The following is a 57,671-nucleotide window of genomic DNA, read 5'->3' on the forward strand; positions in this document are numbered from 1 at the left end:
GGGGGCGGCTGAGCGACGGGCGTGCGCGCCACGGGGGCGGACACGACCGGATCCACCGGGGGCTGCTGGGAGCCGCGCAGCACGACAACGCCCGCCACGCCCAACCCCACGAACAGGGACGCGCCGAAGAGGGCGATGCCCAGGCCCTTCCTGGACTTCTTCTCCGTCAGGCCACCGGCCTCGTCCACGGAGATGTCCAGCGCCATGGTGTTGGGCGCGGGCGTGGGGCCGGAGCCCAGCGCCTGGTGGGGGCCGGTGTGGATGCCGCTGTGCGGACCGCTGTGGGGGCCGGATCCCACAGCGTTGAGTCCGGTGCGCGTGGCGAAGACGCCGCTGACGCCGGACGCGGACGCGGCGGAGCGCATGCCCTGGAGCACGGCGTCCATGGACGCGTAGCGGTCCACGGGGCGCTTGGCCAGGCACTTCATCACCAGCGACTCCACCTCCGCGGGCACGTTGTGGTCCGGCCACACGGTGTAGAAGGGAGGCGGCGGGTCGTTGATGTGCTTGACGATGACGTCGATGCTCTGCGCCGCCTGGAAGGGCGGCCGGCCCATCAGCACCTGGTAGAGCACCACGCCCAGGCTGTACACGTCGCTGCGCGGATCCGCGATGTTGCGCGCCTGCTCCGGCGCCATGTACTGCGGCGAGCCCAGGATGACGCCCGCCTGCGTGAGGGTGGTGTCCTCCTTCATGGAGGCGTCCCCCGAGAAGGACTTCACCAGGCCGAAGTCCAGGACCTTCACCACGTCGTGGTCGGCCTCCTGGTTGAGGACCATCACGTTGGCGGGCTTGAGGTCGCGGTGGATGAGACCGACCTTGTGCGCCTCGCGCAGCGAGCGGGCCACCTGCTGCCCGATGGCGAGCGCGCGCTCCCACGGCAGCGGCCCTTCCTGGGTGAGCAGTTGCGACAGCGTCAGCCCCTCCAGGTACTCCATGGCGATGTAGTAGATGCCGTCTTCCGTCTTGCCGTAGTCGATGACGGTGACGGTGTTCGGATGGCGCAGCTTCGCGGTGACGCTGGCCTCCAGGAAGAAGCGCTTCTGGAAGCCGGGGTCCTTGCCCTCGCCGCTGTACTGCGGGTTGAGGACCTTGAGCGCCACCAGGCGGTCCAACGGGGCCTGCATGGCCTTGTAGACGCGGCCCATGCCTCCGGCGCCAAGCGTCTCCAGGATGCGGAAGCGCTCGTTGAGGATCCGCCCGAGCAGGGGATCCGGCACGTCGGCGGGCGCGCCCTGGCGGCGGGCGTCGCTTTCGATCATGTGTTCCCCCAAGGTGAAGAGAAGGACCGCATACGTCGTTTCAGACCCGGCGGATGCTAGCACCGCCTTTGAAAACCGCCCAAGAGACGTGCCGCTATCATCGCCGCGCCCCGGCGCCGAGTTTCCGGCCCGCGCGGCGCGCTCGCACTCCCGCACCTCCCGTGCGCATCGCGTCCCCCGGTGCGGGTTGGAAAACGAGGAAATCAGCGTCCGTTGCCGCACAGTTCGTGGCGGCTGGTGCGTCGCGTCATCCCCGGTGACAGGGACTCGGGCGGGTTAGGGTTTCCCGCATGAATGCCAGGCTGTCCTCGCTGTTGTCGTCGGCGCCGCGGTATCCGCGGCGGGTGGTGTGCATGACGGAGGAGACGACGGAGGTGCTCTACCGCATTGGCGCGGGGGACCTGGTCGTCGGCGTGTCGGGGTTCACGGTGCGGCCTCCGGAGGCGCGCAAGAAGCCGAAGGTCAGCTCGTTCCTGGACGCGAACTTCGAGCGGATATTGGAGCTGAAGCCGGACCTGGTGCTGGGGTTCAGCGACCTGCAGGCGGACATCGGCCGGGAGCTGTGCAAGCGCGGGGTGCCCGTCTACCTGTTCAACCAGCGCTCGCTCGCGGAGATATTGCAGGCGGTGCGGCTCACCGGTGCGCTGGTGGGACGGGCGGAACCCGCGGAGGCGCTGGCGGTGGAGCTGGAGAAGAACCTGGAGCGTCACTCGGACGCGGCGCAGTCGCTGCCGAAGCGGCCGCGCATCTTCTTCGAGGAGTGGCACGAGCCGCTCATCTCCGGCATCCGCTGGTGTTCGGAGCTGGTGGAGGTGGTGGGTGGGGTGGACGTCTGCCAGGAGTCGCGCGCGTCGCAGGGGGCGAAGGGCCGCATCTTCGACCCGGAGGAGGTGGCGAAGCGCGACCCGGAGGGCGTCATCGCCAGCTGGTGCGGACGCAAGGCGAAGCGGGAGAAGATTGCCTCCCGGCCGGGTTGGGCCAGCGTGCGGGCGGTGGTGGACGACCAGCTCTACGAAGTGAGGAGCTCGTACATCCTCCAGCCGGGGCCTGCGGCGCTGTCGGACGGGGTGGATCAGCTGGCCCGCATCGTGGCGGCCATCGCGAAGGGGGAGAAGCTGCCCATGGCCCGGCCGGGAGACCTGCGCACCGCGCTGGGGTGAGTGGAGGCTGGCGGCAGGCGCGGCGCATGACAGGATGCGCGCGTGCCGCTCTCACTGCCCGTCCTGCTGGTCACCGTGCTCGTCGCGACGGGCACGTCGTCGGGGCAGACTCCTCCGAAGGAGGTTTCCGGCAAGCCCCAGGACGTCGTGCCGCCAGATGCGCCGGTGCGCTCGCCGGACGTCGATCCGTCGGGCGTGTCGAACACGGACGTCGCGCCGCCTCCCCGCTCGGAAGAGGTGCCGGTGGGGCCGGCGGGCCCGCAGCCGCCCGTGGTCACCACGGACGCGGAGCGCACGAAGAACTACGAGGAGGCGCTCATCGCCTGGGGCCTGGGCGAGGTCGAGCGCCAGGTGGAGCCCGCGCCCCAGGGCAAGGTGCTGGAGGAGGTGCTCGTCACGGCGGAAGAGGTGGTCGCGCCGATGGATCCGTATCCATCGCTGCTCAACATCTTCCACGTCCGCACCCGCGATGAAGTCGTCCGCCAGGAGGTGCTGATTACGCCAGGGCAGCCGTACTCGGAGGCGCTCGTCGCGGAGTCGGTGCGCAACCTGCGCAAGCTGGGCCTGTTCTCCGTGGTGCGCGCGGTGCCGGTGAAGGGGAGTGCTCCGGACAAGGTCGCGCTGCTGCTGGTGACCAAGGACCTGTGGTCGCTGCGGCTCAACAACGAGTTCTCCGCAGTGGGCTCGCTGCTGCTCTACCTGCGCTTGCAGGGCACGGAGCAGAACTTCCTGGGGCGCGGCAAGAAGGTGGCGCTGGACTTCATCATGCGCCTGGACACGTTCAGCTTCGGCCAGAGCTACACGGACCGGCGTGTGCTCGGCAGCCGCTGGTCGCTGACGGAGTCCGCCGCGGTGCTCATCAACCGCGACACGGGGCGCGCGGAGGGTTCGCGCGGGAGCCTGGTCGTCAGCCGGCCGCTGTATTCGCTGGCCACGCCGTGGAGCCTGAGCACGTCCGTGGCGTGGAACATGGAGACCGCGCGGCAGTTCCGGGGCGCGGACATCTGGCAGCTCCCGTTCCCGGACGGCGAACCCGTGCCGTACATCTACAACGCGCGCGAGGTGGCCGCGGGCGCCACGTACACGCGCTCCTACGGCCAGCGCTACAAGTGGAACGTGGGCATGGGCGCGGGGGCCTACCACTACGCCTACGCCGCGCCGGTGGCGTCGCAGCTCACCGACGCGCAGACGGACTGGTTCCGCCGCAACTACCTGCCGCGCGCGGAGGACGCGGGGTACGCGAACTTCTCCCTCAGCGCCTTCGAGGCCCGCTACGACGTGCTTCGCAACGTGGACTCGTACGCGTTGTCGGAGGACTTCCAGCTGGGGCACTCGGTGCTGGCCACGCTGCGCTACGCGCCGCCGGTGTTCCCGTCCGCCGCGCACTTCGCGGAAGGGGGCCTGTCCCTGCGCTACCGCGTGCACTGGGGTGACGCGCTCACCACCGCGTCCGCGGCCGCGTCCATCCGGCAGCAATTCAGCGCCAATCAGCCGGGCGTGAAGGAGGGCTGGACGAACCGCCGCTGGGCCGCGGAGCTGGTGCAGGTGTCGCCGCGCGTGCTCGGGGGGCGCTTCGTGGCGCGAGGCCTGCTGGACGTGAACATCGACGACCTGTCCGACCGCGTGAGCCTGCTGGGCGGCAGCAACGGCCTGCGCGGCGCGGCGGTGGATGCGTACTCCGGCAGGCGGCTTTTGCTGGTGAACCTGGAGTACCGCACCGCGCCGCTCGTCGTGCGCACGGTGCACGTGGGCGGCGTGTTCTTCCTCGACTCGGGCAGTGCGTTCAACGAGCGGCCGGAGATGGTGACCACCGTGGGCGTGGGCCTGCGGGTGCTGTTCCCCCAGTTCAACGTGTTCCCGTTCCGCATCGACTTCGGCTACGTGCTCACCGGAGACCGTCCCCCCGTGGGCAGCCGCCTGTCGCTCAGCAGCGGGCAGGTGACGGACTACCGGCCCAACTTCCTCGACTCGCCCTGAGCCGGCTCCGGACGCTTCAGGGAGGCTCGACGCGCAGCAGCTCGCGGAAGAGGACCTCCGCCGCGTCGCGGAACAGCTCTCCGGACGCGAGCAGCCCGCCGCAGTGGTGGGGCTCGCGCGCGAGCGTCAGCGCCACCGCCTTGCCCAGCACCGCGTCCCAGAAGGGCTCCGAGTCGAGCGGCAGGAGGAACTCACGGATGATGGCCTTCGGCCACGGCAGCACGGTGGTGGGGTCCGCGTCGCTCAGGCTGGTGAAGCAATCCAGGTCCACGTCCAGCAGCACGGCGGACGCGGCCTCCAGCACGTCGCGCACCGCGTCCGTGGGGCCGGGGCGCAGGTACGCCTCCGCCGCGCGGTCCACGGTCGTCACCGTCACGATGCGGTGCGAGCGGCCCCGCGTGTCCACGTAGGTGTCCCCGGCGAAGGAGCCCCGGGGCCGGGTGCGCGCGATGATCAACGCGTCGCCCACGAGGTTCGCCTCCATCGCCGCGAGGATGTGGTCGTAGTTGCGCACGTCCAGCTTCCACCGCGCGTGCTCGTCCAGCGCGCGCAGGCCGGCGGAGCGGTCCGGCATGTCCGCGGGGCGCTCTGGCACCACGATGTCCAGGTGCCGGTCCAGCGTGACGAGCAGGGCAGGGGGGCCCTCATCGCCCAGGGCACACGCCCACGCGGGCAGCGCGAGCCGATGCGGGTCGAACACATAGGCGTCCGTCGGACCGCGGCCTCCGCCCAGGCCCAGCCGCACCACCCCCGCGAGGCGCAGGTGGCGCAGGGCGTCGTCATCATTCGGGTTCATGGGGGTGGGAATCCTCTCCAGGGCCGGACGTTGGGGGGGCCGCGCGGCGGCCGGAGTGTAGGCTTGCCCGCACCTTCCCGCGAAAGGAGCCCCGCCTCGCGGGGATTCAACTACGCATGCGTCAGGTCCTTACCGCCGCCGCGCTGCTCCTCATGAGCAGCGCACCCTCCATCGCCCAGGAGCGCAAACCCTCCGCCATGGCCCCTTCGCAAAAGCAGCCGGACACCTTCCTGCGCCAGTACGCCGAAACGCGCCGCTTCCAGAGCGGCCGCCCGGTGGGCACGCGCATCACCCCGGACGAGAAGTCCGTCCTCTTCCTGCGCACGTCCCCCACGTCCAACGTGCAGATGCTCTACGCGTTCGACGTGGCCGGCGGCCAGGCGCGTGAGCTGCTCACGCCGGAGGCCCTGCTCAAGGGCTCCGAGGAGACGCTGTCCCCCGAGGAGAAGGCCCGCCGCGAGCGCATGCGCGTCAGCGCCCGGGGCTTCACCTCCTACAGCCTCTCCGAGGACGGCACCCAGCTGCTGGTGCCCCTCTCCGGCCGGCTCTACGTGGTGGACCGCGCGACGGGGAAGTCCACGGAGCTGAAGACGGGCCCCGGCGTCATCGACCCGCGCCTTTCTCCGGACGGCAAGCAGGTGGCGTACGTGCGCGAGCACGACGTGTACCGGGTGGACATCGCGGCCAATCAGGAGAAGCGCGTCACGCAGGGCGGCACCTCTCAGAAGACGCACGGCCTGGCGGAGTTCGTGGCGCAGGAGGAGATGAGCCGCTTCTCCGGCTACTGGTGGAGCCCGGACGCGAAGTCGATTGCCTACACGGAGTCCGACACGGCCGACGTGGAGAAGCTCACCATCGTGGACGTGATGCACCCGGAGAAGGGCGGGGAGATCTTCCCCTACCCGCGTCCCGGCAAGGCCAACGCGAAGGTGCGCCTGGGCGTCACCCCTGTCTCCGGCGGCAAGACGGTGTGGGCGCAGTGGGATGCGCAGAAGTACCCGTACCTGGCCACGGTGAAGTGGGACAAGGGCGGGCCGCTCACGCTGGTCGTGCAGAACCGCCTCCAGACGGAGGAGCAGGTGCTGGCGGTGGACCCCGCCACGGGCAAGACGCGCGTCCTCTTCACGGAGAAGGACAACGCGTGGGTGGAGCTGGCCCAGGACTTCCCGCTGTGGCTGGAGGATGGCTCCGGCTTCCTCTGGTACACCGAGCGCAACGGCGGCCCGGAGGTGGAGCTGCGCAAGGCGAGCGGTGAGCTGGACCGCTCCGTGGTGAAGCCGGACGCGGGCTTCCGCAACCTGTCCCGCTTCGTCCAGGCGGACAAGACGCTCTTCTTCACCGGCGGCCCCAACCCCACCGAAAGCCACCTGTGGCGCGTGAAGTCCGGCGGCGCCCCGGAGCAGGTGGCCACCGGCACCACCGGCCCGGCCGTGGAGAACGGGCTCGTCTCCAAGAACGGCGGCCTGGTCGTCCTCAACACTCAAGGGCCCAAGGCCATGCCGCGCACCGTGGTGCTCAAGGGCGACGGCACGAAGCTGGGCGAGCTGCCGGAGGTGGCGCAGGAGCCGTCCTTCACGCCGAACTTCGAAATCCGCCAGGTGGGCCCGAAGAAGTTCTGGACCTCGCTGGTGAAGCCGCGCGACTTCAAGCCCGGCCAGAAGCTGCCCGTCATCGTGGAGGTCTACGCGGGGCCCACCGTCACCGTGGTGCACCAGTCCATGGCCGCGCACCTGCTCAGCCAGTGGTTCGCGGACCACGGCTTCCTGGTGGTGAAGGTGGACGGCCGCGGCACGCCGCTGCGCACCTCCGAGTGGAACCGCGCGGTGAAGAACGACTTCGCCACCATCACCCTGGATGATCAGATTGAGGCGGTGCAGGCGCTGGCGAAGGAAGTGCCGGAGATGGACCTGAGCCGCGTGGGCATCACCGGCTGGAGCTTCGGTGGCTACATGGCCGCGCTGGCCGCGCTGAAGCGCCCGGACTTCTTCAAGGCCGCGGTGTCCGGCGCCCCGGTGGTGGACTGGCGCGACTACGACACGCACTACACCGAGCGCTACCTGGGCCTGCCGGAACAGACGCCCCAGGCCTATGAGGTCAGCAGCCTGCTGACGTACGCGAAGAAGGACAGCCCCATTGGCGCGCTGCTGCTCATCCACGGCACCGCGGATGACAACGTGTACTTCTTCCACACGCTGAAGCTGTCGGACGCGCTCTTCCGCGCGGGCAAGCCGCACCAACTGCTGCCCCTGTCCGGCCTCACGCACATGGTCCCGGATCCGCTCATCACCGAGCGCCAGTACGAGCGCGTCATCTCCCACTTCGAGCAGAACCTGAAGAAGTAGGCCGCGCGGCTCAAGGCCTGAAAAGGCAGAGGCCCGGTTCCCTCAAGGGACCGGGCCTCTGTTGCTTCAACCAGTCCGTGAGGAATGGCTGAGACGCGTCACTTCACGCCGCGCGGACGTTCTGCGCCTGCAGGCCCTTCGGGCCCTTGGTGACTTCGAACTCCACCTTCTGGCCCTCGGCCAGGGTGCGGAACCCATCCATGTTGATGGCGGTGTGGTGGCAGAACACGTCCTCGCCCCCGCCGTCCTGGGTGATGAAGCCGAAGCCCTTCGCGTCGTTGAACCACTTCACGGTACCAGTTGCCATTGCGCTTCCTTGCTTTTGCAGGGCAGCCGTGGGGAAGGCCGCCCGTTCTGCCCGACGACCGGGAGACAGAGCTATTTGTAGTGAAAGGGCCGACTGGAAGTCCAGCCGGCCCTCCGGGATTGCCCGACTTGAGCCCCCGCGGCGTCATGTGCGGGGGAGTAAGTCAGATGTCGAGCAGCAGGCGCTCGGGGTCCTCGATGCACTCCTTCACGCGCACCAGGAACTGCACCGCTTCCCGGCCGTCCACCAGGCGGTGGTCGTACGTGAGGGCGATGTACATGATGGGCCGGATGACCACCTGGCCGTCGCGGGCCACGGGGCGCTCCACGATGTTGTGCATGCCCAGGATGCCCGTCTGCGGCGGGTTCAGGATGGGCGTGGACAGCATGGAGCCGAAGATGCCGCCGTTGGTGATGGTGAAGGTGCCGCCCGTGAGGTCGGCCATCGTGAGCTTGTCGTTGCGCGCACGGCCACCGTAGTCACCGACCGTCTTCTCCAGGTCCGCGAGCGACAGCTTGTCCGCGTCACGCACCACCGGCACCACCAGGCCACGGCTGCCGCTCACGGCCACGCCGATGTCGTAGTAGTGCTTGAAGATGACGTCCTCGCCGTCGATCTCCGCGTTGATTTGCGGGAACGCCTTGAGGGCCTCCACGGACGCGCGGATGAAGAAGCTCATGAACCCGAGCTTCACCCCGTGCTTCGCCTGGAACTTGTCGTTGTACTTCTTGCGGAGCGCCATCACCTCGCCCATGTCCACCTCGTTGAAGGTGGTGAGCAGGGCGGCGTTGGACTGCGCCTGGAGCAGGCGCTCAGCGACGCGCTTGCGCAGCGGCGTCATGCGCACGCGCTCCTCGCGCGCGGCGTTGGGGCGGGGACCGGACGGCGCGGCGGGCGCCGGGGGCGCGGACGGGCGGTTCAGCTGACCCTGCACGTCCTCCTTCATGATGCGGCCACCGGTGCCGGAGCCCTTCAGCTGGCCCACGTCCACCCGGTTCTCCTCCGCCATCTTCTTGGCGGTGGGGGTGATGCGCGTGTCGCTGCCGGCTGGCGCAGCGGCCACCGGCGCCGCGGCCTGGGCGGGCGCGGGCGTGGCGGGAGAAGCGGCGGCGCCGGCACCGGCCTCGATGGTGCCCAGCACGTCGCCCACGCGGACCTTGTCGCCCTCCTTGAAGGCGATGGACGCGACGCTGCCCGCGGCGGGCGCCGGCACGTCGATGGTGACCTTGTCGGTCTCCAGCACGACGAGCGGCTCGTCCGCGGTGACGGACTCACCCTGCTTCTTGTTCCACTTGCCGACGACGGCCTCGGTGATGGATTCGCCGAGCGGAGGGACTTTCAGTTCAACGGCCATTCTGGGGTCCTCGGAGGATGGCTTCTTCGATGATGAGCTGCTGCTCGTAGTCGTGCGTCTTCGTGAAACCGGTGGCGGGGCTGGCTGCCTCGGCGCGCCCGATGTAGCCCAGCTTCACCGTCTGCTGCTGCGAACGGCCGGAGAGGAGGTCGTGCAGGCGCGGGAACATGAAGTGCCAGCCACCCGCGTTGCGCGGCTCCTCCTGCACCCAGTACAGCTCCTGGAGCGCCGGCAGCTTCGCCACCAGGTTCGAAAGCTCGTCCTGCGGGAACGGGTAGAGCTGCTCCACGCGCACGATGGCGATGGAGTCGTCCTTGCGCTCGTCCCGGGCCTTGGCCAGGTCGTAGTAGACCTTGCCGCTGCACAGCAGCAGCCGCTTCACCTTCGCGGCGTCCGCCTTCGCGTCCAGAATCACTTCCTGGAACGCGCCCGTGGCCAGGTCGTCCATGCGGCTGGTGGCCTCCGGACGGCGCAGCAGGCTCTTGGGCGACATGATGACCAGCGGCTTGCGCACCGGGCGCAGCACCTGGCGGCGCAGCAGGTGGAAGATCTGCGCGGGCGTGGTGGGGTAGCAGACCTGGAGGTTGTCCTCCGCGCACAGGTCCAGGAATCGCTCCAGACGCGCGCTGGAGTGCTCCGGGCCCTGGCCTTCGTAGCCGTGCGGCAAGAGCAGCGTGATGCCGGAGAGCCGGCGCCACTTGCTCTCCGCCGCGGCGATGAACTGGTCGATGATGATCTGCGCGCCGTTGGCGAAGTCACCGAACTGGGCCTCCCACAGGGTGAGGCCGTCCGGCACGTCCAGGCTGTAGCCGTAGTCGAAGCCCAGCACGCCCATCTCCGACAGCGGGCTGTTCCAGACGTTGAAGGTCGCCTTGCCGGTGGCGAACTGGCGCAGGGGCGTGAACTCCTCGCCCGTCTGCGTGTCGTGCAGCACCGCGTGGCGGTGGCTGAAGGTGCCGCGCTCGCTGTCCTGGCCGGACAGGCGGATGCTGTAGCCCTCCGCCAGGATGGTCGCGTACGCCAGCGACTCGCCCTCGCTCCACTGGAGCTCCTCGCTCTCCAGCATGCCCTGGCGCTTCTTGAGCACCGTGCGCTCCACGTCGCGGTGCACGTTGAAGCCCTCCGGCGCGCTGGCCAGCTTCTGGAGCGCGTCACGCAGGGTGGGCCTGGCCACCGCCGTGGACACCTGGGGCGCGTTCTTCAAGAGGCCGCCCTTGTAGGTCTTCCACAGGCCCTCCAGCGCGTTGGGCTCCTTGAACTGGCTCTCCTGGCGGGCGCGGGTGAGCGCCGCGTCGAAGTCCTGGAAGCAGCGCTGCTTGAGCGCGTCCGACTCCTCCGTGGTGATGCGGCCCGCTTCCGCCAGCGTCTTCGCGTACAGCGCGCGCACCGGCGGGTGCTTGCGGATGAGGTCGTACATCGCCGGCTGGGTGAAGGACGGGTCGTCGCCCTCGTTGTGGCCGTAGCGGCGGTAGCAGATGAGGTCGATGACCACGTCGCTCTTGAACGTCTGGCGGTACTCCGCCACGAGCCGCGCCGCGTGGACGCACGCCTCCGGGTCATCCCCGTTCACGTGGAACACCGGGATGTCCAGCATCTGCGCGATGGCGGTGGAGTAGATGCTGGTGCGCGAGTCCGACGGGTCGGTGGTGAAGCCCACCTGGTTGTTGATGACGACGTGGACCGTGCCGCCCGTGGTGTAGCCCTTGAGGCCGGAGAAGTTGAGCGTCTCCTGCGTGATGCCCTGGCCGATGAAGGCCGCGTCGCCGTGGATGAGCAGCGGCATCACGCCGGTGCGCTCGGTGTCCCCACCGCGGTCCTGCTTGGCGCGCACGCGGCCCTCCACCACGGGGCCCACGCACTCCAGGTGGCTGGGGTTGAAGGCCAGCGACAGGTGCACGTTCTTGCCGGCGCGCGTGGCGTGGTCCGACGAGAAACCCATGTGGTACTTCACGTCGCCGCGGCCCAGGTACGCCTTGGGGTCCTTGGGGCCGTCGAACTCGCTGAAGATCTGATCCGGCTTCTTGCCCAGGATGTTGGTCAGCACGTTGAGGCGGCCGCGGTGGGCCATGCCGATGACCAGCTCCTTCAGGCCCATGCCGCTGCCCACTTCCAGCAGCGCGTCCAGCATGGGGATGAGGGCCTCGCCGCCGTCCAGGCTGAAGCGCTTGGCGCCCACGTACTTCGTGTGCAGGAAGTGCTCGAAGCCCTCCGCGTACGACAGCTTGGTGAGGATGTGCCGCTGGTCCTCCACGGAGAACTGCGTGCGGTTCTCGCTGTGCTCCATGCGCTGCATGAGCCAGCGGCGACGCTCGCTGTCGAGCATCTGCATGAACTCCACGCCGATGGAGCCGGAGTACGTGCGGCGCAGGCGCGTGACGAGCTCCGCCAGGCGCACGCGCTGCTGCGGGAAGACGTTGTTGCACTCCACCGCCTGCTCCAGCTCCTTGGGGGCGAAGTGGTTCTCATCCATCAGCGCCACGTCCGCCACGTGGCCCAGCTGCGGGCGCGGGCGCTCCAGCGGATCCAGGTGCGCGCGCAGGTGGCCGCGCAGGCGGAAGGCGGTGATGGCCTGATCCACCTTCGACTGCAGCCCGATGTCCTGCGCCGGAGCGGCCGGGGCCTGCGGCGCGGCGGCGGCCTGCACGGCGGCGCCGTTCGCCTTGCCCTTGGCCTTGCCCTCCTTGCCCTCCGGTGCGGCGGGTGTCGGAGCCTCCAGCAGCTTCGCGTTGAAGATGGGGCGGCCCGTGCCGTTGTTGCGCTCGAACACCTCGCGCCAGCTTGCGTCCACGCTGCCGGGGTCATCGAGGAAGCGGGCATAGAGCCCCTCGATGAAGTCGATGTTGGCACCAGAGAGGAAGCTGTCCTGGAAATTCGCCATGGCGTGGGGTCTTTTACTGGATGGGCGTCGCGTTGGGGGGTTTTCGCCCAGGTTTGTTGAACCGCGTCATGCCCGGCTGATTGTCTTCACTCAAGGGAGCAGAAGGAATCATGCCCCGCGTGAGCGCAGCTTCACCGAGCACCGGATTCCCCTGGCTGGGAGGAGCTCAAAGGAGACGCCAGGGCCCCTGGCATGCTGAACAGACGTACATCCGAGGCAAACGGGACACGGGGTCCGGGGGCCCCTACGGCGGTTCAGGAGTGGTAAGCACTCGCCCCCTCTTCCACTCACTTTTCCGAGAACGTACCGACATGCTCCTTCAGGGCAAGAAGCTGCTCATCACCGGCGTGCTCACCCCGCAGTCGCTGGCCTTTGGCGTCGCGGAGCATGCGATCGCGCAGGGCGCGGAGGTCATCCTCACCGGCTTTGGCCGGGCCAGGTCCCTCACCGAGCGCAGCGCGAAGCGGCTCAAGCCCGGCACGGAGGTGCTGGAGCTGGACGTGACGAACCCGGCGCACTTTCCGGCGCTGACAGAGGCGCTGCGACAGAAATGGGGCCGCGTGGACGGCGTGCTGCACGCCATCGCGTACGCGCCCGAGGACGCGCTGGGCGGCAACTTCCTCAACACGCCTTGGGAGAGCGCGCAGACCGCGTTCCACATCTCCACCTTCTCCGTGAAGGAGCTGGCGGTGGCGTGCGTGCCGCTGATGACGCAGGGCGGCTCCATCGTGGCGCTGGACTTCGACAACCGGCAGGCGTGGCCCATCTATGACTGGATGGGTGTGTGCAAGGCGGCCATGGAGGCCACGGTGCGCTACCTGGCGCGCGACCTGGGGCCCAAGGGCATCCGCGTGAACGCGCTCGCCGCGGGGCCGCTCGCCACCATCGCGGCCAAGGGCATCCCGGGCTTCAAGGCGCTGGCGCAGTACTGGGGCAAGCAGGCGCCGCTGGGCTGGAGCGACAAGGACAGCCACGACCACGTGGCCAAGACGGCCTGTGCACTTTTGTCCGATTGGCTCTCCTCCACCACCGGCGAGATGATTCACGTCGACGGCGGCTACCACGCGGTGGGCGCACCCCCAGTGGATACGGTGGAGGCTCCTGCCGCAGGGGTCCCCGCGACCCCCACGCCGAAGGAAGGCTGAAGCCAACCCACCTTGCTGGAAAATCCAGACAAACGCCTGCCAGGCTTCCCGGCGGACGGGAGCCCCCCGCTTCCGCCCGTCGGAGCGCTCACGGTAGGATCACCCATGCAGCGCAGGCGCATCCCGCACTCCGCGGAGCCTGCGCGAGGAGCCGTGGCACAGTGAGCACCAACGTCTTGCTGGTGGACGACAGTCCGACCGTCCGCAACATCCTCAAGATCTACCTGATGAACCTCAAGGTCAGCATCGTGGAGGCGGAGGACGCGCAGCGCGCGTTGCAGCTCTTGCGGTTGGTGCCGGTGAGTGTGGTGATCGCCGACATCAACATGCCGAACATGGATGGCATCACCTTCGTGAAGGAGGTTCGCGCCAGCGCGCAGCCGCAGGTGCAGAAGGTGCCGGTCATCCTCTTGACGGCGGAGAAGGGAGAGGACCTGCGCCAGCGCGGTTCGGCGGCGGGGGCCAACGCCTTCATCCAGAAACCGGTGTCGCATGATGAGCTGACCAAGACGGTGCGTCAGTTCCTGAGCGGGGGCTGAACCCGTGAGTCTGCCGACCCTGCTGCTGGTGGATGACAGCGACGCCATCCTGGCGTTGGAGCGGGCCATCCTCTCCGGGCACTACACCATCCACACGGCCAGCAACGGCCGTGAGGCGCTGGACAAGGTGGGGCGGCTGCACCCGGCGGCGGTGCTCTTGGACCTGTCCATGCCGGAGATGGACGGGGACGAGGTGCTCCAGCGGATGAAGGCGGACTCGGGCACGGCGGACATCCCGGTCATCATCATCTCTTCGGAGAAGCAGCGCGCGGAGGCGTGCCTGGGGCTGGGCGCGGAGGCGTTCCTGGCCAAGCCCTTCCGCGCGGACGAGCTGCTCTTGCGCGTGGGCGAGGCGCTGGAGAACGCGCGCCGGCGCTCGCGCTCCGGGGCCATGCTGATCCTCCGGCTCAACGTGGGCGAGCGTGAGTTCGCCGTGCCGCTGGACTCCGTGAAGGAGGTCCTGCTGCAGCCCCTGACGCGGCCGCTGCCCACGGGGCCGTCATACCTGCGCGAGTACGTGGAGCTGCGCGGCCAGGCGGTGTGCGTGCTGGACGTGGCGCTGCGGCTGGGCGTGCAGCACAAGGTGTCCATCGCGGAGCGGATGCTGGTGGTCATTGAAACGGAGGGCGTGTCGCTGGCGCTCACCGTGGACACCGTGAAGGACCCGGAGGAGTTCCAGGCGAGCGACATCGACCGGCGCGAGAAGGTGGGCGGCGCCGAGCACGGCCTGCTGCAGGAAGGGCTCGTGGGCATGCTGCGCACGGGTGGCCGCGCGCTGCCCATCCTGGATCCGAAGGTGTTCATCACGCGGGGACTCCTGCGCGACCTGCCCGCGCTGCTCGCGCCGGTGGAGGAAGAGCGGAGCGCATGAGTGCGGGGCTCGACCCGAGGCTTCTGGCCCGTGCCCGGGAAGTGGTGGCGGACACCACCGGCTTCCGGGACGACGCCATCGCCCAGGAGGCGGTGGAGCGCGTGCTGCGGGCGGAGCTGGCCCGGGGGCGCGTGCCCACGGAGGTCTTGAGCGAGCTGCAGCAGCTGGGCTCTCCGCTGGCCTACACGCTGGTGCGCGCGGTCCTGGTGGGGGAGACGTACTTCTTCCGCCAGCCGGAGCACTTCCGCTACATCACCCATGAGGGCATCCCGACGGCGCTGCGCCACGGCGCCATGCACCTGCGCGGCTGGAGCGCCGGGTGCGCCACCGGTGAGGAGGCCTATTCGCTGGGCGCGTGCCTGCTGGCGTGCGCGCCCCCGGGGATGCCGGTGGAGGTGGTGGGCACGGACCTGCACGAGGCCAGCCTGGAGGCCGCGCGGCGCGGCACCTACGGCGCGTGGTCCCGGCGCGAGTCCGCCCCCGCGCTGCACCCCGTCTACGAGCTCCACAACGGGCGGCAGGTGTCCATCCTCCCGGAGGTGCGCAAGGTGACGCGCTTCGCGCCGGCGAACCTGCTGGCGCCCCTGCCGGAGCGCTTCGGGCAGTTCGACTTCATCCTCTGCCGCAACGTGCTCACGTACTTCTCTCCGTCCGCGCGCGACGCGGCCATCGTCCACCTGGCGCGGGCGCTGGTGCCGGGGGGCCTCATGTTCCTGGGCACGGTGGAGGTGGACCGCACGCCGCCGGGGCTCACGCGTGAGGGGCCTCCGGAGCTGCAGGCCTTCCGCAAGCCCCGCCCGGAGGAGCGCACCTTCGCGCAATTGCCCGTGGCGCAGCCCGTGCTCGCGCCGCGCATGACGCCCGCGCCCCGTCGGCTGTCCGCGCCCATGCCGGTCTCGCCCACGCCGCCGCCGGTCCCTCCGCCCTCGCCCTCGCGGATGCACCTGCAGGCGCTGGAGCGGATTGAAGACGGCAACGTGGCCGGGGCGACGGCGGTGCTGGAGCTGCTCGTGAAGCAGGCGCCGGACTACCTGCCGGGCCTCCTGGAGCTGGCGCTCCTGCGCGAGCGCGCGGGGGCCCGTGACGCGGCCTTCCCGTTGATGCGCGCGTTGCGCACGCGGGCGGGGCAGTTGCCACCGGACACGCTGGTGGATGGACCGGAGGCGCTGCCCGCGCGCTTCTATCTGGCGTCCGCTGACGCCTACCTGAATCTGGGGGCGCTGGAATGAAGGGGACGCCGCTGGTGGTGGACGAGACCCTGGAGTCGGAGACGCGGGACCTGCTCGCACGCCGGGCCGCGCGCCTGCGCGAGCAGGGCGAGTCGACGGTGGAGGAGGCGGTCCATTGGATCGCCGAGTTCCCGCTGGGCGAGGAGCGCTACGCGCTGCCGCTGGAGTCGCTGCGCGCCGCGCTGCCCCTGCGCATGGTGACGCCGGTGCCGCTGTCCGCGCCCGCGGTGATTGGCGTGCTGCGCTTCCAGGGCCAGGTGCTGTCCGCGCTGAGCCTGGCGTCGCTGCTGGGCGGCCACGGGTGGCGCCAGGATCCAGCCGTGCTGCTGGTGGTGGACCGGGGCGACGGCGAGCTGTGCGCGCTCGACTGCGAGGCGATTCCGCGCCCCACGACGTTGCCGCTCGCGTCCGTGGAGGCCGCGCGCGCCCGGGCGGAGGGGCCAGTGGTGGAGGTCTTCACCCACGACCGGCAGCTCATCCACCTCATCGACCCGAAGCGCCTGTTCGGCCGGTCCGACGGGGGAGTGCGCCATGCCCGTTGATCCGATGCTGCAGCCGCTGGTGGCGGGCTTCGCGGTGGAGGCCCAGGAGGTCATCCAGAAGGTCACCATGGACCTGCTGGAGCTGGAGCGCGAGGGGCTGGAGAACGACGCGCTCGCGAAAATCTACACGCGGCTGGGCCGGCACCTGCACACGCTGAAGGGCAGCGCCTCGTCGCTGGGGCTCCAGGACCTGGGCGACATCGCCCACAAGCTGGAGGACGCGCTGGCGCCGCTCAAGGCGCACACGCAGAAGATGCCGCGCCCGGTGGTGGACGTGCTGCTGCACGGGCTGGACCTCTTCATGCTGCGCGCCCAGGCGCACGCGGACGGGCGCGGGGACGACCTGCCGAACCCCGCCGCCGCGCTGGCCCAGTTGGTCGCCGCCGCGCCGCCCCCGGAGGAAGCCGCGGTGCTGCCGGGGGGCGCCTTCGCTCAGGCGCAGCCTGTCGTGGCCGGTGGCCCGCCCTCCGCGGCCGGCACCCCGCTTGTCCCGGCCGAAGCGCTGTCCGCGCCGGAGCCCGTGGGGGAGTCCTCTGACGCCGGGTGGCGCGTGAGCGCGAACCAGGTGACGTCGCTGATGCGCGAGGTGGAGCGTCTGCGCGAGGTTCGCCTGCGGGTGGAGGAGCGCAGCCGGGAGTTGGAGCGGGTGTCCGCGCTGCTCGCGAAGCAGGGCCTGCTGGCGGAGACCGCGGAGGCGCGTACGTTGCTGTCCGGTACGGGCCGCTCCCTGCGCACCGACGGCGAGGAGACGAGCGACGTCGTGGACGCGCTGGAGGACGGCCTCAAGGCCATCACCACGCGCCCCACGCGCACCATCCTGGACCCGTTGCAGCGCATGGTGCGCGACCTGTCGCGCCAGCTGGGGAAGGAAGCGCGGCTGTCGGTGGTGGGCGCGGAGGTGTCGCTGGACCGGCGCCTGCTGGAGAAGCTCCAGGGCGCGCTCGTGCACATCCTGCGCAACGCCGTGGACCACGGCCTGGAGATGCCCGCCGAGCGCGAGAAGGCCGGCAAGCACCACGAGGGCGCGCTCACGCTGCGCGTGGAGCAGCAGGGCAACCTCCTGTACCTGGAGGCGAGCGACGACGGGCGCGGCATCGACCTGGCGCAGGTGCGCAAGGCCGCGGAGAAGCGCGGGCTCGTCACCGCGGAAGAGGTGGCGCGGCTCAACGACAACCAGGTGCGCGAGCTCATCTTCCGCGAGGGCTTCAGCACGCGCTCGGACGTGACGGACACCTCCGGGCGCGGCGTGGGCCTGGACGCGGTGCGCGCCACGGTGGAGTCGCTGCAGGGCCGCATCGAGGTGTCCAGCACGCGCGGGCAGGGCACGCGCTTCGTGCTGACCCTGCCGGTGGACCTGGGCAGCTCTCCGGTGCTGATGGTGCGCGCGCTGGAGCAGTTCGTGGGCCTGCCCATGCTGGCGGTGGAGTCCACGCAGCTGGCGCGCCCGGACATGCTGCGCGTGGGCAAGCGCCGCACGCACCTGGAACACCAGGGACAGCTGCTGCCGGTGGTGGACCTGGGCGCGCGGCTGGGGCTGCGCGCGTCGTCTCCGCCCACGGAAGGCCAGCCGCTGCTCATCGTGCAGAGCGGCGGCAAGCGCGTGGCGCTGGGCGTGGACGCGGTGGTGGGGGACCGGGACCTGGTCATCCGCCCGCTGCCGTCGGAGGTGCGCGACGTGGCGGCCTGGCAGGGCGCGGCGACGCTCAGCCGGGGGGAATTGCTGCTCATCCTCCGGCCGGACTGGGTGGTGTCGGATTCGGAGAAGGTGACGGTGTCCGCGGTGAGCCGGCGGGCGCTGGTGGTGGATGACTCGCTCACCGCGCGCGCGCTGCACCGGGCGATGCTGGAGGCCGGCGGCTTCCAGGTGCACCTGGCGGCCAGCGGGGCGCGGGCGCTGGAGCGGCTGCAGGCGGACACCTACGACGTCGTCATCTGCGACCTGGACATGGAAGAGATGGACGGCATCGAGCTCATCGCACGGCTTCGCGAGCGCAAGGACACGCACACGCTGCCCGTCATCCTGGTCTCCGCGCACGACACCACCGTGGCGCGCGAGCGGGGCCTGGCATCCGGAGCGGACGGCTTCCTCAGCAAGCGCGAGTGCGCCGCGGGCCGCCTGCTCGCGGAGGTTCTGGACGTGATGAGCCGCAGGGGGAGCCGCGCGTGAGCTCGAAGAAGCCCATTCGCGTGCTCGTGGTGGATGACTCGCCCACCATGGCCAACACCCTCACCGCGCTGCTCACGGAGGAGCCGCGCATTGAAGTGGTGGGCCGGGCGGGGGACGGCAACCGCGCCGTGCAGCTGGCGCGCCTGCTGCGCCCGGACGTCATCACCATGGACCTGTTGCTGCCCGGACTGGATGGTCCGGCGGCCATCGGGCACATCATGTCCCAGGCCCCCGCGCGCATCCTGGTGGTGAGCGCCGTGGCGGAGCAGCGCGGCGTGGACCTGGGCTTTCAAGCGATGAGCGCCGGAGCGCTGGAGCTCATCGGCAAGCCCAACGTCACCAACGCGGAGGAGCTGCGCCGCTGGGGCCGGGACCTGGCCCACTCCGTGTGCCTGATGGCGGAGGTGCCGGTCATCTCCCGCCGTCCGCGCGTCGTGGCGCCGCCGCCCATGCCCAGCGGGGCGCGGGTGGACGTGTTCGGCATCGTCGCGTCCACCGGTGGGCCTCCCGCGCTGGCGGAGGTGCTGTCCAAGCTGCCCCGCGACCTGCCGGTGCCCATGCTCATCGCGCAGCACATCACCGTGGGCTTCACGCAGGGCATGGTGCGCTGGCTGTCCCAGGTGTGTGAGCTCCAGGTGGGCGTGGCGCGCGACGGCGAGCGGCTGGAGCCGGGCCGCGTGTACTTCCCGCTGGATGGCCACGACCTGCTGGTGGACAGCGTGGGCCTGGCGCGCCTGCAGCGCAGCACCGGCGGGCCGTGTCCCAACGGGGACGTGCTCCTGAGCTCGCTGGCCATGGCGTACGGCCGGCGCAGCGGCGGCGGCGTGCTCACCGGCATGGGCGAGGACGGCGCGCGGGGCCTGCTGGCCATCCGTCAGGCCGGAGGCGTCACCCTGGCGCAGGACGAGGCGTCCAGCGTCGTCTACGGCATGCCTCGCGCCGCCGTGGAGTTGAAGGCCACCGACGGGGGCACGCCCCTGGCGCTGGTGGCGGACCTCATCCTGCAGAGCTGTCAGCGTCCGTCGTTCCGTCCTGCCCGTGGCCCGGAGGGGGGGCCCCGGTGAGCCGTTTCCCACCTACGAACCGCAGTCGCCTGCGTTGTTCCTGGCGTCACCTGGCCGACCGTTGGCCGCTCGAGGACGCCACCCCTGGAGTCCTCCCTTGAAGCCAGCCGCCGCGCTCCCCGTCTCCTTCCTGCGCGGGCTCGGGCTCGCGCCGAAGTTCGTGCTCGTCACGGCCGTCATCAGCGCCTCCGTGGCGCTGCTGCTCACCCTCATCGCCACCCGCCAGCTGGAGTCCAACCTGGAGGAGCGCCACGCCAGTGAGGGCGAGGCCGTGGCGCTGAGCCTGGCCATCGCGGCGGAGCAGGGCGTGTCCGCGGGCATGGGCTCGCTCCAGCCGCTCCTGGAGACGTTCCGCGAGCGCGAGGACCTGGCCTACATCTTCATCCAGGACCCCACGGGCTTCGTGCTGGTGCATTCGTTCCAGGGCGCCTTCCCGGAGAACCTGAAGGCCGCGCTCGACGCGCAGCCCGGCATGGGCAAGGGCCGCACCCGCGTGGTGCCGGAGGTCCGGATTACACGCGGTGGCAAGACGCTGCGCGCCCTGGACGTGTCCGCGGCCGTGGCGGAGAAGGGGCGGCTGGGCACCGTGCACGTGGGCATGGCGCGCGAGTTCATCGACGCGAGAGTGGATGCGCTGCGCTGGGAGATGCTCCTGTTCGCGCTCCTCCTGGAGGCGTGCGGCGTGGTGCTGGCGGCGCTGTTCGGCCGGAGCATCGTGCGACCACTGGCGGAGCTCACCTCCGTGGCGGGCCACATCGTGTCGTCTGGCGACCTCACCCGCGACATCCGTGCGCGCGGCAACGACGAGGTGGGGCGGCTGGCCAACTCCTTCTCCCAGATGGTGGGCAAGCTGCGCGAGGTGACGGTCAACCTCCAGCACGCCGCCACCGCGCTCACCCAGTCCACGGACCACCTCAACGCGTCCTCCACCGAGCAGGCGCAGACCATCTCCCGCCAGGCCGCCGCGCTCCAGGAGACGCAGGTGACGGCGCAGGAAATCAAGCAGACGTCCACGCTGGCCGCGCAGAAGGCGGAGAGCGTGCTCAGCGTCGCCGAGCGCGCGGACGCCCTGGCCAGGGCGGGCGAGGCCTCCATCGAGCAGACGATGGCGGGCCTCAACGACATCCGCGCGCAGGTGGGCGAAATCGCGGAGAAGATTCTGGAGCTGGGCGAGCGCACGCGCCAGATTGGCGGCATCACCCAGACGGTGAAGGACCTGGCGGACCAGTCCAACATGCTCGCGCTCAACGCGGCCATCGAAGCGGTGCGCTCCGGTGAGCACGGCAAGGGCTTCAGCGTGGTGGCGCGCGAAATCCGCGCCCTGGCGGACCAGTCCATCCAGGCGACCACGCGGGTGCGGGAGCTGCTGGACGACATCGCCAACTCCGTCACCGCCGCGGTGCGCATCACGGAGCGCGGCGCGGAGCGGATGGAGGCGGGTCTGGCGCAGGTGCGCGACAGCGGGCAGAACCTGCGCGAGCTGTCCTCCATCGTCCAGGACAACGCCGCCGCCGTCCGGCAGATCGCCGCCGCGGTGAATCAGCAGAACGTGGGCATCAATCAAATCACCCTGGCGGTGAATGACCTGTCCAAGATGATGGACGACACCGTGGCCCGCATCGGCTCCACCGGTGAGGCGGCCACCACGCTGCAAATCATCTCCGAGCAGCTCTCCAACGCCGTGGGCGCGTACAAGGTCGAGTCCAAGGCGGAGTAGGAAACACGAAGGCCCCGAGTCCCCATCAAGGGGGCCCGGGGCCTCGGATGTTTCAGGGCCTCGCGGCGCCTTACGCCGGCACGGCCTCGGTGGCTTCCGCCTGGAGCTTCACGGCGTCGTCCACGACGTCGAAGCGGGCCACGCCACCGCTCTTGAGGGAGCCGAACAGCAGCGCCTCCGCGAGCGGCTTCTTGAGGGTGTTGTCCACGAGCCGCGCCATGGGGCGCGCACCGAAGGCCGGGTCGTAGCCGTGTTCCGCCAGCCACGCGCGGGCGGCGGGCGTGAGCTCCAGCTTGACCTTCTTCTCGTCGAGCACCTTCTGGAGCAGGCGCACTTCCTTGTCCACGACCTTGAGGATGACCTCGGGGGGCAGGCCGGAGAAGAGAATCCAGCCGTCCAGCCGGTTGCGGAACTCCGGCGTGAAGGTGCGCTCGATGGCCTTCTTCGCCCGCGAGCCGTCCACCACCACCTGGGTGTCACCGAAGCCCATGGCCTTGGTGCTCATCTCCTGCGCACCCGCGTTGGTGGTCAGGATGAGGATGATGTTGCGGAAGTCCGCCTTGCGGCCGTTGTTGTCCGTGAGCGTCGCGTGGTCCATCACCTGGAGCAGGATGTTGAAGAGGTCCGGGTGGGCCTTCTCAATCTCATCCAGCACCAGCACCGCGTACGGGTGCTTGCGCACGGCGTCCGTGAGCAGGCCGCCCTGGTCGAAGCCCACGTAGCCCGGAGGCGCGCCAATGAGCCGGCTCACCGTGTGCTTCTCGGAGTACTCGCTCATGTCGAAGCGGAGGAACTCCACGCCCAGGCTCTGCGCCAGCTGCTTCGCCAGCTCCGTCTTGCCCACGCCCGTGGGGCCGGAGAAGAGGAAGCTGCCAATGGGCTTCTCCGGCGCGCGCAGGCCGGAGCGCGACAGCTTGATGGCGCCCACCATCTCTTCAATGGCCTTGTCCTGCCCGTAGATGACGCCCTTGAGCTCCTTGTCCAGGTTTTGAATCTGGACGCCTTCGCTCGCGGACACGCTCTTGGCCGGAATCTTGGCCATCTTGGAGACGACCTGCTCCACGTCGTGCGCGCTGACGACGCCCGTGCGCACGCCCTCCGGCTTGAGCCGCTCGGCCGCGCCGGCCTCGTCGATGACGTCGATGGCCTTGTCCGGCAGGAACCGGTCGTTGATGTGCTTGGCCGCCAGCTCCGCCGCCGCCTGGAGCGCACCCTCGCCGTACTTCACGTGGTGGTGCTCCTCGTAGCGGCTGCGCAGGCCCTCCAGCACCTTGATGGTGTCCTCCACGCTGGGCTCGTCCACTTCAATCTTCTGGAAGCGGCGGGACAGCGCGCGGTCGCGCTCGAACGACGCCTTGAACTCCTGGAACGTCGTGGACCCGATGCAGCGCAGCCGGCCTGACGCCAGCGCGGGCTTGAGCAGGTTGGACGCGTCCATGGATCCGCCGCTCGTGGCCCCGGCACCGACGATGGTGTGGATTTCGTCGATGAAGAGGATGGCGTCCGGCAGCTCCTGGAGCGCCTTCAGCACGCCCTTCAGGCGCTCCTCGAACTGGCCGCGGAACTTGGTGCCCGCGAGCAGCGCGCCCATGTCCAGCGAGTAGACGACCGCGTCCTTGAGCGCGGCCGGCACGCGGCCTTCCGTGATGTGGAGCGCCAGGCCCTCCGCGATGGCCGTCTTGCCCACGCCGGCCTCACCCACGTAGAGCGGGTTGTTCTTGCGGCGGCGGCAGAGCACCTGGATGGTGCGCTCCAGCTCCTTGTCGCGGCCGATGAGCGGGTCGATGCGGCCCGCCTTGGCCTCCACGTTGAGCTGCACGGCGTACGCTTCCAGCGGGCTCTTCTTCTGCGACTCGCCGTCGTCGTCGTCACCGGCGGGGGTGGGGCGCGGCTCGCCCTCGGACTCGCCGTCCTTGGAGGTTCCGTGGGAGATGAAGTTGAGCAGGTCCAGGCGGGTGACGCCCTCCTGTTGCAGCAGGTAGAGCGCGTGGCTCTCCTCTTCACGGAACATGGCGACCAGCACGTCGCCACCGTCGATGTACTTCTGCTCCGCGGACAGCGCGTGCATGGCGGCGCGGTGGAGCACGCGCTCCACGCCGATGGTCTGCTGCGGCTCGGCGTCCACGTCGTCGGGCAGGCGCTCGACCGTCTCCTCCAGGAAGGAGGTCAGGTTCTCCTGCAGGCGCTTGACGTTCGCGCCGCAGCCCTTGAGCACCTCGCGGGTGCGTGACTCACGGGTGAGGGCCAGGAGCAGGTGCTCCAGCGTCAGGTACTCGTGGCGCATCTTCCGCGCCTCGTCGAGCGCGGTGCGGAAGCTGGCCTGCAATTCTTTGGCAATCGATGGTCCTGCCACGGTTCAGCCTTCCTCGGGTTCCATGGACAGCCGCAGGGGGAACCCGTTGTCCCTCGCCGCGGCCTCCACTGTCTTGAGCTTCGTATCGGCGACGTCGTAGGTATAAACGCCCGCCACACCGATGCCGTTGTAATGAACGTGCATCATGATCTGCACGGCATCCGTCTCCGACTTGTGGAAGATCTCCTTGAGCACGGCCACGACGAACTCGCGCGTGGTGTAGTTGTCGTTGTGCAGGAGGACCTTGTAGAGCGTCGGCCTCTTCAGCTTCTGCTTGGGGACGGCCTCCGTGACGACCTGGCCGTCATCGTGTTGGTGCTTCTGAGCCATGGGCTTGCGGACTCCCTTGCCTTCGCTTCGCGAACCATTGGCGGGCCCTGCTTGAAACCGCTTAGACCCGCTCCTTGAAACCCGTCTCCGCCCACCACAACGGAAGGCCGCTCTCGACGGCTGCCCGCTCGTGCGCCAGGAAGCCGCGCACCGCCCGGTCCAGGCCGGGGTGAAGGAACAGATGCGCACTGTACGTGAGGTGCGGCTCGAAACCCCGGGTGAGCTTGTGCTCGCCGCCTGCTCCGGGCTCGAAGCGCTCGCGGCCCCGGGCGATGCAGTCCTCCACCGGATGGTAGAGGCACACGTTGAAGTGCAGGAACGGATGTTCCTCGAACGCACCCCAATAACGGCCGTACAGCGTGCTCGGCCCGGTGAAGTTGAACGCGCCCGCCACCCTGCGGCCTTCCCGCCGGGCCTCCACGAACTCACACCGGTGCTTGAAGCCAGCGAGCAGGCGGGCGAAGAAGTCCTCGGTCAGCGCGCGCACGCCCCACGGATAGCGGTCCACCGTGGAGACATAGAGCTGATGGGCGCAGGCCGCGTCCACCTCCTCCAGCGCGTCGCCCCGGAGCGTGCGCAGGGTGATGCCCTGGTCCTCCACCTCGTGCCGCTCACGCTGAATCTGGTGCCGCCGCTTGGAGCGGAAGCGGGCGAGGAAGTCCTCGAACGTCCGGTAGCCCGCGTTGCGCCACAGGTACTGCACGCCCAGGCGCAGCGCGTAGCCCTGCGCCTCCAAAACCGGCAGCTCCTCCGGGGTGGGGAAGAGGACGTGGACGCTGGAGAGCCCCTCCGCGCGCGCGTACTCCAGCGCGGCGTTGTACAGCTCCGCCTCGCGGAACGGGGCGTCCTCGCCGGGGGCCACCAGCACGCGGCGGCCGGTGGCGGGCGTGAAGGGCACGCCCAGGACGAGCTTGGGGTAGTAGCGGATGCCCGCGCGCTCGGCGGTGGTGGCCCAGGCGGCGTCGAAGACGAACTCGCCGTGGCTGTCGTCCTTCAAGTACGCGGGCGCGGCGGCGACCAGGCGCGAGCCCCGCCACAGGGTGAGGTGGCGCGGGTGCCAGCCGCGCTCGGGCACCACGCTGCCGCTCTCCTCCAGGGCGGCGAGGAAGCCCCACTCCAGGAACGGCACCGACCCCGGGGCCACGAGCGCGTCCCACGCCGACGAGGGAACGTCGGTAATGGACGTCAGCAGGCGCAGCGTGGTGGGGAGCGGGGCGGACATGGACGTGGCGAGCGCCAGCCTATAACGGCGGGTGGCGGCTGCCGCCACGACCGGCCGGCCGCCCTATTTGCCGCGCGTGAGCTCCTGGGCGAGGAAGCCGGCGACCTCCGTGAGCCCCGCGGCGGCGCGCTTGCGGCCCTCGTCGGACTCCATGACCCGGCGGGCGGCGTCGCTGGCGGTGCCCACCTCCAGGTCCACCAGGATGAGGAAGGCGCTCCACCCGGCCGTCACGGTGGCGACCTTGCCCGGCCGCTGGGGCCGGTCGCTCAGGGTGGCGGCCACCTTCTCCAGGAGGCCGTCTTCCTTGAGACGTTTCGTGCTCCCGAGCATCTGCGTCCAGGTGGCCTCCAGGAGGGAGGTCAGCAGGCGCCCGGAGAGGGCGGTGGAGAGGCGCTGGGAGGCCTCCTCGGCGTCCACGCGGTGGGCGTCCGCGTAGGTGGGGCTCAGCTTGGCCACCACCACGGCCTTGGTGGCCAGGTGGGCGAGGCGGGGCGGGTAGGGCATGGGGCCATGTCTTACATCGGTGGCGGGCGGGGCTCCATCCGGAGTGAATGGCCAGCGCGAGGCGTTTGCCTGACAGCCGGACAGGTTGCTATGGGGCCCGGCGCCCTTTAGAGGAAGCGGACTTTCGTAGGGAGAACAGAATGTCAGTGAACATCCAGCTCGAGTGGACCCCCAACCCCAGCACGCTGAAGTACGTGGTGGACCGCAAGCTGCTGGGCGGTGGCGCCGTGAACTTCACCAACCGGGACGAAGCGCAGGCGAAGTCGCCCCTGGCGCTGCGGCTCATGGACATCCAGGGCGTGACGGCGGTGATGCTGGGCACGAACTTCGTCACGGTGACGAAGGGCGAGTCCGGCGAGTGGGACGAGCTCAACGACTCCGTGATGTCCACGCTGGACACGCACCTGTCGGAGGGCCTGCCGGTGGTGGACGAGGCGGCCGTCGCGGCGGCGCGCCAGACGGTGTCCGCGGACGGCACGGTGGAGCAGCGCATCCAGGTCATCCTGGACGAGGAGATCCGCCCGGCCGTGGCGCAGGACGGCGGTGACATCACGCTGGACCGCTTCGAGGACGGCATCGTGTACCTGCACATGAAGGGTTCGTGCGCGGGCTGCCCGTCGTCCACGGCGACGCTGAAGATGGGCATCGAGGGCCGGCTCCGGGAGATGATCCCGGAGGTCACCGAAGTGGTGTCCGTCTGAGACGCAACGTCAAGGCGCCGCAGGTCCGCAAGGAGCTGCTTCCGGACCAGTCCCAAGCGCTCCTGCGCGAGCTGCACCTGCTCACGCGAGAGGGGAACCTCAACGCGGACGCGCTGCGCAAGCTCAAGCAGGTCAACCACCTGGTGGGCCTCTTGCGGCCCGCCATGGAGGACGTGCGGACGCGCCACGCGAACCCGCTGGTGGTGGACGCGGGCAGCGGCAACGCGTACCTGGGCTTCGTCGTCTACGAGCTGTTCCTGAAGGAAGCGGCGGGCGGTGAGCTGCTGTCCATCGAAGGGCGCCCGGAGCTGACGGAGCGCGCGAAGGGCCGCGCCGAGCGGCTGCACTTCGACCGGATGCGCTTCCAGACGGCGCACATCGACGCGGCGGAGTACCCGGAGCGCATCCACGTGCTGATGGCCCTGCACGCGTGCGACACGGCCACGGACGACGCGCTGGTGGCGGCCATCAAGCACGGCGCGGACCACGTGGCGGTGGTGCCGTGCTGCCAGGCGGAGGTGGCCGCGCAGCTGAAGGAGAAGAAGGCGAAGCCGGCCGGCTCCATGTCGCTGCTCTTCCAGCACCCGTGGCACCGGCGCGAGTTCGGCTCTCACCTGACGAACGTCATCCGCGCGCTGACGCTGGAGGCGTACGGCTACCAGGTGACGGTGACGGAGCTGACCGGGTGGGAGCACTCGTTGAAGAACGAGCTCATCCTCGGGCGGCGGGTGCACGGGGACAACCGGCGCGCGCGCCTGCAGCTCCAGGCGCTGTTGGCGGAGACGGGCGTGCAGCCCCGGCTGACGCGGCTGCTGGGCATCAAGCCCGCGGGCGCGGCCGGTGGTGGCGCGGAGGCGGAGTCGGCGTTGGAGCCCGTGTCGGAAGCGGAGCCGGCTCCGGAGCCCACGCCGGACGCAGCGCCCGCGTCGCCGTCCGAATCCTGAACGCAAGCGGACCCCACCTGGACCGTAGGGTGGGGCAGGTGACCTCACGGGAGGGGGAGGCGTGCTCCCCCGCACCGGGAGGGACTGCCTCCCTGGCCGTGCGAGGCGGCCGGGCAGGCGTTACATGCCCTCCGTCCGTGCGATGCGCACGGGACGACATTCCAGAGGCCCGGGTTCCTTGAGGACGCGTCCGGGCGAATGTCGGAGGACGTGGGCACGTCAGGGGTCCCGGTCAGGATGACGTCGATGCCGGAGGTCGGGCTCGGCGGCAGGACCCAGGGCGGCGTTCGCGGTGTCTGAATGTCGGGGTACGGAGTCTCGTCCCGGGATGGGGCCGGCCGGTGGCCGTCAGGGCACCGGATGTGAGTGGGACGAGCCGTGAAGTCCCTCCGCCGCGACGCGGGGGAGGGTGTTGATGGGAAGGGGCATGGCCTTGGAGCTGGATGACTGGGGTGGGAGCGGGCCGCTCCTGCACTTCGCCTGCGCGAACGGTTTTCCTCCGGAGACGTACCGGAAGCTCTTCGCGCGGCTCGCGACCCGCTATCACGTGGTGTCGCTGCGCATGCGGCCGCTGGTGCCGGGCGAGGACCCGAAGACGCTCACGACCTGGAGGCAGCTGGGCGAGGACCTCGCGCGCGAGCTGAAGGCGCGGGGGCGCTCTGGCGTGCTGGGTGTGGGGCACAGCGTGGGCGGCACGAGCACGTTGATGGCCGCCGCCGCGAACCCGGGGTTGTTCCGCGCGGTGGTGGCGTTGGACCCCGTGCTCATCACCGGGTCCCGGCTGTGGGCGCTGCGCCTGATGAAGCTGCTGGGCCGCATGGACCGCACCGCCATCGTGCAGGGCGCGCTGCGGCGGAGGGACCGCTGGGCGACGCGCGAGGAGGCGGCCACCGCGTACCGCCAGCGCAGGCTGTTCAAGGACTGGGACGCGGACTGCTTCAGCGACTACATCACGCACGGGCTGGTGCCCACGGAGGCGGGCGACTTCCGCTTGCGCTTCCCGCGCGAGTGGGAGGCCCGCATCTTCGAGACCTTCCCCGCGGACCCATGGAGGCTCATCCGCGCCAACACGACGCCCACGCTGGTGCTGCGCGGCGAGCGCTCCGACACGCTATTGCCCGACGCGCTGGCGCGGGCGGAGCGGGAGATGAAGCGCACGCGGGTGGACACGCTGCCGCTCGCCTCGCACCTGTTCCCCATGGAGAAGCCCCGCGAGACGGCCGAGCGCGTGCTGACGTTCCTCGACCAGCTGCCTCCCGTGGACGTCACGACGCACTGATGCGTCAGCCGTAGGCCTCGCGCTTGATGCGCTTGTCCGGGATGCCCAGGTCGTGCAGGTGGCCCAGCACCGCCTCCATGAAGCGCGGCGTGGCGGGCGTGCGCGTCTCCAGCGCCTTGCGCCGGTCCCAGGGGGTGATGGCGGGCCCGCACACGTACACCAGGCAGGTGTCGGGCGCCGGAACCAGCTCGCGCAGGAGCGCCTCCGCGACGCGGCCCTTGCGCACCTGGGGGCCGTACTTCGCTTCATCCGTCTCGCGCGTGAGCGTGTGCACCACCCGCACGCGGTCCGGCGCCGCCTGCTCCATCGCGGCCAGCTCCTCGCGGTAGAGGATGTCCCCCCAGGTCTTGTTGGACGCGAGGAACGTGTGCCGCAGCTTCAGCCCGCGGTGCAGCGCGTCCTTCACGATGGCGAAGTTCGGCACCGCGCCGGAGCCCGCCACCACGTGCAGCACGTGGTCCGCTCGCTCCGTCACGTCGTCCGGCAGCACGTACGGCCCCATGAAGCCCGTCACCTTCAGCTTCGCCCCCACCAGCCGCCCGTGCACCAGCAGGGGCGACAGGAGCGGCGGGTAGCGCGTGACGCCGGGGATGAACTCCTCGTCCTTCACCGTGATGGCCACGTGCCGCTCGTGCGGCGCGGAGGCGAGCGAATAAGAGCGCGGCGGCTCCTTGCGCCCCTTCTGCTCCTGCAGGTACGCGCACTGCTGCGCGAGCGACCGGAACTGGTGCGGGTCGATGTTGATGAACTGGCCTGCCTTGTAGTCGAGCGGCCCCGCCCCCGAGTGCAGCTCCAGCGACAGCGTCGCCGTGTCGTGGGTCTCCATCCGGAGGTCGGTGACGGTGGCCTCGTACTCGACGGGGCGCTTCGCTCGGGAGGGCGTGGCTTCAGCGCTCATGCGCCTCCCCATAACACGCAGGGTGCGGGGCCGCGCGGGCGGGCTCGCGGGCGGCGCGTCTTGCGCACCGGGCCCGCGGGGCCGGCCTTTCGTTGGCTGGATGACGAAAGGGCGGGCGGGCGGTCCGGCGCTCCCGGAGGACCGCTGACCCGCCCCACCGGGCAGGACTACATCTTCTAGAAGGACGTCCAGCCATCGCTCCCCCTGTTGACCAGGGGCAATCCGGAAAGGACGTGGGCCGGCCCGTGCTTCGACTTCTCTTCGCCCTGATGTCGCTGCTCCCCTACGGCCTGCGCCGCCACGTCGTGCGCGGCCTGATGCATGGCGTGTGGGGCCGGCTGTCCCACGCGAAGGTGTACGGCCTGAAGGACCTGCCGGACGGCCCCTGCCTCTTCATCTGCAACCACCTGTCCAACGCGGACGGCTTCACGCTCTACCGGGCGCTGCGTCCCCGGCGCGTCGTCTTCCTGGCGGGCGTGAAGCTGCACGGCACCGTGATGACCCGGCTGGCGGCGGAGACGATGGACACCATCGACATCACGCCCAACTCGCCGGACATCGAAGCGCTGCGCCGCTGCGTGGAGTTGCTCAAGGGCGGCCAGTCCGTCCTCATCTTCCCGGAAGGGGGCCGCAGCCGCTCCGGAGGCCTGCTCGAGGCGAAGAAGGGCGTGGGGCTCATCGCCAAGCGCGCGGGCGTGCCCATCGTCCCGGTGGCGCTCACGGGCACGGAGAAGCTCATGCCCATCAACGACTCCGACATGGGCGGCGAGCGGCTCTTCCACGCGGATGTCACCGTGACCTTCGGGCCCGTGTTCCGCATGGCGGACCTGGAGCCGGAGGTGTCCGGCGCCTCCGACGCGCGCCAGGCGCTGGTGGACGCGATGATGCGCCGGGTGGCCGCGCTGCTGCCGCCGCAATACCAGGGCGTCTACGCCGGCGGCCCGGTGCCGGTGGCCCCCACGGCTCCGCCCTCCGCCGTGCCGCCCTCCGCGTAGCTCCGCGCAACGAAAACGGCCACGCGGGCGGGTGCCCACGCGGCCGTCTGTCTTCAGTCCGTCCCGGTTACTGGAGGAACGCCTTCTTGACCTCGGTGAGCAGCGGGTTGGTGCCCGTCGCGGGGTCGGTGCAGCCCTGGTTGATGGTCCAGATGATGGTGCCGCCGTAGCCGTTCGCCTTGGCGTACTGGCCCTTGGCCTGGATTGCCTCCGGACCGTCGTACGTAATCCAGCGCACCGTGCCGTCCTCCACCGGCGTGTTGAACGTGACGTAGTTGGCCTGCGCCGCCGCGTCCCACTGGAGCGTGCCCGTCTTGGAGAGCGCCAGGATCTTCTTGTACGTGAAGGAGTTGTCCCCGCCCACGTAGTCGGACCAGTCCGTGAAGGGCTGGCGCGGGCCGGTGATGTGCCGCCACGCGAGGCCGTAGAACGGGATGCCCATGCCCAGCTTCTCCTTGGGGATGCCCGCGGCCACCCAGGCCTTGAGGCTGGACTCCACGGACGTCGGGTGGGTGCCGGACTCGCCCTTGAGCGCGGACGTGAACCACGAATCCCAACCGCCCCAGACGCCAATCATCTCGTAGGACATGACGTTCACCTGGTCCAGATACTGGGCCAGCTGCGGGTACCACTTGAGCGACGCGTCCGTGGCGAAGTTGTTGTTCACCCAGCCGATGGGGAACGTCAGCAGCATGCCGGGCCGCACCTGACGCAGCCGCTGCACCAGCGCGAGCAGGTTCGGCTTGTCCGCCTCCTCCACCGGCTCCCAGTCGATGTCGAGCCCGTCGTAGCCGTGGTCGTCCATCGTCTTGAGCAGGTTCTGGACGAACTTCTCCCGGTTCGAGGAAGAGGCAGCGCCCACCCAGTTGGCGTGCTCGCCCGCGCCGCCCACCATGATGATGGCCTTGCGCCCCGCCGCGTGCGCGCGCGTGGAGAGCGTCTTCGCCATGGCGGAGCCGTTCGAGTTGTCGAAGATGGCGTCCACCGTGCCGTCCGTGTTCGGCGTCACGCGGCCCACCATGATGTGCGTGAGCGCGCTGAAGTCCACCTTCTCCGGCGGGTAGTCATCCGCGTTCCAGCCCGTGTAGTAGCCGGACACCCACTTGCTGGTGTTGCCCACCGGGCCCGTCACCACCACGTCCGCCGTGGCCTTCTTCGTCGTGTCCGCCTTGCTCGTGGCCACGACGTGGTAGGTGCCCGCCGTCTGGGGCGCGGTGTACGTGCCGCTGGTGGTGACGGTGCCGCCGGTGGCGCCTTCCTGCACGCTCCAGGTGACGGCCGTGTTGGTGTTGCCCGTCACCAGCGCGGTGAAGGTCTGCACGCCGCCTCGCGACAGCGTCACGCTGGCGGGGGTGACGCTGACGCTCACGCCCGTGGTGGAGGTCCGCTTGCCGGACACCGCCGCGGACTTCGCGCTCTCACCGACCGCGTTCAGCGCGGTGACGGCGTACCAGTACGTCGTGTTCACGGCCGCGCTGGTGTCCTTGTAGGACGCGGCGGTGAGCGCGGAGGAGGTGAGCCGCGTGTACGTGCCCGTCTGAGACGTGGCGCGATACACGTGGTAGCCGGAAGCGCCCGTCACCGTGCCCCAGGTGAGGGCCACGTCCGTGGCGGAGCCCGTGGCGGCCAGGGCCGTGGGCGCGGAAGGCGCGGTGGTGCCCGCCGCCAGGCGCACGTTGTCCAGGTACATCACGGGCAGCGAGCGGCCCGCGTTCTCCATCACCACCAGGCCATCCAACGTCGTATTCGCCGCGCCCAGCGTGGAGAGCGGCATGCGGCACAGCGTCCAGGCATTGGCCTTCAGCGTGCCGCCCGTACAGGTGGGGTTGAGCGCCACGGGCGACTTCGCCACGCCGCCCACGCTCGCGTAGAGCGCCAGCGCGGGGTTCGTCGTCGCGCCGGGGTTCACCTGCAACTCCACGAAGCCCTGGCCCGTGGTGGGCACGCCCGCGTGGTGGAAATACAGGCCCGTCCAGGGGCCGAACGTCGCGGAGATGGACCGGGTGCCCGCGTACACGGGCTTCGTCGCGCTGAGGCTGTGCGTCGCCCAGGACCAGTCCTGCCAGCCCGAGCCGAGCGCATCGTCGAACATCGTGGTCGCGCTCGCGAGCGCGTCCCCGGAAATCCCCAGCGAGTCGTCGTCGCCCGCGGTGGACGTGAAGTCCGGCGCGCCACCGCAGCCGGTGTGCATGGCGCCCAACGCCACGAGGAACCCAATGAGCTGCCTTCTCAAGTTCTCTCCTGCTGCCAGGTGAAAAGGGCGGGGCCGGGGGAACCGCATCCCCCTGCCCGCGGCGCGTGGCAGGGGTCCCCCGGTCGCCCTGTCGCCGCGCCTGGATTGGCGGGCGTGCAAGGGGGGACCTGGCGAATCGCAGGCGGAGAAACACCGCGATTCAGCGTCTGCGTTCAAGGCATGGGGTGGGGTGTTTCGGTACGTCGCCAGGACGCCAGGCTGCTGTGTCAGCGGCGCGGCGGGCGTCTGGCTTCAGAGAAAAACACGCCTGGTGACGGCTAAGACGAGCGGGCCCTTCCCACGCCTGGAGGCGCCACGGGGGCGCCTCCAGGGGAAAGCAAGCCACGCTGTGATGGATGCGGCTTCAATCCTTCACAGGCAACGGATCACGGCCTTCATTCCTGCCCAGCGACGTGAGGAAGCTCCACGCGCTCGTCTCCCCGCCCAGGTACGTCTGGAAATGGTTCTCCCCGGGGCGGTAGAGGTTCGTCTGCTTGAGCCGCTCGTGCAGCGCGGGCAGGTGGTAGTAGGGCACGGACGGGAAGAGGTGATGGGACAGGTGGTAGCTGGCGTTGAAGGGCGCGATGAAGGAGCGCTCGAACCAGGTGGCGGCCGCCACGTCCCGCGTCTCGTGCGTCTCATCCGGAGTGGCGGCGGTGAAGGGGTGCTCCACCACCGCGCGGATGCGGAACGCCATCATCATCAGCGTCAGCGACGGGATGGACCACAGCAGCAGGTAGTGGAGCCAACCGCCCGTGAGCGTGAGGAAGGTGATGAAGCCGGTCAGCCACAGCGCGTAGCGGAGGTGCTCCGCGCGGGACGGCGGCGGGCCACCCTTGCCCATCGCGCGGCCCGTATAGGACCAGGGAATCATGATGCGCACGTGGGACGGGGTGAAGAAGCCCACCATGTCCCCCAGCAGCACCAGCGCCATGCCCCAGCGCGTGCGCGGGAACATCCACGCATGGTCGCGCTGCGCCGTGCGCCAGTACGGGTCCTTCTCCGTGTTGACATAGCGGTGATGCTCCGCGTGCTCCTTGCGGTAGCCCTCCGTGGTGATGTTCATGGGGAACGCGCACAGCAGGTCCGCCAGCACGTCATTGACCTTGCGGTTCGTGAGCAGGTGGTGGTGCGAGGCTTCGTGCACCAGGCTCAACAGCGCGTGCTGCCGCGAGGAGATGACCACCGCGGCCAGCACCCACGCCCACCAGCGGTCCACCTGCACCACGAACGCCACCGACAGCGCGATGGTGAGCCATTGGCGCGTCACCGCCCACAGGCCGCGCGCGTTGGTCACCACCGACAGCTCCCTCACCGACGCCGTCAAGGCACGACGGTCAAACGCGCGGGAGGTGACCGCTTCCGAGTCATCCAGCGACAACGGTTCTGGAACGGCGAGCATCTGGGGACAGACCTCCTGCCGGGCGCGAGCGCTCTGGCGGAAGGCCGGGAGGTCGTTTCCTCCCCCGTCCAAGGCGACCCCCTGCCGCACACCCCGGTTCATGTGGGACTACACCGCCTTGGCGGAATAATCTCATAGCATAGGAATTGAGAAGTCCGAAAGACCCGCTAAGTCTTACAGCCCTGGCGGATGTGGCGGGTCCAATGGGTGCCTGGGTGGGACAGATGTTGAGTGGTGCCCAGACGGCTGCCCCCGGGGAGGCCTGGCGTCCGGGAAGACGGGGCCCCCCAGCCTTTTGACCGGTGCGATGGAGGGGATGTCCGTACACTGGACGGGAACCCCTTTCCGCGTTCGCGGCGGCCCCAGGAAAGGCGGGGAGGTTGCTGGACCTCCCCGTGAATGGATGCAGGCACCCTTCGACTTCCAGACGCTCTTCGAACTGTCGCCCAATCCCTACATGCTGCTGGACCGGGAGCTGCGGTACGTCACCGCGAACGCGGCCTACCTGCGGGTGACCGCCAGCCGGCTGGAGGACCTGGTCGGGCGCCCCGTCTTCGAGGCCTTCCCGCACGATCCGGATGACCCGGCCAATGCCAGCCTCCGGATGCTGCGCGACTCGTTCGCCCGCGTGCTGACGGACCGGGTGCTGGACACGCTTGCCCTCATTCCCTACCGGGTGCCCCGCCAGACGGACGATGGCGTGGTGGTGGAGGAGCGCTACTGGAGCGCCACGCACACGCCCCTGTTGGACGGCCGGGGCGAGGTGGCCTTCATCCTCCAGCACACGATGGACGTGACGGAGCTGCAGCAGCTCAAGCGGGCCGTGCGCGGCGCGGAGACGTCACTGGATGGGGGCGGGCCCCGGACGCAGTTGATGGGCGGGGTGCTCGCGCGCGCCCAGGCGGTGCAGGAGGCCAACCGGGTGCTGGACGACGAGCGCCGGCACCTGCGCCGCCTGTTCGAACAGGCCCCGGGCTTCATGTGTTCGCTGAAGGGGCCGGAGCACGTGTTCGAGCTGGCCAACCGCTCCTACCTCCAGCTCGTGGGGCACCGGGACCTGGTGGGCAAGACGGTGCGGGAGGCGCTGCCGGAGGTGGCCGGGCAGGGCTTCTTCGAGCTGCTGGACCGGGTGTTCACGACCGGCGAGCCCTTCGTCGGGCACAACATGGGGCTGCAGTTGCAGCGCGAGCCCGGGGGGCCGCTGGTGGAGGCCTTCCTGGACTTCGTCTACCAGCCCGTCATCGAGGCGGACGGGAGCGTCTCCGGCATCTTCGTCCAGGGCCACGACATGACGGCGCAGAAGCGGGCGGAGGACGAGCTGGCCCGCCACCGCGAGCACCTGGAGGAGCTGGTGCGCGAGCGCACGCGGGCGCTGGAGGAGAGCGAGGCGGAGCGTCGCCAGGCGGAGGCCGCGCTGCTCCAGGCGCAGAAGATGGAGGCGGTGGGCAAGCTCACCGGCGGCGTGGCGCATGACTTCAACAACCTGCTCCAGGTGGTGAGCGGGAACCTCCAGTTGCTCCAGCGCGACACGGCGGGTGACTCGCGCGCGCAGCGGCGCCTGGAGACGGCGCTGGGCGCGGTGGAGCGTGGGGCGCGGCTGGCGTCGCAGTTGCTCGCGTTCGCGCGCAGGCAGCCCCTGGCGCCCACGGCGCTCAGCCTGGGACGGCTGGTGCGCGACATGGACGACCTCTTGCGCCGCGCCCTGGGCGAGGACGTGGAGGTGGAGACGGTCATCGCGGGCGGGCTGTGGAACACGTCCGTGGACCGCAACCAACTGGAGAACGTCATCCTCAACCTGGCCATCAACGCGCGCGACGCCATGGACGGCCGGGGCAAGCTGACCATCGAGGCCGGCAACGCGATGCTGGATGACCACTACGCGATGATGCACCCGGAGGTGACGGCGGGGCAGTACGTGCTGCTCGCCATCTCCGACACGGGCGCCGGCATGACGCCGGAGGTGATGCAGCGCGCGTTCGAGCCGTTCTTCACCACCAAGCCGGAGGGGCGCGGCACGGGCCTGGGCCTGAGCATGGTGTACGGCTTCGTGAAGCAGTCCGGCGGCCACGTCAAAATCTACAGCGAGCTGGGCCACGGCACGTCCATCAAGATCTACCTGCCGCGCACCTTCCAGGCGGCGGCGCAGCCGGCGGAGACCAGTACGGGGCCGGTGGAGGGCGGCACGGAGACCATCCTCGTGGTGGAGGACGACGCGGCGGTGCGGGCCACGGTGGTGGAGGTGCTCACGGAGCTGGGCTACCGCGTGCTCAAGGCGCACGACGGCCAGAGCGCGCTCGCGGTCATCCAGAGCGGCCTGCCGGTGGACCTGCTCTTCACGGACGTGGTGATGCCGGGGCCGGTGCGCAGCCCGGAGCTGGCGCGGCTGGCGAAGGCGCACCTGCCGGACGTCGAGGTGCTCTTCACGTCCGGCTACACGGAGAACGCCATCGTGCACGGCGGCCGGTTGGATCCAGGCGTGAGCCTCTTGTCCAAGCCGTACCGGCGCGAGGACCTGGCGCGAAAGATTCGCGTGCTCCTGCGTGGACGTGAGCAGCGGCTGGCGGCGAAGCCATACCGCGCGCCCACGCCCACGCCCGTGGAGGCGAAGGCGAACGGCGCGCTGCGCATCCTCCTGGTGGAGGACGACGCGGACATCCGCGAGTCCGCGTCCGAGTTGATGACGGACCTGGGGCACACCGTGCTCGCGGTGGAGAGCGCGGAGGCGGCGAGCGAGGCGCTGGCGAAGGATGCCTTCGACCTGCTCTTCACGGACGTGACGCTGCCGGGCAAGTCCGGCGTGGTGCTGGCGCGCGAGGCCGTGCGGCTGTATCCAGCCCTGCGAATCATCATTGCCTCTGGAGACTCGCGCGCGGTGTCGGCGGAGGACGGCCAGGTGCTGGAGCGTGTGGTGCTGCTGCCCAAGCCGTATGACTTGAATCAGATGGAGCGCGCGTTGGAGCAGGCCGCGATGGACGCGGGTTCCTCCGCACGGACGCGGTCGGCGTGACGGACGCTCAGGCCCGGACGGGCGAGTCCATCTACGTGTCCACGCTGCCGGGCCTGGAGCCCGCGCTGGAGTCGGAGGCGCGCGAACTGGGGCTGTCCTTCCGGCGCGCGGAGGGCGGCATCGAGTGCGAGGGCCCGGCCGGCCTGCACCAGACGGCGAACCTGCGCGTGCGCACCGCGAGCCGCGTGCTCCTGCGCCTGGGCACCTTCACGGCGCCCACCGCGGACGCGCTGGTGCATGGGCTGCGAGCGCTGCCCATGGCGGGCGTCTGGGACGGCAAGGTGCCACTGCGGCTGTCCGTGACCCTGCACCGCTCCGTGGCCCCGGGGCCCGCCGTGGTGCTGGAGTCCGCGGCCGTGGCCTGGGACCCGTGCGAGGTGACGGTCGCGGGACACCTGGACGAGGAGGGTGGGGGGCCGGAGCTCACGCTGCTGGTGCGCGGGGAAGGAGAGCGCTGGACGGTGAGCGTGGACACGTCCGGAGCGCCCCTCTACCAGCGCGGCTACCGGCAGGAGGTGGGGCGCGCGCCCCTGCGCGAGACGCTGGCCGTGGGCATCCTCCGGCTCGCGGGTTACGCGGGGGACGTGCCCCTGGTGGATCCGATGTGCGGCTCGGGCACGTTCCTGGTGGAGGGCGCGTGGATGTCCCAGCGCCGCGCGCCGGGTCTGCTGCGCACGTTCGCGTTCCAGTCCTTCCCGTCCTTCGACAAGGCGGCCTGGGCACACCGCCGCGCGGAAGCGGAAGCGGAGGGGCTGGCGGAGCCTCGCGCGCCCATGCGCGGATACGACCTCAACGCGGGTGCGCTGGGCACGGCGCGGCGCAATGCAAGACGCGCGGGCGTGACGCTGACGCTGGAGCGGCATGACCTGCGCACGCTGAAGGCCCCGCCGGACGCCCCCGGGCTCGTGGTGGCCAACCCGCCCTATGGCAAGCGCGTGGGCGAAACGGAGGACCTGCCGGACCTCTACCGCGCGTTGGGCGCGACGTTGAACGGCGCGTTCCGCGACTGGCGCAAGGCGCTCATCGTCCCCGAGGATCCGAAGCTGGTGGCGGCGCTGGGACTGAAGGGCGCGAGGCAGCTCCAGGTGAAGAACGGCGGCCTGCGCTGTCTGCTGGTGCTGGCGGGCGGCTGAGCTAGAGCGGCAGCACCAGCTCGAAGCGCGCGCCGCCTTCGGGACGCGCGCCCGCGCGCACCTTGCCTCCGTGCGCGAGCACCACGCGGCGCACGATGGCCAGGCCCAGGCCTCGGCCGTTGGCGCGGGTGAGGAAGAAGGGCTCGAAGACGCGCTGCGGATCCAACCCGGCGATGCCCGGGCCCTCGTCCTCCACGCTCAGCAAGACACCGTCCGGCACGCGGCGCACCTCCACGCGCACCGTGCCTCCGCGCGGCGAGGCCTGGATGGCGTTGCGCATCAGGTGCGTGACGGCCAGCTGCAACAGCGTCTCGTCACCGGACAGGTCCGGCACGTCCGGCGCCTCGTCGAACGCCACGCGCGGCTTGGGCAGCTCCTCCCGGCCGTGGAGCAGCTGCGCGAGCGCGCGGTGCACCAGCTCGCCCAGCGAGACGGGGCGCGGCCGGGGCTCCAGCGGGCGCACCGCGTCCAGCAGGTCGCGCACGATGTCCTCCAGCCGGATGGCCTCCTCCTCCAGCATCTCCACGGCGGAGGCGCCCGCGGGCCCCAGGCGGGGTTCACGCTTCAGCACCGCCACCGTGTTGAGGATGGCGCCCAGGGGGTTGCGCACTTCATGGGCCACGACGCCCGCCGCCTCGCCCAGCACCGTCAGCCGCTCGCTGGCGATGAGCTCGTTCTGCAGGCGGGACACCTCCGCGAGCCGTGCCTCCGCCGCGCGGTGATGCCGCACGTTCTCCAGCGCGCCGCCAATGAGCTGCGCGAACAACTCCAGCGCCCCCGCGTTCGCGGGCGTCAGCGTGGTGGACTGCACCGCCAGCACGCCGAAGGGCTCGTCCCCCACGAAGATGGGCGCGTCCAGCGCGCGTGAGCCCGGCGGATAGATGCGCTGGATGTTGTCCGCCACCTCTGGCGAGTGCAGCCGCCGAGCCATGGCGAAGGCATCCGGGTGGAACGCCGCCCGGCGGCTCGTGAGCACCTCCGCCAGGTGCGGCAGCCCCGAGCGGTGGAAGCGCACCGTGTGCACGTCCTGACCGTACAGCCGCGACGCCGCCGCCAGGCTCTCCGACTCCTGGCGCATGGGCCCGTGGCGCAGGAAGTCCCCCTCCAGCAGCATCACGGAGACGTAGAAGCCCTGCCGGTGAAGGGCCTCCACCGCCAGCTCCAACACCGCGCCCTCGTCGCGGCAGCGCAGGAGCTCCGCCGCGGTGGATACCAGCATGGTGGACAGCGTGCGCACCGCGTCCCCGCCCTCCGCGTCCAGGAGCAGCACCAACTGCTCCTCCGGCACGCGGCCCGGCGCGGTGACGGGGGAGAGCAGGTGCTGGCGTCCATCCGCGCCGCGCACGCGCACGAACGCGGGCCGCACCGGAGTGGGCTGCTCGCCGCGCATCAGCGCTTCGCACAGGGGCTCCACCCAGGCGCGCTCCTCCGGTCCGAAGCGCGCGGAGAGCTCCAGCAGTGACGGCAGCTCATCCTCGCTCAGGCCCAGCAGCGTCCGCAGCGCGGTGTTGGCGAACACCAGCCGGTCCCCGCGAATCACGAACAACGGCACCGGCAGCGCGGGCAGCAGGCCATCCAGCGAGCCGGGCGGGCCGGAGACGCTCATCGCCGCCCCTGCGTTCCAGGGGAACGGGAGCCCGGAGGCAATCGCCGCGCGGGTGTGCCGTAGGAAGGGATGAAGGCGTTGAGCACTGGAGGAGACACCATGAACTTCGCGAACGAGTTGGACCGCCGGGACCTGGAATTGAAGTCCGTCATGGCCGTGTGGGTCGCCTTCGTGGCGATGAGCGCGGTCTTCCTGGGCCAGCTGTTCTAATCCCGAGAGGAGTCACCCGCCCGGGAACCTGTCAGGGCTTCTTGGGGCGGCGGACGTACTGCTGGATGAAGTCCCGTTCCTCCGCGCGCAGCGAGCTCAGGCGCAACCCGTAGCCCTTGGGGTTCTTGCCGTCGTCCAGGGAGTTCTCCCAGATGACGGAGCTGCGCAGGGTCATCACCCGCTCCGGATCATCGAAGCGCAAGGTGAGCTCCACCTGCGTCCCCAGCCGCAGCGGCCGGTCCGTGCCGATGAACAGGCCGCCCGACGACAGGTTGATGATGCGGTGGTCGGTGAAGATGCCCATGTTCTTCATCGACACCTTCACGTCCGCGTGGAGCCGGTCGTCCGACCGGCGCTCCAGGCCCACGAACTCGGCGCTCGAATACGAGGGCGCGGGGGCGGCCATGGGGCGCCGGATGGGCGCGGGCGGAGGCGGTGCGGGAGCCGGCGCGGGCGGAGGCGGCGTCACCGGACGCGTCGTGGGCGTCATCACCGGCGGAGGCCGGGGCGGCGCGGGCGGGACCACCGGACGCGTCATGCTGCCCGGCACGGGCGTCGGCGGAATCGCGGCGGCCTGAGGACGCGTGAAGGAACCCGGCACGGGCGTTGGCGGAATCGCGGCGGCCTGAGAACGCGTCAGCGAACCCGGCACAGGCGTCGGCGGAATCTCCGCGGCCGGCGGACGCGTGAGGGAACCCGGAACAGGCGTCGGCGGAATCGCGGCGGCCTGAGGACGCGAGGCCTGGGGCGTCATCACCGGAGGCGGACGCGCGGGCACCGCGGATCCACTCATCGGCAGCGGCGCGGAGGGAAGCGCGCCGCCCATGTCCAGCCGGGGCGGCGGGGGCGCGGGGGGCTGCATCGCGCCCTGGAGGAAGAGCGTCTCCGCCTCGCGGATCCGCCGCGAGAGGAAGTCGAAGATTTCAACGGAGACCTTGCGCAGCTCCGGGTGCAGATCCGGCGACAGGTGCTCCGGTGAGAAGCGCTTCGCCATGCGGAAGAAGGCGAGCCGGAACTCATCGAGCGACGCCTGTGGCTTGAGCCCGAACACCTCGTGCGGCGGCAGGTGCAGCAGTCCGCGCAGTTGGTTGCGAAGGCGCTCGGCCTGCTGGTTTTCGACGGAGGGCGTGGGCGCCGCGGTGGTGAACAGGTCGCGCACCTCCGGGAGTTCCTGGAGCGCGATCCAGTTCGTGCCGTCGCGCGACGCGCGCACGGCTGTCTTCAGGCGACCGGAGGCGATGAGGTCGCGGAAGGCCTGCAGCTGCAGGGGGCCCAGCACTCGGCCGAGCGAATCTCCCACCCAGTAACCGACAACGGATGACGACACGGGGACCTCAGCGGAATCAGGACGCGAGCGCCTGGCGTACGGCGGCGGCGATCTCCAGGGGATGGAAGGGCTTGCCCACGAAGCCCATCGCCCCCGCGGCGATGGCCTGCTCCACCACGGGCTCCGCGTCCATGCTGCTGATGACCAGCACGCGCGTATCCGGTGAAACAGTCTTGATGGCGCCCAGCACCTCCAGCCCGCTCTTCTTCGGCATGAAGAGGTCCAGGAACATCACCGCCGGCTGCTCCTTCTCCGCCAGCGCCAGCCCTTCCTCCCCGTCCGCGGCCTCCAGCAGCCGCAGGTCGATCCCCGTGTCCGCGATGACGTCCTTGAGGATGCGACGCACGAAGCTGTCGTCATCCACCAACAGCAGGGTAGGTAGTCCGGGCATGGGCGGAGGATACATAAGACGCGCGACGTTTGGGCGCGCGCATCCCACGTGCCTGCTCGGCTTTTGGGTTAAGGGGTGGGCATGTCCACCCATCCCGCGCTGTCCCATTTCGAGGCCCACAAGGCCGCGTACCTGGAGGACCTCAAGGCCCTCGTACGCATACCCAGTGTGTCCTTTCCCGGGTTCGACGCCGCCATTGTGCGAAAGAGCGCGGAGGCCACCGCGGCCCTGTTGAAGGACCGTGGGTTTGAAAACGTTCAACTGCTCGAAATCGAGGGCGCGCACCCGTATGTCTATGGCGAGGTGCTCAAGGCGCCGGGCCGGCCCACGCTCCTCCTCTACGCGCACCACGACGTGCAGCCCGCGGGAGATGAAGCGGCCTGGAAGAGCCCGCCCTTCGAGCCCGAGGAGCGCGACGGCCGCCTGTACGGACGCGGCGCGGCGGACGACAAGGCAGGCATCGTCGTGCACACCTCCGCCGTGGACGCGTGGCTCAAGAGCACCGGCCAACTCCCACTCAACGTGAAGGTCATCATCGAGGGCGAGGAGGAGGCGGGCAGTGACCACCTGGGTGCATTTCTCCAGAAGCACGCGAAGCTGGTGGCGGCGGACGCCATCGTGTTGACGGACACGACGAACTTCGACACGGGGCTGCCGTCCATCACCACGGCGCTGCGTGGGCTGGTGACGGTGGACGTGGAGGTGCGGGGGCTGCAGCAGGCGGTGCACTCCGGCATGTGGGGCGGGCCCATTCCGGATCCCGCGATGGCGCTGTGCCGGATGCTGGCGTCGCTGACGCACGCGGATGGCACCATCGCGATTGAAGGTGTGATGGAGCAGGTGAAGCCGCTGACGGACGCGGAGCGCCAGAGCATCCAGGCGCTGCCCGGTGACGACGCGACCTTCCGCGAGCAGGTGGGCATGCGCGAGGGCGTGCAGCTGCTGGGCGGTGGGCGGCACCCCTGGGAGACGAACTGGCGCCAGCCGAGCCTGGCCATCAACGCCATCCAGGCCAGCAGCCGCAAGGACGCGCGCAACATCGTGGTGGAGTCCGCGTGGGCGCGCGTGGGCATCCGCGTGGTGCCGGACATGAATCCGGAGGACGTGCAGCGCCGGCTGGTGGCGCACCTGAAGAAGGTGTGCCCGTGGGGCCTGGAGCTGGAGATCCGCGAGGACCAGGCATCCGGCTGGTGGTACACGGATTCGTCGCATCCCGCGTTCCAGGCGGCGTTCCGCGCGCTGGAGAAGGGCTACGCGAAGAAGCCGGTCACCATCGGGTGCGGTGGCTCGATTCCGTTCGTGGAGCCGTTCGCGAAGGAGCTGGGCGGCGTGCCCGCGCTGCTCATCGGCGTGGAGGATCCGTACACGTACGCCCACTCGGAGAACGAGAGCTTGCACCTGGGCGACTGGGAGAAGGCCATCCGCTCCGCCATCCATCTCTATGAGGAGCTGGCGAAGTCGCTGACCCCTCGCGGCTGAGCGAGGAATGGGGTGGAGTGCGCGCTCCATGCGCTCGCCCCGTCCCGTCTGGAGTGTCCTCGCCGTCCTGAGCTGTGTCCTGTCCTCCACGGGGGCCCTGGGAGCGGAAGCGCCTTGGGCCGTCGTGCTGGGGCAGGACGCGAATGCGCCTGCGCTGTCCAAGAAGCTGGCCGAGCTGAAGAAGGACCGTGCGCTGGCGTGGGCGAAGCCGGCGAAGGGCTTCCCCAAGGTGATGGCCGCCAAGGCGCTTCCGGGGTTCGAGGAAGGACAGCAGTTCGCGGTGCTGGGCGTGTGCGGCACGAAGGAGGACGCGGACCGCGCGATGGCCCTGGTGCGGCCCTGGGCGCAGGACACGTCCGTGCGGCAGCTGACCGGCACCGCCGCGCTGTCGTGCCCCACGCCCAACGCGCTGAAGTCTCCGCTCAAGACGGACGCGAAGGCGGCTGCCTCGCATCCGTTCCCGAACGCGCCGGGCCTGGTGCTCACCGAGCACCGGTTGAACCCGCGCACGGTGATGGAGTGCCAGTCCTCGGACCTGCTGCTGCGCGTGGCTCAGGGGCCGGCCGTGCTGGCGGAGGTCCTGATGAAGGGTCAGTGCGTGGGGCCGTGCACGCCGGAGGATCAAGCCCAGGCGAAGGAGCGCGTCATGGCGCTTCAGGCCCAGGCGAAGCAGGGCAGCACGACGGCGGAGCTGCTCCTCAAGGACAGTGCCACGAGCTGCATGGCCCGGGATGCACGCGTCCAGAAGGTGGTCACCGACCTGGGGATGCCCATGGCGGTGGTGGCCGTCGGCTCGCCCATCGTGAGCCTGAAGAAGCCGGACGGCGTCCTGATGGCGCCAGGCTGCGGGAAGCTGGTGGAGTCGCCCTCCCTGACGGAGCCCGGGGCGGACGACCTGTCGCTGGTGGAGCTCATGGCGGATCAGCCGGGGCCGGAGGCGTGGAAGCGCTTCAACGTCTCCACGGCGGGCCAGCACGTGGCCCATCTCGTGTGGAACCCCCGCAAGTGCGAGTGGCAATCGGACGACCCGGAGCCCGAAGGCCAGGACATGTGACGTCCTGGCCCGTGCCCGCGGCCCGTTACAGGCCGCGGAAGCGGTCCGTGGCTTCGATGAGCGCGGAGGTGTTGCCGGGCTCGTTGGCGGAGTGGCCCGCGTCCGGCACGATGACGAATTGGGCCTCCGGCCACGCGCGGTGCAGGGCCCACGCGCTCTCCGGCGGGCACACGACGTCGTAGCGGCCCTGCACGATGACGGTGGGGATGTGGCGGATGCGGTGCACGTCGTCCAACAGCTGGGTGTCCGTGCGCAGGAAGCCCTTGTTCACGAAGTAGTGGCACTCGATGCGCGCGAAGGCGATGGCGAAGTCGTCGCCCGCGTTGCGCGCGATGAGCTCCGCGTTGGGGTACAGGCAGCTGGTGCGGCCCTCCCATACGCTCCACGCCTTCGCGGCCTCCTGCTGTGAATGCTTGTCGTCACCCATCAGCCGCTTCGCGTAGGCCTGGAGCAGGTCGCCGCGCTCGTCCTCGGGGATGGGCGCGATGAAGTGCTCCCACGCGTCCGGGAACATCGCGCTCGCGCCGCGCTGGTAGAACCAGTCGATCTCCTGCTTGCGCAGCAGGAAGATGCCGCGCAGCACCAGCTCCGTGACTCGCTCCGGGTGGGCCTCCGCGTACGCGAGCGACAGGGTGCTGCCCCACGAGCCGCCGAAGAGCATCCAGCGCTCCAGGTCCAGGTGCTCGCGCAGCCGCTCCATGTCCGCCACCAGGTCCCAGGTGGTGTTCTCCATCAGGCTGGCGTGCGGCGTGCTGCGGCCACAGCCTCGCTGATCAAAGAGGATGATGCGGTACACGCTGGGGTCGAAGAAGCGGCGCTGCTTCGGGTCGGTGCCGCCGCCCGGGCCGCCGTGCACGAACACCACGGGCTTGCCCTTCGGGTTGCCGCTCTCCTCGAAGTGCACCGTGTGGCCACCGGTGACCTTCAACTGGCCGGTGCGGTAGGGCTCGATGGAGGGATAGAGCGTTCGCAGCGGCGTGGGTGCGGGCACGGGGTTCCTTCCTTGGGAATGGGGTGCGGCGCAACCTAACAACAGACGGCGCCCACGGGGCGAGCCGTTCAGAGATACCACGTCAGCCCGAGAACGAGTCGCCACGGTCCTCCTTCGACGGTGGTGCCGCGCTGATGCGGGCCGCCATCGCGCTCCTGGAAAATTTCACGCCGGAGCGGCCAGGCATTGTCGTCGCGTGGGCCGCGCCGGAGGCGAGGAGGACGAGCAGCGTGAATCGACTGCGGGGCACGGGGGCCTCCGGGGGAAGGACTGCATCCCTCTACGGAGTGGCCGCCGTGCCCTGGTCGTCTCCGCTCAGGGTTTCGGAGGTTCCGGGGGCTTGGGCGCGGGAGGCACGCCGCGTCCGGCCTGGGCCACCATGCGCACCTCGGCGTTCTCCCCGAGCGCGAAGCCGTCGCCCTTCGTCTCCAGGTCCGTCGCCTCGATGACGTCTCCGCGCTGGAGGTGGAAGAACTTCTCGTTCTTCTCCGAGCGGTGGCGCTCCTGCATCGCCAGCCCCACGCGCCCCTCCGGCCCGCAGCCGATGTAGCGCTGGCGGCCCTTGCCCTCCAACGACTCGCTGACGATGCGGAACAGCCGGCCCGGCGGCGGCTCCGGCCACGGCTCGCCCTTGGGCGCCAGCAGCAGGTAGCTCATCTTGAGCGATTCCTTGTGGAAGCCCGCCACGCGCGCCAGCTCCTCCACCACGCGAGGCATGGGCCACGCGCGCTCGGCGTGGCACCAGTCCGTCTCCTTCACCAGCGCGGGGCACGCGCCGCGATACATGCACGGCGCGCGGATGGCGTAGCCGCGCTCCACCATCAGGTCTCGCACCTTGAGCAGGTTGCGGCTCGTCTCGCGCAGCGCGGGCTCCATCACCAGCAGGCTGCCGCCCTTCTTCACCTTCGCGAGCACCGACTCCAGCAGCGCCGCGCGCGGCTTCAGCGCTTCATCCGTCGCGCCGTACAGCTCGTTCACGACGTGTCCCATCGTGATGAGGTCGTACTGGCCATCCGGCAGCGTGGCGTTCTTCTTCATCGGATCCCACTCGCGCGTGGCCATGGCCTCGCCGGCCTCCGTGGCCAGCTCGCGCGCCAGGTTCAGCGCGGGCTTGCTGCGGTCCGCGGCCGTCACTTCACTGGCGCCCGCATCCATGGCCGCGAAGGCCACCGGGCCCGGGCCGCTGCCCAGGTCCAGCACCTGCCGGGGGCGGTTCGGCAGCTCGCCCAGCACCTGGCGCGCCTGGGCGTAGGACACCGGCCAGTAGAAGAGCAGGTAGGCGCCCAAGAGGCGAGGGTCGTCCATGTACCGGGCGCCGGCCAGCTGGCGCTCGCGGGTGAGGCCGTGCGACAGCTGCTTCACGCCCGCGCCCACCTCCTTGACCTCCTGCGGCGTGAGGCGTCCCTCCGGCCCGTCCTCTCGACCCCGGGACGCGCGCCACACGGAGATGAGCCGGGGCAGCCATCGCTCCAGGTCCTTGCTGTATGCGTTGCTCATCGTTGCCTTCACATCAGGGGTCGCCACCCGGAGGCGACCGCGTTAAACCCATCCCGCCATGATTTCCGTCCGAGGACTGCGCAAGCACTATCAGGTCCACAAGCGCCCGCCTGGCCTGAAGGCGGCCCTGCGCTCGCTCGTCCACCGCAGCTACACGACCGTCAAGGCCGTGGACGGTATCTCCTTCGACATCAAGCCCGGGGAGCGCGTGGGCTTCCTGGGCCCCAACGGCGCCGGCAAGACGACGACGCTCAAGGTGCTCGCCGGCCTGCTCCACCCGTCCGAGGGTGAAGTCACCGTGGATGGCCACGTGCCCCGGCTGCGCGAAGAGGCGTTCCTCAAGAAGATCATGCTGGTGATGGGGCAGAAGCAGCAGCTCCTGTGGGATTTGCCGCCGTCGGAGACGTTCGAACTCAACCGCGCCATCTACGACGTGCCCCGCCTCCAGTACAAGCAGACGCTGGATGAGCTGGTGTCGCTGCTGGAGCTGGGGGACCTCATCGGCAAGCCCACGCGGCAGCTCAGCCTGGGGGAGCGGATGAAGTGCGAGCTGGCCGCGGCCCTCATCCACCGCCCCCGGGTGCTCTTCCTGGACGAGCCCACCATCGGCCTGGACGTGTCCATGCAAGTGACGATGCGCGCGTTCATCAAGGCCTACAACGAGCAGACGGGCGCCACGCTCATCCTGACCAGCCACTACATGGACGACGTGGCGGCGCTCTGCCCGCGCGTCATCGTCATCGACAAGGGGCAGCTGTCCTACGACGGCAGCCTGGACGCGCTGGTGCAGCGCGTGCGCCCGGAGAAGCGCGTGGTGCTGCGGCTGGGCCAGCCGGTGGACGCAAGCCTGCTGGCGCCGCTGGGCAAGGTGGTGTCGCACGAGCCGGGCTCGGCGGTGCTCCAGGTCCAGCAGGACGCGGTGAACGCCACGGTGGGCCGCGCGCTGTCCACGCTGCCGGTGACGGACCTGACGGTGGAGAACGCGCCCCTGGAAGAGGTGATGAGCGAGCTGTTCCAGGAGGGCAAGGCGCGCCGGGCGGAGGCCGCCCGGGAGGCGGTGACGGCGTGAGCCTGCGCACGGCCCTCAAGGCGCTGCCCACGATGCTGCGCATCGGCTTCTCCGAGGCGGTGGCCTACCGCGCGGAGATGATCATCTGGGTGCTGGCCACCACCATGCCGCTCATCATGCTGGCGCTGTGGTCGGCGGTGGCGCGCGGCGGGCCGGTGGGCCGCTTCGGGCAGGCGGAGTTCACGGGCTACTTCCTCGCGGCCTTCTGCGTGCGGCAGCTCACCAGCTCCTGGGTGGCGTGGCTGCTCAGCTACGAGGTGAAGCAGGGCACGCTGGCGATGCGGCTCCTGCGGCCCATCTCCCCGCTGCTGTCGTACGCGACGGAGGTGCTGGCGGGCATTCCGCTGCGCGTCGCCATCGTCCTGCCCGTGCTGGGCATCAGCGTGTGGGTGGCGGGCGCCGAGCGCGCCGTGCCCACGTCGCTGGGGGGCTGGGGGCTGTTCGCGCTGGGCATCGTGGGCGCGTGGCTGATCACGTTCTATCTGAACGTGCTGCTGGGCACGCTGAGCCTGTTCCTGGAGAGCAGCCAGAAGCTGATGGAAGTCTACATGGTGCTGTTCTTCGTCTGCTCCGGGTACATGTTCCCGGTGGAGTTCTTCCCGCCCGGCGTGCGCACCGTCATGGAGTGGCTGCCGTTCCGCTACCAGATGGGGCTGCCGGTGGAGCTGATGACGGGGGCGCATTCGGCGAAGGACGCGTGGGCGCTGCTCGGGGCGCAGTGGACGTGGGTGCTGGGCCTGGGCGTGGTGTCCATGGCTGTCTGGCGGCGGGGCCTGGCGCGCTTCGCGGCGTTCGGAGGGTAGGGCGGTGGTGAACGCGAAGCGCTACCTGCGCTTGTTGGGTGTGCAGCTGAAGGCCTCCGGGCTGCTGGCGTTGCAGTACCGCGCGGACTTCCTGGCGGAGGGGCTGACTTCACTCGCGTGGACGTTCACCGCGCTGGCGCCGCTGTTCGTCGTCTTCGGCGCGCGGCCCAACATCGAGGGGTGGACGTTCCAGGAGTCGCTGCTGGTGGTGGGCTGGTTCACGTTGCTCCAGGGGGTGCTGGAGGGCGCCATCAGCCCCAGCCTCACGGGCATGGTGGAGCACATCCGCAAGGGCACGCTGGACTTCGTGCTGCTCAAGCCCGCGGACGCGCAGTTCCTGGTGTCCACGCAGCGCTTCCTGCCGTGGCGCGCGGTGAACGTGCTGTCTGGCGTGGGGCTGTTCGTCTACGCGTTCGTGTCGCTGGGGCGCTGGCCTTCGCTGCCGGGCGTGTTCGCGTCGCTGGTGTTGCTCGGGACGAGCATGCTCATCCTCTACTCGATGTGGATCCTCGTGGTGAGCGCGGCCTTCTTCGTGGTGAAGGTGGACAACCTCACGTACCTGTTCACGTCCATCTTCGACGCGGCCCGCTGGCCGTCCTCGGTGTTCCGGGGCTCGCTGGCGTGGGTGTTCACCTTCATCATCCCGCTGGCGCTGATGACCACCTTCCCCGCGCTCGCGCTGCTGGGCCGGCTGCCGTGGACGTGGCTCGTGGGGGCGGTGGTGGGCTCGGTGGCGTTCGCGGCGATGGCGCGTTGGGTGTGGCTGATGTCCATCCGCCACTACACGTCCGCGAGCAGCTGACGCCTCAGGGCCGCGGTTCTGCTCTCACCGGAATGTCTGGCTGATAGGAATTCCGCTGTGGTGTCTTGCCTTCGTCTGGGTTAAGGGGCCGCCCCCCATGCGGTGAAAGCCGCATCCCCCATGAAGTGAAGGAAGTTCCCCTCGATGACCCGTATCCGTTTTCACGGCCTGCTGGCCGCGCTCGCGCTTGCGTGCGCGACAGCCTGTGCCCCCGAAGCTCCGTCTTTCATTGACGTCCCCTCCACCTCCACCTCGCGCCTGGACGCGTCCTCGTGGGGCAGCGCCGGCACCATGGCCTCCGTGCGCGTGGATGCCTCGGCCACCCTGCTGCGCAATGGCTATGTGCTCGTCGCGGGCGGAGGCACGTCCGCCGCGGAGCTGTATGATCCGCGCACCAGCCGCTGGTTCTCGCTGGGCGCCATGGCCACGAGCCGCCAGCGCCACACCGCCACGCTGCTGGCCTCCGGCAAGGTGCTGGTCGTGGGTGGAGGCACCTCCGTGCTGGCCTCGGCCGGCGCGGAGCTCTTCGACCCGGACACCAACAGCTGGTCCGCCGCGACGGGACTGGACCTGCCCCGCTCCCAGCACACCGCGACGCTGCTCCCGGATGGCCGGGTGCTGGTGGCGGGCGGCGACAGTGGCTTTGGCAACGCGCTGTCCAGCGTGATGCTCTACTCCCCCGCGACCCATTCCTGGTCCGTCACCGGCCAGATGAGCGCGGCCCGGCTGGGCCATGCGGCGACGCTGCTGCCGGATGGGCAGGTGCTGGTGACGGGCGGCCGGGACAGCGCCAACGGGAACGTGCTCGCGACGGCGGAGCGCTATGACCCCGCGACGGGCGCGTGGACGGCGGCGGGCTCCATGGTCACGCAGCGCACGGGGCACACGGCGACGCTGCTGCTCTCCGGGCAGGTGCTGGTGGCGGGCGGCTTCGCGGGCAGCCTCGCCACGAACACCTCCGAGTTGTTCGACCTTGGTACCGGCAGCTGGACGTCGCAGGGCACGCTGCCGTCCCAGTCCGTCTTCCACACCGCGACGCTGCTCACCTCCGGGCAGGTGCTGGTGACGGGAGGCTCCACGGGCGGCCAGCCCTACCTGGACAGCGCCGCGCTCTACACTCCGGCCACCGGCCTCTGGACGGCGACGGCGACGATGGCATCGCGCCGCATCAGCCACGCCGCCGCGCTGCTCCCGACGGGAGAGGTCCTCGTGCTGGGCGGCGTGCCCCAGGCGGGTTCGCGCAGTGCGTCCGCGGAGCGCTACCGCCCGGCCGTCCTGCCGTGGAGCGCGGCCGCGAGCCTCGGCTCCGCGCGCTCGCAGCTCAGCGCCACCCGGCTGAACACGGGCGAAGTGCTGGTGGCGGGCGGGGCGTCCTCGTCGGGCGCCGCGCTCGTGAGCGCCGTGCTGTACGACGAGGCGGCGGACCGCTGGCAGGACACCGGCTCGCTGCGCACCGCGCGCTTCCTGCACTCCGCCACGCCCTTGAATGACGGCCGGGTGCTGGTGAGCGGCGGGCAGCGGGACGCCTCCACCTGGCTGTCCGCAACGGAGGTGTACGCGCCCACCACGGGGACCTGGGCGCTGGTGGGAGACCTGGGGACGGGACGGGCCCGTCACACCGCGACGCTGCTCCCGGGCTCTGGCCAGGTGCTGGTGACGGGCGGCGCGTCGGGCTCGAGCACGTCCTCCACGCTCGCCAGCGCGGAGCTGTTCAATCCGGCCACGGGCACCTGGAGCGCCACGAGCGCCATGGGACACGCGCGCACGTACCACACGGCCGTGCCGCTGCCTTCGGGCGAGGTGCTGGTGATGGGCGGCAGCTCCACCGGGGCGGACGCCATCACCGCGAGCGCGGAGCTGTTCAATCCGGCCACGGGCACGTGGCGGCCCACGGCGTCCATGGCGGTGGCACGCTACGGCCACATCGCGGTGCCGCTGGGCAATGGCAGCCAGGTGCTGGTGGCGGGCGGATGGGGCGTGGATGGGCCGCTGCGCTCGGCGGAGCTGTACGACGTCGCGCAAGGCACCTGGAAGACCGTGGCGTCCATGAACATGCCGCGCTACCTGCCGCACGCCACGGCGCTGACCACGGGCCGCGTGCTGGTGGTGACGGGGGAGGGCGGCTCGGGGCTGGGCGTGCTCGACTCCGCGGAGGTGTATGACGTCGCGATGAACGCGTGGACGCCCGCGGGCATCCAGTCCACGCGCAACACGCACCATGGCCTGGCCTTGATGCCCTCCGGCCGCGTGCTGGTCGCGGGCGGCAGTGGAAGCGGCGGCGCGCGCTCCGCTGTCGACGTGTACACCCCGGCGCCTTGAGCCCAGGCACACGGGGCGGGCTCATGCACTGCCTGCCCCGTGTTCAGGCCCCCGCGTGCGGTGCTTCGTGCGCCGCGTCCCCGCGGGCGTAGTACGCGAGGCATTCGTCCTCGCGTCCGCGCACCACGCGTCTGCCATTGAGCGGGCCGGCGTGGGAGGTCACCACGGTGCACTGACCTTCCACGTCGCCCTGGTCGTAGTAGAGGACCACCCAGTCATCCGTGGCGTGCTGCTGGTGCGCCAGCGCCGTGTTGGAGAACAGCGCGCGGAAGTTCCAGTCGTCCACGTGCTCGCGCAGCACCGGCAGCCAGGCTTCGCCGGATGGATTGAAGCGTTTGGGCGCGATGCGACGCAGCTCCCCGTCCTCCGACCTCCGCCGGTAGTCCGCGTCCACCCGCAGCAGCAGCGCCACGGTGGGCCGTGGCCCGTCCTCTCGCCCGTGCTCCCGTCCCCGCTCGCGCTCGCGCCGGTTGCGCCCCAGCCGCGCCGCCAGCACCTCGCGGACCTGCTCCGCGCGCCGGGGCCCGAAACCCTCCACCCGTTCCAGACGCCCGTCGTGCGCGGCCAGCTCCAGCGCCTCCAGCGTGGTGATGTCCAACGCTTCATGGATGCGCTTCGCCAGCTCCGGTCCGATGCCGGGCACGCTGGCGAGCAGGCCCTCGGGGGACGCTTCACCCTCCAGCCGCTCGAGCAGCCCCACGTGTCCCGTGCGCACCAGCTCCGCGACCGTCGCCGCGATGCTCTTTCCCACGCCGGGCAACGCCCGCAGGCCCGCCTCTCCCTCCGCCGCCAGCACCTGCGCGACAGAGTCCGGCCAGTTCGCGATGGTCGCCGCCGCCTTGCGGTAGGCCCCTATCCGGAAGGGCATCGCGTCCTGCGTTTCCAGCAGGTCCGCCACCCGCTCCAGCGCGTCCGCGATGTCGATGTTGCTCTTCCATTCGACGCCCATGGTCCCTGGAAGGTAGGGGCTCCCCGGGAGGGCGGCCACCCCGTGAGCCGACACACGCGCACATGGCGGCCGCCCAAAGGGAAAATTCCCCGCCCCGCAACCGCGCCGGGTCCACCGGGTTGGAAGGAACAGCAGGCAGTCATGCGAACCTATTCGACCTGGAGGATGACGATGCGTTGGAACAAGACGTTGGCGGTGGGTGCGGCCCTGGTGCTTTCGACGGCGTGCGGCGGGGTGGATGATCAGGAGGCGCTGGAGTCCCTGCCGGACTTCGCGGGCACGTCGCTCGAAATCAACACGGACGCGCTCGCGCAGGACGGCGCCGCGCTCGTGGCCCAGGACCTGATGCAGGTGGAGGCCTCGCTCGACGGGCAGGGCGCCGCGATGCTGGAGGGCGCCCGCCTGGAGGTGAAGGCGCTCAACGACACGCTCCGGCAGGCGCTGGTGCCCATCACGGAGCTGGCGAAGCAGGCCGCCAACGAGCAGCCCGGCGACGTGCTGGTGTACGGCCCCACCGACCGCGCCAACGCCACCTTCAAGCTCGCCATCCGCAAGGGCGCGGGTGGGCGCTACCAGTGGAAGCTGGAGGCCCGTCCGCTGAACAGCAAGGACGACGTCGCCTACAAGCTCATCGCCGCGGGCGCGCTCAAGCGCAGCGGCGACGCGCACCGCGGCCGGGGCACGCTGGCCGTCTCCCTGGACAACCTCAAGGCGGTGGCCCCGTCCTACGCGGGCCAGGGCAAGCTGATGATGTCGTTCGCCCACTTCGGCAAGGGCAGCAAGTCGCTGGCGTACCGGCTGGCCAGCTTCACCCCGAACCCCGCCACGCACGAGGCCGTCACCGGCGCCTTCGTGGGTCACAAGATTGAAGCCACCGGCGTCACCCGCGTGCGCGTGCTCGGCCCGTACAACCTGCCCGGCACCGCGACCTCCGCGAAGGAGAAGGTGCTCTCCTCCGTGCGCCACATCCCCGGCAGCGGCGGCCGTGTGGACGTGCGCGCCTGGGGCGGCGACATCGCGGCGAACACCTACTACGTGGGCAGCGCCTGCTGGGACACGCAGGAGAAGGAGGTCTACCGCGTCCTCCTGCAGTGCTCGGACTCGGGCCGCCCGGAGAACTGCACGGAGGTTGCCGGCAGCCGCGTGGGCAGCTCCCAGGCCTGCCCCGCGGTGGAGCTGCGCGGCGACGTGACGCCCCCGGATGGCACCGGCGACGCCGTGACGCCCGAGCCCGGCAACCCCGGCGCGCCGGACGACGTGCCCACCGACGTCACCCCCGACTTCTGACCTGCTTCAGGTAAGTCCGTCAAGGCGATGTCCGCAGGACGCAGGCCGGTTCCCAGCCGAGGTGTGCGTCGTCGGCTGGCTCCATCCAATTTGAGGCAACCTGGCCCCGGCGCTCACCCTGAGGCGCGCGTTGACGGGGCGCCAGGAGACGATGGTGGGAGTCGCGCAGAGCGGGTGTCGCGAAGGACGGGAGCGGTGGCGCGAGGCACGGCAGCATCGACCCCGGCGTGGGACGAGGGCTAGAGTCGGCTCGTCACTCGGCTCGTGGAGACCGGCTCTCTTGGTGATCCTGCGCAACGTTACAGATGAAGACCTCCCGATCTTCTTCGAGCACCAGCGGGACGCAGTCGCGCTGCGCATGGCCGCATTCCCGTCGCGGGAACGCGATGCCTTCCTGACCCACTGGCGCACGAAGGTTCTCCGCCCCGAGAACATGACCCGCACTCTCGTCGTTGGCGGCCTGGTCGCTGGGTACCTCGGCAGTTGGGACCAGGACGGCAAGCGCCTCGTCGCCTATTGGATGGGTCGCGAGCACTGGGGCAAGGGCATCGCGACACGGGCGCTCTCGGAGTTCCTCGTGCTTGAGCCGATTCGTCCGCTCCATGCGTGGGTCGCTGTCCACAACGTCGGGTCGATCCGCGTCCTTGAGAAGTGTGGCTTCCGCACGGTGGCCCAGGAGAACCCGCAGCACGCGGACGGAGTTGCTGAGGTGCTCATGTCGCTGGGTCCGAAATAGTACGAGCCGGGTACCCGCAGGACGCAGGCCGGTTCCCAGCGCACCACGTCCTCAAGCAACTTCCCTGAGGGGGTAGGCATATGGTCTCCCCGCGTGCGGCCCGGGTGGCTCACGCACGCGCACAAAGGGAGGCGCGCGCCGTCGCATGAAGCCGCGGCGAAGCTGTTCGAAAATCATCCGCACATGACGATCTTCCCGTGCGACGCGGTAGACGTGATGCCGTTGCTGTCGGGTCCACCCGAGGCGTAAGCCCCCGCGCTGTCACCCGGTCGGAGTGGCGGCGTTGAACACCGCGAGTTGCGCGGCGAACGCGCGCTGGTAGGCCGGGCGCGCTTCGGCGCGGGCGATATAGGCGGCGAGGTTCGGATACGCATCGACAATGCCCGACCCCTGCGCCCTGCGCAGGACCGTCACCATGAGGAGGTCGGCCGCGCTGAAGGCGCCGTCGAGCCAGTCGGTGTCGCCGAGGTGCGCGGAGAGATCGTCCAACCGCTTCCGGATGATGTCGTCCAGCGCGCGCAGGCGATGCTCGTACCAGGGCTGGTCGCGCTCGAGAATCATCACCATGCTGCGGTCGAAGATGGGCGGCTCGACCGTGTTGAGCGACGCGAACATCCACCCGACTGCGCGAGCGCGGCCATGCGCATCTCCCGGCAGCAGGCCGGCATGGCGATCCGCGATGTGGAAGACAATCGCGCCGGACTCGAACAGGGCGAGCTCGCCCTCCTCGTAGGTTGGAATCTGACCGAACGGATGCAGCGCCTTGTGCGCGGGCTGCTTCATCGCCTCGAACGACAGCAGACGGACGTCGTAGGGCTGGCCCACCTCTTCCAGTGCCCAGCGCACCCGCATGTCCCGCGCCAGTCCCCTGCCGCGATCCGGCGAGCTTTCAAAGGCGGTGATGGTGATGGTCATGTCCTGCTCCTGGATGTCTGGGGGCCTGGGCCGTCAGGGTAGGGCGGATGCCACCACCGCGTCCGCTTCGATTTCCACCAGCATCCGCGGGTCGATGAGCGCCTTCACCTCCACCATGGAGGTGGCGGGGCGGATGGCCGCGAACACCTCGCCGTGGGCGCGGCCAATCTCCTCCCAGCGCGAGATGTCGGTGACGTACATGCGCGTGCGCACCACGTCCTCCACCCGGGCGCCCACCGCCTCCAGGGCGGCGCGGATGTTGGCGAGCGCCTGGGCCGCCTGCCGGTACGCGTCCCCTTCACCCACGAGCTGGCCGTCCGCGTCCGTGGCGGTGGTGCCGGAGACGGACACGAAGGGGCCCGTGCGAACCGCCCGCGAGTAGCCCACCCGGGGCTCCCAGGGGGTGCCGGTGGCATGGAGGATGCGCTGCATGGCGTGCTCCGATGTGGGCCTGAGGGAGGGCTGCCCCGGAGGGCCGGAGCCCGGCCGAACCTCCAGGCGCTGCTTGCACAGCTGCAAGGAACGACCGCCCGTGATAGTTGGCCTCGGATCATGGCCAACGAGCTCGAGAGGGAGGTCGCCCGGCGACGGACCTTCGCCATCATCTCCCACCCCGACGCGGGAAAGACAACCCTGACGGAGAAGCTGCTGCTGTACGGCGGCGCCATCCATCTGGCCGGCAGCGTGAAGGCCAAGAGGGCGCGGCGGCACGCGACCAGCGACTGGATGGAGCTGGAGAAGGAGCGCGGCATCTCCGTCACCTCGTCCGTGCTCCAGTTCAGCTACCGCGACCACGCGGTGAACCTGCTGGACACCCCGGGCCACCAGGACTTCTCCGAGGACACCTACCGCACGCTGTCCGCCGCCGACGCGGCGGTGATGCTCATCGACGCGGCGAAGGGCGTGGAGCCCCAGACGAAGAAGCTCTTCAAGGTGTGCCGCCTGCGCGGCATCCCCATCTTCACCTTCGTCAACAAGCTGGACCGCTACGGCCGCGAACCGCTGGAGCTGATGAACGAGCTGGAGCAGGTGCTCGGCATCCGCTCGTACCCCATGAACTGGCCCATTGGCATGGGGCCGGAGTTCCGGGGCGTCTACGACCGGCAGGCGCGCGTGGTGCACGTGTTCTCCGCGGAGGGCTCGCACGGCGAGTCGGAAGTGACGGAGCGCTCGGTGTCCATCGACTCGCCTGAAATCCACTCGGTGCTCACCGAGACGGAGCTGGCGAAGCTCCAGGAGGACATCGAGCTGCTGGACATCGGCGGGGACGAGTTCACGCGCGAGAAGTCGGACGTGGGGCAGCTGTCGCCCATGTTCTTCGGCAGCGCGATGACCAACTTCGGCGTGCGGCCCTTCCTGGACGCGTTCCTGGACCTGGCGCCCGCGCCCACGTCGCGCCCCACCACGCAGGGCCCGCGCGAGCCCACGAACCCGAAGTTCGCGGGCTTCGTCTTCAAGATTCAGGCGAACATGGACCCCGCGCACCGCGACCGCATCGCGTTCATGCGCGTGGTGTCCGGCCGCTACGTCAAGGGCATGAACGCGTTCCACTCGCGCCTGGGCAAGGAGGTGCGGCTCGCGAAGCCCAGCCAGTTCCTCGCCGCCGAGCGCACGTCCATTGAAGACGCGTGGCCGGGGGACGTCATCGGCCTGTTCGACCCGGGCCAGTACCGCATCGGCGACTCGCTGGCGGAGGGCTCGCAGGACGTGTTGTTCGAAGGCGTGCCGCGCTTCAGCCCGGAGTTCTTCGCGGTGGTGCGCTCCAAGGATCCGCTGCGCCGCAAGCAGATGGAGAAGGGCCTGGAGCAGCTGTCCGAAGAGGGCACGGTGCAGATCTTCCAGCAGCTGGCCATGGGCATGAAGGACCCCATCGTCGGCGTGGTGG

At 70.2% G+C, this 57,671-nt stretch carries 46 protein-coding genes (1 of these 46 running past the window's edge); 26 read left to right on the top strand and 20 right to left on the bottom strand.

The genetic code is table 11. The features are described 5' to 3' along the window. A partial coding sequence (locus D7X99_RS13205; protein WP_147476145.1) for a serine/threonine-protein kinase occupies positions 1-1,262 on the bottom strand: 1,262 nt, incomplete at its 3' end. A 290-nt stretch (positions 1,263-1,552) separates the two neighbouring features. Between D7X99_RS13205 and D7X99_RS13210 the strand changes: the two genes are divergently transcribed. After that, positions 1,553-2,422, top strand: coding sequence for a cobalamin-binding protein (locus D7X99_RS13210; RefSeq protein WP_121778117.1), 870 nt, complete (start codon positions 1,553-1,555; stop codon positions 2,420-2,422). 42 nt (positions 2,423-2,464) lie between these two features. After that, positions 2,465-4,399: a BamA/TamA family outer membrane protein gene (locus tag D7X99_RS13215; protein ID WP_121778118.1), complete on the top strand. Its 1,935-nt coding sequence runs from the start codon at positions 2,465-2,467 to the stop codon at positions 4,397-4,399. A 16-nt stretch (positions 4,400-4,415) separates the two neighbouring features. Here D7X99_RS13215 and D7X99_RS13220 read toward each other — a convergent pair whose 3' ends face one another. Continuing rightward, positions 4,416-5,195 carry a UPF0489 family protein gene (locus D7X99_RS13220; protein ID WP_121778119.1) on the bottom strand — a complete coding sequence of 260 codons (780 nt, stop codon included), beginning with the start codon at positions 5,193-5,195 and terminating at the stop codon, positions 4,416-4,418. Positions 5,196-5,311: 116 nt separating this feature from the next. Here D7X99_RS13220 and D7X99_RS13225 point away from each other — a divergent pair, with 116 nt between their 5' ends. Continuing rightward, entirely contained in the window at positions 5,312-7,537 is a 2,226-nt protein-coding gene (locus D7X99_RS13225; protein WP_121778120.1) for a S9 family peptidase, read from the top strand. 103 nt (positions 7,538-7,640) lie between these two features. Here the strand turns inward: D7X99_RS13225 and D7X99_RS13230 are convergent, their stop codons facing one another. From D7X99_RS13230 to D7X99_RS13240, 3 genes are all read right to left on the bottom strand, one after another. Beyond that, positions 7,641-7,844: a cold-shock protein gene (locus D7X99_RS13230; protein ID WP_014397260.1), complete on the bottom strand. Its 204-nt coding sequence runs from the start codon at positions 7,842-7,844 to the stop codon at positions 7,641-7,643. A gap of 163 nt (positions 7,845-8,007) precedes the next feature. Beyond that, on the bottom strand, positions 8,008-9,198 hold the full coding sequence (odhB, locus tag D7X99_RS13235; RefSeq protein WP_121778121.1) for a 2-oxoglutarate dehydrogenase complex dihydrolipoyllysine-residue succinyltransferase: 1,191 nt from the start codon (positions 9,196-9,198) through the stop codon (positions 8,008-8,010). Next, positions 9,188-12,076 carry a 2-oxoglutarate dehydrogenase E1 component gene (locus tag D7X99_RS13240; protein WP_121778122.1) on the bottom strand — a complete coding sequence of 963 codons (2,889 nt, stop codon included), beginning with the start codon at positions 12,074-12,076 and terminating at the stop codon, positions 9,188-9,190. The genes odhB and D7X99_RS13240 overlap by 11 nt, the downstream gene beginning before the upstream one ends. Positions 12,077-12,387: 311 nt before the next feature. Between D7X99_RS13240 and fabI the strand changes: the two genes are divergently transcribed. The 8 genes from fabI to D7X99_RS13280 all read left to right on the top strand — a co-directional run bounded on the left by fabI (position 12,388) and on the right by D7X99_RS13280 (position 21,350). Next, entirely contained in the window at positions 12,388-13,221 is an 834-nt protein-coding gene (gene fabI / locus D7X99_RS13245; RefSeq protein WP_121778123.1) for an enoyl-ACP reductase FabI, read from the top strand. 161 nt (positions 13,222-13,382) lie between these two features. Further along, positions 13,383-13,760 carry a response regulator gene (locus D7X99_RS13250; protein ID WP_120577109.1) on the top strand — a complete coding sequence of 126 codons (378 nt, stop codon included), beginning with the start codon at positions 13,383-13,385 and terminating at the stop codon, positions 13,758-13,760. 4 nt (positions 13,761-13,764) lie between these two features. Then, positions 13,765-14,631 carry a response regulator gene (locus D7X99_RS13255; RefSeq protein WP_120577108.1) on the top strand — a complete coding sequence of 289 codons (867 nt, stop codon included), beginning with the start codon at positions 13,765-13,767 and terminating at the stop codon, positions 14,629-14,631. Beyond that, on the top strand, positions 14,628-15,860 hold the full coding sequence (locus D7X99_RS13260) for a protein-glutamate O-methyltransferase CheR (protein ID WP_121778124.1): 1,233 nt from the start codon (positions 14,628-14,630) through the stop codon (positions 15,858-15,860). The genes D7X99_RS13255 and D7X99_RS13260 overlap by 4 nt, the downstream gene beginning before the upstream one ends. After that, positions 15,857-16,402 (top strand): chemotaxis protein CheW, encoded by a 546-nt coding sequence (locus tag D7X99_RS13265; protein ID WP_120595268.1) that lies wholly within the window; start codon positions 15,857-15,859, stop codon positions 16,400-16,402. Before D7X99_RS13260 ends, D7X99_RS13265 begins: the two co-directional genes overlap by 4 nt. Further along, positions 16,392-18,569, top strand: a complete 2,178-nt coding sequence (locus D7X99_RS13270) for a response regulator (RefSeq protein ID WP_121778125.1) — start codon at positions 16,392-16,394, stop codon at positions 18,567-18,569. Before D7X99_RS13265 ends, D7X99_RS13270 begins: the two co-directional genes overlap by 11 nt. After that, positions 18,566-19,633 (top strand): chemotaxis protein CheB, encoded by a 1,068-nt coding sequence (locus D7X99_RS13275; protein ID WP_121778126.1) that lies wholly within the window; start codon positions 18,566-18,568, stop codon positions 19,631-19,633. The genes D7X99_RS13270 and D7X99_RS13275 overlap by 4 nt, the downstream gene beginning before the upstream one ends. 97 nt (positions 19,634-19,730) lie before the next feature. Beyond that, the gene (locus D7X99_RS13280; RefSeq protein ID WP_121778127.1) at positions 19,731-21,350 is read left to right on the top strand and encodes a methyl-accepting chemotaxis protein; all 1,620 of its coding nucleotides are present in this window, start codon (positions 19,731-19,733) and stop codon (positions 21,348-21,350) included. 70 nt (positions 21,351-21,420) lie between these two features. On the opposite strand, the gene clpA is transcribed toward D7X99_RS13280, so the two are convergent. The 4 genes from clpA to D7X99_RS13300 form a co-directional block, all read right to left on the bottom strand. After that, on the bottom strand, positions 21,421-23,703 hold the full coding sequence (clpA, locus tag D7X99_RS13285) for an ATP-dependent Clp protease ATP-binding subunit ClpA (protein ID WP_121778128.1): 2,283 nt from the start codon (positions 23,701-23,703) through the stop codon (positions 21,421-21,423). Positions 23,704-23,706: 3 nt separating this feature from the next. Then, entirely contained in the window at positions 23,707-24,033 is a 327-nt protein-coding gene (locus tag D7X99_RS13290) for an ATP-dependent Clp protease adaptor ClpS (protein WP_120577101.1), read from the bottom strand. A 61-nt stretch (positions 24,034-24,094) separates the two neighbouring features. Continuing rightward, complete coding sequence (locus D7X99_RS13295; RefSeq protein WP_121778129.1) at positions 24,095-25,255, bottom strand: GNAT family N-acetyltransferase; 1,161 nt, start codon at positions 25,253-25,255, stop codon at positions 24,095-24,097. 63 nt (positions 25,256-25,318) lie between these two features. Continuing rightward, positions 25,319-25,759: a hypothetical protein gene (locus D7X99_RS13300; protein ID WP_121778130.1), complete on the bottom strand. Its 441-nt coding sequence runs from the start codon at positions 25,757-25,759 to the stop codon at positions 25,319-25,321. A gap of 140 nt (positions 25,760-25,899) precedes the next feature. Between D7X99_RS13300 and D7X99_RS13305 the strand changes: the two genes are divergently transcribed. From D7X99_RS13305 to D7X99_RS13315, 3 genes are all read left to right on the top strand, one after another. Continuing rightward, on the top strand, positions 25,900-26,460 hold the full coding sequence (locus D7X99_RS13305; RefSeq protein ID WP_120577099.1) for a NifU family protein: 561 nt from the start codon (positions 25,900-25,902) through the stop codon (positions 26,458-26,460). 113 nt (positions 26,461-26,573) lie between these two features. Next, positions 26,574-27,404: an SAM-dependent methyltransferase gene (locus D7X99_RS13310; protein ID WP_121778173.1), complete on the top strand. Its 831-nt coding sequence runs from the start codon at positions 26,574-26,576 to the stop codon at positions 27,402-27,404. Positions 27,405-27,831: 427 nt separating this feature from the next. Then, a complete protein-coding gene (locus D7X99_RS13315; protein WP_233613352.1) occupies positions 27,832-28,683 on the top strand; it encodes an alpha/beta fold hydrolase in 852 nt (283 codons plus the stop codon). 4 nt (positions 28,684-28,687) lie between these two features. Here the strand turns inward: D7X99_RS13315 and D7X99_RS13320 are convergent, their stop codons facing one another. Continuing rightward, the gene (locus D7X99_RS13320) at positions 28,688-29,581 is read right to left on the bottom strand and encodes an oxidoreductase (RefSeq protein WP_121778132.1); all 894 of its coding nucleotides are present in this window, start codon (positions 29,579-29,581) and stop codon (positions 28,688-28,690) included. Between the two features lie 245 nt (positions 29,582-29,826). Between D7X99_RS13320 and D7X99_RS13325 the strand changes: the two genes are divergently transcribed. Continuing rightward, positions 29,827-30,576 (top strand): 1-acyl-sn-glycerol-3-phosphate acyltransferase, encoded by a 750-nt coding sequence (locus tag D7X99_RS13325; protein ID WP_121778174.1) that lies wholly within the window; start codon positions 29,827-29,829, stop codon positions 30,574-30,576. A 67-nt stretch (positions 30,577-30,643) separates the two neighbouring features. On the opposite strand, the gene D7X99_RS13330 is transcribed toward D7X99_RS13325, so the two are convergent. Next, positions 30,644-32,809, bottom strand: a complete 2,166-nt coding sequence (locus D7X99_RS13330; protein WP_121778133.1) for a glycosyl hydrolase family 18 protein — start codon at positions 32,807-32,809, stop codon at positions 30,644-30,646. A 364-nt stretch (positions 32,810-33,173) separates the two neighbouring features. Beyond that, positions 33,174-34,211, bottom strand: a complete 1,038-nt coding sequence (locus tag D7X99_RS13335; protein WP_233613353.1) for a fatty acid desaturase family protein — start codon at positions 34,209-34,211, stop codon at positions 33,174-33,176. Between the two features lie 403 nt (positions 34,212-34,614). On the opposite strand from D7X99_RS13335, the gene D7X99_RS13340 reads away from it, so the two are divergent. Together D7X99_RS13340 and D7X99_RS13345 are read left to right on the top strand one after the other, a co-directional pair. Further along, on the top strand, positions 34,615-37,218 hold the full coding sequence (locus D7X99_RS13340) for a response regulator (RefSeq protein ID WP_121778134.1): 2,604 nt from the start codon (positions 34,615-34,617) through the stop codon (positions 37,216-37,218). Next, entirely contained in the window at positions 37,215-38,351 is a 1,137-nt protein-coding gene (locus D7X99_RS13345) for a class I SAM-dependent RNA methyltransferase (RefSeq protein WP_121778135.1), read from the top strand. The genes D7X99_RS13340 and D7X99_RS13345 overlap by 4 nt, the downstream gene beginning before the upstream one ends. A 1-nt stretch (position 38,352) precedes the next feature. On the opposite strand, the gene D7X99_RS13350 is transcribed toward D7X99_RS13345, so the two are convergent. From D7X99_RS13350 to D7X99_RS13360, 3 genes are all read right to left on the bottom strand, one after another. After that, the gene (locus tag D7X99_RS13350) at positions 38,353-39,957 is read right to left on the bottom strand and encodes an ATP-binding protein (protein WP_121778136.1); all 1,605 of its coding nucleotides are present in this window, start codon (positions 39,955-39,957) and stop codon (positions 38,353-38,355) included. Positions 39,958-40,198: 241 nt separating this feature from the next. Then, entirely contained in the window at positions 40,199-41,494 is a 1,296-nt protein-coding gene (locus tag D7X99_RS13355) for a TIGR02266 family protein (RefSeq protein ID WP_121778137.1), read from the bottom strand. Between the two features lie 16 nt (positions 41,495-41,510). Then, positions 41,511-41,885 (bottom strand): response regulator, encoded by a 375-nt coding sequence (locus tag D7X99_RS13360; protein WP_121778176.1) that lies wholly within the window; start codon positions 41,883-41,885, stop codon positions 41,511-41,513. Positions 41,886-41,966: 81 nt separating this feature from the next. Here D7X99_RS13360 and D7X99_RS13365 point away from each other — a divergent pair, with 81 nt between their 5' ends. Both D7X99_RS13365 and D7X99_RS13370 read left to right on the top strand, forming a co-directional pair. After that, the gene (locus tag D7X99_RS13365) at positions 41,967-43,364 is read left to right on the top strand and encodes a M20/M25/M40 family metallo-hydrolase (protein ID WP_169830973.1); all 1,398 of its coding nucleotides are present in this window, start codon (positions 41,967-41,969) and stop codon (positions 43,362-43,364) included. 28 nt (positions 43,365-43,392) lie between these two features. Further along, positions 43,393-44,418, top strand: a complete 1,026-nt coding sequence (locus D7X99_RS13370; RefSeq protein WP_121778139.1) for a hypothetical protein — start codon at positions 43,393-43,395, stop codon at positions 44,416-44,418. A 25-nt stretch (positions 44,419-44,443) separates the two neighbouring features. On the opposite strand, the gene pip is transcribed toward D7X99_RS13370, so the two are convergent. Further along, on the bottom strand, positions 44,444-45,409 hold the full coding sequence (pip, locus tag D7X99_RS13375; protein WP_121778140.1) for a prolyl aminopeptidase: 966 nt from the start codon (positions 45,407-45,409) through the stop codon (positions 44,444-44,446). A gap of 315 nt (positions 45,410-45,724) precedes the next feature. Beyond that, entirely contained in the window at positions 45,725-46,906 is a 1,182-nt protein-coding gene (locus D7X99_RS13380; protein WP_120577494.1) for a small ribosomal subunit Rsm22 family protein, read from the bottom strand. Between the two features lie 58 nt (positions 46,907-46,964). Between D7X99_RS13380 and D7X99_RS13385 the strand changes: the two genes are divergently transcribed. From D7X99_RS13385 to D7X99_RS13400, 4 genes are all read left to right on the top strand, one after another. Next, positions 46,965-47,975 carry an ATP-binding cassette domain-containing protein gene (locus D7X99_RS13385; RefSeq protein WP_121778141.1) on the top strand — a complete coding sequence of 337 codons (1,011 nt, stop codon included), beginning with the start codon at positions 46,965-46,967 and terminating at the stop codon, positions 47,973-47,975. Then, positions 47,972-48,778 carry an ABC-2 family transporter protein gene (locus D7X99_RS13390; protein WP_121778142.1) on the top strand — a complete coding sequence of 269 codons (807 nt, stop codon included), beginning with the start codon at positions 47,972-47,974 and terminating at the stop codon, positions 48,776-48,778. Before D7X99_RS13385 ends, D7X99_RS13390 begins: the two co-directional genes overlap by 4 nt. 7 nt (positions 48,779-48,785) lie before the next feature. Next, on the top strand, positions 48,786-49,580 hold the full coding sequence (locus tag D7X99_RS13395; RefSeq protein WP_121778177.1) for an ABC transporter permease: 795 nt from the start codon (positions 48,786-48,788) through the stop codon (positions 49,578-49,580). 144 nt (positions 49,581-49,724) lie between these two features. Then, positions 49,725-51,899 (top strand): kelch repeat-containing protein, encoded by a 2,175-nt coding sequence (locus D7X99_RS13400; RefSeq protein WP_233613354.1) that lies wholly within the window; start codon positions 49,725-49,727, stop codon positions 51,897-51,899. Between the two features lie 43 nt (positions 51,900-51,942). Here D7X99_RS13400 and D7X99_RS13405 read toward each other — a convergent pair whose 3' ends face one another. Further along, on the bottom strand, positions 51,943-52,848 hold the full coding sequence (locus D7X99_RS13405; RefSeq protein WP_121778143.1) for a helix-hairpin-helix domain-containing protein: 906 nt from the start codon (positions 52,846-52,848) through the stop codon (positions 51,943-51,945). A 141-nt stretch (positions 52,849-52,989) separates the two neighbouring features. On the opposite strand from D7X99_RS13405, the gene D7X99_RS13410 reads away from it, so the two are divergent. Both D7X99_RS13410 and D7X99_RS13415 read left to right on the top strand, forming a co-directional pair. Then, on the top strand, positions 52,990-54,135 hold the full coding sequence (locus tag D7X99_RS13410) for a hypothetical protein (RefSeq protein ID WP_147476146.1): 1,146 nt from the start codon (positions 52,990-52,992) through the stop codon (positions 54,133-54,135). A gap of 283 nt (positions 54,136-54,418) precedes the next feature. Further along, a complete protein-coding gene (locus D7X99_RS13415) occupies positions 54,419-54,871 on the top strand; it encodes a GNAT family N-acetyltransferase (RefSeq protein WP_121778179.1) in 453 nt (150 codons plus the stop codon). 261 nt (positions 54,872-55,132) lie between these two features. Here D7X99_RS13415 and D7X99_RS13420 read toward each other — a convergent pair whose 3' ends face one another. After that, on the bottom strand, positions 55,133-55,786 hold the full coding sequence (locus tag D7X99_RS13420; RefSeq protein ID WP_121778145.1) for a glutathione S-transferase family protein: 654 nt from the start codon (positions 55,784-55,786) through the stop codon (positions 55,133-55,135). A gap of 33 nt (positions 55,787-55,819) precedes the next feature. Continuing rightward, positions 55,820-56,218 (bottom strand): RidA family protein, encoded by a 399-nt coding sequence (locus tag D7X99_RS13425; RefSeq protein WP_120577503.1) that lies wholly within the window; start codon positions 56,216-56,218, stop codon positions 55,820-55,822. Between the two features lie 120 nt (positions 56,219-56,338). Here D7X99_RS13425 and D7X99_RS13430 point away from each other — a divergent pair, with 120 nt between their 5' ends. After that, positions 56,339-57,671, top strand: partial view of a peptide chain release factor 3 gene (locus tag D7X99_RS13430; RefSeq protein WP_121778146.1) — the 5' portion only. 296 nt of this gene lie beyond the right edge of the window; 1,333 of the gene's 1,629 nt are visible here — the first part of the coding sequence; the start codon lies at positions 56,339-56,341; its stop codon lies off the right edge, out of view.

This window comes from Corallococcus sp. AB032C (assembly GCF_003668935.1).
Lineage (GTDB): Bacteria > Myxococcota > Myxococcia > Myxococcales > Myxococcaceae > Corallococcus > Corallococcus exiguus.

What these genes read in the sequence shown, in the direction of transcription:
- D7X99_RS13300 (WP_121778130.1), bottom strand. Translation starts at nt 25,759, where the DNA reads ATGCCCTACCCGCCCCGCCTCGCCCACCTGGCCACCAAGGCCGTGGTG.
- D7X99_RS13360 (WP_121778176.1), bottom strand. Translation starts at nt 41,885, where the DNA reads ATGCCCGGACTACCTACCCTGCTGTTGGTGGATGACGACAGCTTCGTG.
- D7X99_RS13220 (WP_121778119.1), bottom strand. Translation starts at nt 5,195, where the DNA reads ATGAACCCGAATGATGACGACGCCCTGCGCCACCTGCGCCTCGCGGGG.
- D7X99_RS13425 (WP_120577503.1), bottom strand. Translation starts at nt 56,218, where the DNA reads ATGCAGCGCATCCTCCATGCCACCGGCACCCCCTGGGAGCCCCGGGTG.
- D7X99_RS13420 (WP_121778145.1), bottom strand. Translation starts at nt 55,786, where the DNA reads ATGACCATCACCATCACCGCCTTTGAAAGCTCGCCGGATCGCGGCAGG.
- D7X99_RS13290 (WP_120577101.1), bottom strand. Translation starts at nt 24,033, where the DNA reads ATGGCTCAGAAGCACCAACACGATGACGGCCAGGTCGTCACGGAGGCC.
- D7X99_RS13385 (WP_121778141.1), top strand. Translation starts at nt 46,965, where the DNA reads ATGATTTCCGTCCGAGGACTGCGCAAGCACTATCAGGTCCACAAGCGC.
- D7X99_RS13410 (WP_147476146.1), top strand. Translation starts at nt 52,990, where the DNA reads ATGCGAACCTATTCGACCTGGAGGATGACGATGCGTTGGAACAAGACG.
- fabI (WP_121778123.1), top strand. Translation starts at nt 12,388, where the DNA reads ATGCTCCTTCAGGGCAAGAAGCTGCTCATCACCGGCGTGCTCACCCCG.
- D7X99_RS13320 (WP_121778132.1), bottom strand. Translation starts at nt 29,581, where the DNA reads ATGAGCGCTGAAGCCACGCCCTCCCGAGCGAAGCGCCCCGTCGAGTAC.
- D7X99_RS13265 (WP_120595268.1), top strand. Translation starts at nt 15,857, where the DNA reads ATGAAGGGGACGCCGCTGGTGGTGGACGAGACCCTGGAGTCGGAGACG.
- D7X99_RS13315 (WP_233613352.1), top strand. Translation starts at nt 27,832, where the DNA reads ATGGCCTTGGAGCTGGATGACTGGGGTGGGAGCGGGCCGCTCCTGCAC.
- D7X99_RS13340 (WP_121778134.1), top strand. Translation starts at nt 34,615, where the DNA reads ATGCAGGCACCCTTCGACTTCCAGACGCTCTTCGAACTGTCGCCCAAT.
- D7X99_RS13405 (WP_121778143.1), bottom strand. Translation starts at nt 52,848, where the DNA reads ATGGGCGTCGAATGGAAGAGCAACATCGACATCGCGGACGCGCTGGAG.
- D7X99_RS13365 (WP_169830973.1), top strand. Translation starts at nt 41,967, where the DNA reads ATGTCCACCCATCCCGCGCTGTCCCATTTCGAGGCCCACAAGGCCGCG.
- D7X99_RS13270 (WP_121778125.1), top strand. Translation starts at nt 16,392, where the DNA reads ATGCCCGTTGATCCGATGCTGCAGCCGCTGGTGGCGGGCTTCGCGGTG.
- D7X99_RS13260 (WP_121778124.1), top strand. Translation starts at nt 14,628, where the DNA reads ATGAGTGCGGGGCTCGACCCGAGGCTTCTGGCCCGTGCCCGGGAAGTG.
- D7X99_RS13240 (WP_121778122.1), bottom strand. Translation starts at nt 12,076, where the DNA reads ATGGCGAATTTCCAGGACAGCTTCCTCTCTGGTGCCAACATCGACTTC.
- D7X99_RS13305 (WP_120577099.1), top strand. Translation starts at nt 25,900, where the DNA reads ATGTCAGTGAACATCCAGCTCGAGTGGACCCCCAACCCCAGCACGCTG.
- D7X99_RS13370 (WP_121778139.1), top strand. Translation starts at nt 43,393, where the DNA reads ATGCGCTCGCCCCGTCCCGTCTGGAGTGTCCTCGCCGTCCTGAGCTGT.
- D7X99_RS13350 (WP_121778136.1), bottom strand. Translation starts at nt 39,957, where the DNA reads ATGAGCGTCTCCGGCCCGCCCGGCTCGCTGGATGGCCTGCTGCCCGCG.
- D7X99_RS13400 (WP_233613354.1), top strand. Translation starts at nt 49,725, where the DNA reads ATGACCCGTATCCGTTTTCACGGCCTGCTGGCCGCGCTCGCGCTTGCG.
- D7X99_RS13295 (WP_121778129.1), bottom strand. Translation starts at nt 25,255, where the DNA reads ATGTCCGCCCCGCTCCCCACCACGCTGCGCCTGCTGACGTCCATTACC.
- D7X99_RS13380 (WP_120577494.1), bottom strand. Translation starts at nt 46,906, where the DNA reads ATGAGCAACGCATACAGCAAGGACCTGGAGCGATGGCTGCCCCGGCTC.
- D7X99_RS13335 (WP_233613353.1), bottom strand. Translation starts at nt 34,211, where the DNA reads ATGCTCGCCGTTCCAGAACCGTTGTCGCTGGATGACTCGGAAGCGGTC.
- D7X99_RS13210 (WP_121778117.1), top strand. Translation starts at nt 1,553, where the DNA reads ATGAATGCCAGGCTGTCCTCGCTGTTGTCGTCGGCGCCGCGGTATCCG.
- D7X99_RS13230 (WP_014397260.1), bottom strand. Translation starts at nt 7,844, where the DNA reads ATGGCAACTGGTACCGTGAAGTGGTTCAACGACGCGAAGGGCTTCGGC.
- D7X99_RS13225 (WP_121778120.1), top strand. Translation starts at nt 5,312, where the DNA reads ATGCGTCAGGTCCTTACCGCCGCCGCGCTGCTCCTCATGAGCAGCGCA.
- odhB (WP_121778121.1), bottom strand. Translation starts at nt 9,198, where the DNA reads ATGGCCGTTGAACTGAAAGTCCCTCCGCTCGGCGAATCCATCACCGAG.